Origin of the sequence: Streptomyces sp. NPDC058619, from assembly GCF_042717785.1 — a bacterium.
Lineage (GTDB): Bacteria > Actinomycetota > Actinomycetes > Streptomycetales > Streptomycetaceae > Streptomyces.
Genome location: NZ_JBHXQN010000025.1, coordinates 54,941 through 103,231, shown reverse-complemented (window position 1 = coordinate 103,231; position 48,291 = coordinate 54,941). Strand labels below are relative to the sequence as shown.

The 48,291-nt window shown below is 74.0% G+C and carries 47 protein-coding genes and 2 pseudogenes (1 of these 49 running past the window's edge); 24 read left to right on the top strand and 25 right to left on the bottom strand.

Annotation, left to right across the window (positions count from 1 at the left end):
- Positions 1–183: 183 nt before the first annotated feature.
- Together ung and ACFWTC_RS23975 are read left to right on the top strand one after the other, a co-directional pair.
- Entirely contained in the window at positions 184–852 is a 669-nt protein-coding gene (gene ung, locus ACFWTC_RS23980) for a uracil-DNA glycosylase (protein ID WP_383929479.1), read from the top strand.
- Positions 853–947: 95 nt separating this feature from the next.
- A complete protein-coding gene (locus ACFWTC_RS23975) occupies positions 948–1,490 on the top strand; it encodes a hypothetical protein (protein ID WP_383929481.1) in 543 nt (180 codons plus the stop codon).
- A gap of 48 nt (positions 1,491–1,538) precedes the next feature.
- Here the strand turns inward: ACFWTC_RS23975 and ACFWTC_RS23970 are convergent, their stop codons facing one another.
- Together ACFWTC_RS23970 and ACFWTC_RS23965 are read right to left on the bottom strand one after the other, a co-directional pair.
- Complete coding sequence (locus ACFWTC_RS23970; protein WP_384028326.1) at positions 1,539–2,069, bottom strand: hypothetical protein; 531 nt, start codon at positions 2,067–2,069, stop codon at positions 1,539–1,541.
- A 96-nt stretch (positions 2,070–2,165) separates the two neighbouring features.
- Positions 2,166–2,687 (bottom strand): DinB family protein, encoded by a 522-nt coding sequence (locus tag ACFWTC_RS23965; protein ID WP_383929435.1) that lies wholly within the window; start codon positions 2,685–2,687, stop codon positions 2,166–2,168.
- Positions 2,688–2,772: 85 nt separating this feature from the next.
- On the opposite strand from ACFWTC_RS23965, the gene ACFWTC_RS23960 reads away from it, so the two are divergent.
- The gene (locus ACFWTC_RS23960; RefSeq protein ID WP_384028328.1) at positions 2,773–3,678 is read left to right on the top strand and encodes a Gfo/Idh/MocA family protein; all 906 of its coding nucleotides are present in this window, start codon (positions 2,773–2,775) and stop codon (positions 3,676–3,678) included.
- Here ACFWTC_RS23960 and lnt read toward each other — a convergent pair.
- The 5 genes from lnt to ACFWTC_RS23935 form a co-directional block, all read right to left on the bottom strand.
- Entirely contained in the window at positions 3,623–5,161 is a 1,539-nt protein-coding gene (gene lnt, locus ACFWTC_RS23955; protein WP_384028330.1) for an apolipoprotein N-acyltransferase, read from the bottom strand. The genes ACFWTC_RS23960 and lnt overlap by 56 nt on opposite strands.
- A gap of 57 nt (positions 5,162–5,218) precedes the next feature.
- The gene (locus ACFWTC_RS23950) at positions 5,219–5,686 is read right to left on the bottom strand and encodes a nuclear transport factor 2 family protein (RefSeq protein WP_383929443.1); all 468 of its coding nucleotides are present in this window, start codon (positions 5,684–5,686) and stop codon (positions 5,219–5,221) included.
- A 69-nt stretch (positions 5,687–5,755) separates the two neighbouring features.
- On the bottom strand, positions 5,756–5,932 hold the full coding sequence (locus ACFWTC_RS23945) for a hypothetical protein (RefSeq protein WP_351282195.1): 177 nt from the start codon (positions 5,930–5,932) through the stop codon (positions 5,756–5,758).
- A 113-nt stretch (positions 5,933–6,045) separates the two neighbouring features.
- The gene (locus ACFWTC_RS23940; protein ID WP_383929446.1) at positions 6,046–6,924 is read right to left on the bottom strand and encodes an undecaprenyl-diphosphate phosphatase; all 879 of its coding nucleotides are present in this window, start codon (positions 6,922–6,924) and stop codon (positions 6,046–6,048) included.
- 48 nt (positions 6,925–6,972) lie between these two features.
- A complete protein-coding gene (locus ACFWTC_RS23935; RefSeq protein ID WP_383929449.1) occupies positions 6,973–7,701 on the bottom strand; it encodes a TVP38/TMEM64 family protein in 729 nt (242 codons plus the stop codon).
- Positions 7,702–7,750: 49 nt separating this feature from the next.
- On the opposite strand from ACFWTC_RS23935, the gene ACFWTC_RS23930 reads away from it, so the two are divergent.
- The 4 genes from ACFWTC_RS23930 to ACFWTC_RS23915 all read left to right on the top strand — a co-directional run bounded on the left by ACFWTC_RS23930 (position 7,751) and on the right by ACFWTC_RS23915 (position 11,858).
- A complete protein-coding gene (locus ACFWTC_RS23930; protein ID WP_383929452.1) occupies positions 7,751–8,467 on the top strand; it encodes a DNA alkylation repair protein in 717 nt (238 codons plus the stop codon).
- Between the two features lie 267 nt (positions 8,468–8,734).
- Positions 8,735–9,916, top strand: a complete 1,182-nt coding sequence (gene tuf / locus ACFWTC_RS23925; protein ID WP_383929455.1) for an elongation factor Tu — start codon at positions 8,735–8,737, stop codon at positions 9,914–9,916.
- Positions 9,917–10,036: 120 nt separating this feature from the next.
- Positions 10,037–10,882 carry a patatin-like phospholipase family protein gene (locus ACFWTC_RS23920; protein ID WP_383929458.1) on the top strand — a complete coding sequence of 282 codons (846 nt, stop codon included), beginning with the start codon at positions 10,037–10,039 and terminating at the stop codon, positions 10,880–10,882.
- 184 nt (positions 10,883–11,066) lie between these two features.
- A complete protein-coding gene (locus ACFWTC_RS23915) occupies positions 11,067–11,858 on the top strand; it encodes a spermidine synthase (protein WP_383929484.1) in 792 nt (263 codons plus the stop codon).
- Here ACFWTC_RS23915 and ACFWTC_RS23910 read toward each other — a convergent pair.
- Positions 11,845–13,152, bottom strand: a complete 1,308-nt coding sequence (locus ACFWTC_RS23910; protein ID WP_383929461.1) for an MFS transporter — start codon at positions 13,150–13,152, stop codon at positions 11,845–11,847. The genes ACFWTC_RS23915 and ACFWTC_RS23910 overlap by 14 nt on opposite strands.
- 70 nt (positions 13,153–13,222) lie before the next feature.
- Positions 13,223–14,251, bottom strand: a complete 1,029-nt coding sequence (locus ACFWTC_RS23905; RefSeq protein ID WP_383929464.1) for a hypothetical protein — start codon at positions 14,249–14,251, stop codon at positions 13,223–13,225.
- Between the two features lie 110 nt (positions 14,252–14,361).
- Between ACFWTC_RS23905 and ACFWTC_RS23900 the strand changes: the two genes are divergently transcribed.
- Complete coding sequence (locus ACFWTC_RS23900) at positions 14,362–14,799, top strand: DUF4442 domain-containing protein (protein WP_383929486.1); 438 nt, start codon at positions 14,362–14,364, stop codon at positions 14,797–14,799.
- A 105-nt stretch (positions 14,800–14,904) separates the two neighbouring features.
- Here the strand turns inward: ACFWTC_RS23900 and ACFWTC_RS23895 are convergent, their stop codons facing one another.
- Positions 14,905–15,738, bottom strand: a complete 834-nt coding sequence (locus ACFWTC_RS23895) for a hypothetical protein (protein ID WP_383929467.1) — start codon at positions 15,736–15,738, stop codon at positions 14,905–14,907.
- 185 nt (positions 15,739–15,923) lie between these two features.
- On the opposite strand from ACFWTC_RS23895, the gene ACFWTC_RS23890 reads away from it, so the two are divergent.
- The 3 genes from ACFWTC_RS23890 (at position 15,924) to ACFWTC_RS23880 (ending at position 19,484) form a co-directional block, all read left to right on the top strand.
- A complete protein-coding gene (locus ACFWTC_RS23890) occupies positions 15,924–16,124 on the top strand; it encodes a type II toxin-antitoxin system VapB family antitoxin (protein ID WP_383929470.1) in 201 nt (66 codons plus the stop codon).
- A gap of 116 nt (positions 16,125–16,240) precedes the next feature.
- Positions 16,241–18,760 (top strand): beta-glucosidase, encoded by a 2,520-nt coding sequence (locus ACFWTC_RS23885; RefSeq protein ID WP_383916278.1) that lies wholly within the window; start codon positions 16,241–16,243, stop codon positions 18,758–18,760.
- A gap of 58 nt (positions 18,761–18,818) precedes the next feature.
- Complete coding sequence (locus ACFWTC_RS23880; protein ID WP_383916276.1) at positions 18,819–19,484, top strand: DedA family protein; 666 nt, start codon at positions 18,819–18,821, stop codon at positions 19,482–19,484.
- A 102-nt stretch (positions 19,485–19,586) separates the two neighbouring features.
- On the opposite strand, the gene ACFWTC_RS23875 is transcribed toward ACFWTC_RS23880, so the two are convergent.
- Complete coding sequence (locus ACFWTC_RS23875; protein WP_383916275.1) at positions 19,587–20,132, bottom strand: gamma carbonic anhydrase family protein; 546 nt, start codon at positions 20,130–20,132, stop codon at positions 19,587–19,589.
- A 193-nt stretch (positions 20,133–20,325) separates the two neighbouring features.
- Here ACFWTC_RS23875 and ACFWTC_RS23870 point away from each other — a divergent pair, with 193 nt between their 5' ends.
- The gene (locus ACFWTC_RS23870) at positions 20,326–21,138 is read left to right on the top strand and encodes an acyltransferase (RefSeq protein ID WP_383916273.1); all 813 of its coding nucleotides are present in this window, start codon (positions 20,326–20,328) and stop codon (positions 21,136–21,138) included.
- Here the strand turns inward: ACFWTC_RS23870 and ACFWTC_RS23865 are convergent.
- Positions 21,135–22,001 (bottom strand): EamA family transporter, encoded by an 867-nt coding sequence (locus tag ACFWTC_RS23865; RefSeq protein WP_383916271.1) that lies wholly within the window; start codon positions 21,999–22,001, stop codon positions 21,135–21,137. The two genes, ACFWTC_RS23870 and ACFWTC_RS23865, sit on opposite strands and share 4 nt — an antisense overlap.
- Before the next feature lie 106 nt (positions 22,002–22,107).
- Between ACFWTC_RS23865 and ACFWTC_RS23860 the strand changes: the two genes are divergently transcribed.
- Positions 22,108–22,722, top strand: coding sequence for a cupin domain-containing protein (locus ACFWTC_RS23860; protein ID WP_384028332.1), 615 nt, complete (start codon positions 22,108–22,110; stop codon positions 22,720–22,722).
- A gap of 79 nt (positions 22,723–22,801) precedes the next feature.
- Here ACFWTC_RS23860 and ACFWTC_RS23855 read toward each other — a convergent pair whose 3' ends face one another.
- A complete protein-coding gene (locus ACFWTC_RS23855; protein WP_383916267.1) occupies positions 22,802–23,206 on the bottom strand; it encodes a CoA-binding protein in 405 nt (134 codons plus the stop codon).
- A 97-nt stretch (positions 23,207–23,303) separates the two neighbouring features.
- Here ACFWTC_RS23855 and ACFWTC_RS23850 point away from each other — a divergent pair, with 97 nt between their 5' ends.
- Positions 23,304–23,930 (top strand): YigZ family protein, encoded by a 627-nt coding sequence (locus ACFWTC_RS23850; protein ID WP_383916265.1) that lies wholly within the window; start codon positions 23,304–23,306, stop codon positions 23,928–23,930.
- Here the strand turns inward: ACFWTC_RS23850 and ACFWTC_RS23845 are convergent.
- Positions 23,899–24,312: a DUF5994 family protein gene (locus ACFWTC_RS23845; RefSeq protein ID WP_383916263.1), complete on the bottom strand. Its 414-nt coding sequence runs from the start codon at positions 24,310–24,312 to the stop codon at positions 23,899–23,901. The genes ACFWTC_RS23850 and ACFWTC_RS23845 overlap by 32 nt on opposite strands.
- 34 nt (positions 24,313–24,346) lie before the next feature.
- Positions 24,347–24,484: pseudogene (locus tag ACFWTC_RS23840) on the bottom strand (PRC-barrel domain containing protein); the annotation flags it as partial.
- 204 nt (positions 24,485–24,688) lie between these two features.
- On the opposite strand from ACFWTC_RS23840, the pseudogene ACFWTC_RS23835 reads away from it, so the two are divergent.
- Positions 24,689–24,970 (top strand): annotated as a pseudogene (locus tag ACFWTC_RS23835) (alcohol dehydrogenase); the annotation flags it as partial.
- A gap of 128 nt (positions 24,971–25,098) precedes the next feature.
- Here ACFWTC_RS23835 and ACFWTC_RS23830 read toward each other — a convergent pair.
- Positions 25,099–25,722 carry a CBS domain-containing protein gene (locus ACFWTC_RS23830; protein ID WP_383916261.1) on the bottom strand — a complete coding sequence of 208 codons (624 nt, stop codon included), beginning with the start codon at positions 25,720–25,722 and terminating at the stop codon, positions 25,099–25,101.
- 401 nt (positions 25,723–26,123) lie between these two features.
- On the opposite strand from ACFWTC_RS23830, the gene ACFWTC_RS23825 reads away from it, so the two are divergent.
- On the top strand, positions 26,124–27,005 hold the full coding sequence (locus tag ACFWTC_RS23825; protein WP_383916259.1) for a universal stress protein: 882 nt from the start codon (positions 26,124–26,126) through the stop codon (positions 27,003–27,005).
- 168 nt (positions 27,006–27,173) lie between these two features.
- Entirely contained in the window at positions 27,174–28,892 is a 1,719-nt protein-coding gene (locus ACFWTC_RS23820) for a GAF domain-containing protein (protein WP_383916257.1), read from the top strand.
- Between the two features lie 9 nt (positions 28,893–28,901).
- Here the strand turns inward: ACFWTC_RS23820 and ACFWTC_RS23815 are convergent, their stop codons facing one another.
- From ACFWTC_RS23815 to ACFWTC_RS23805, 3 genes are all read right to left on the bottom strand, one after another.
- The gene (locus ACFWTC_RS23815) at positions 28,902–29,591 is read right to left on the bottom strand and encodes a response regulator (protein ID WP_383916255.1); all 690 of its coding nucleotides are present in this window, start codon (positions 29,589–29,591) and stop codon (positions 28,902–28,904) included.
- Positions 29,592–29,635: 44 nt separating this feature from the next.
- Positions 29,636–30,121, bottom strand: coding sequence for a Crp/Fnr family transcriptional regulator (locus tag ACFWTC_RS23810; RefSeq protein ID WP_384028334.1), 486 nt, complete (start codon positions 30,119–30,121; stop codon positions 29,636–29,638).
- 129 nt (positions 30,122–30,250) lie between these two features.
- On the bottom strand, positions 30,251–32,611 hold the full coding sequence (locus tag ACFWTC_RS23805) for a phosphoketolase (protein ID WP_383916251.1): 2,361 nt from the start codon (positions 32,609–32,611) through the stop codon (positions 30,251–30,253).
- A 305-nt stretch (positions 32,612–32,916) separates the two neighbouring features.
- On the opposite strand from ACFWTC_RS23805, the gene ACFWTC_RS23800 reads away from it, so the two are divergent.
- The 5 genes from ACFWTC_RS23800 to ACFWTC_RS23780 all read left to right on the top strand — a co-directional run bounded on the left by ACFWTC_RS23800 (position 32,917) and on the right by ACFWTC_RS23780 (position 39,357).
- Entirely contained in the window at positions 32,917–33,339 is a 423-nt protein-coding gene (locus ACFWTC_RS23800; RefSeq protein ID WP_383916249.1) for a DUF1003 domain-containing protein, read from the top strand.
- Positions 33,340–33,495: 156 nt separating this feature from the next.
- A complete protein-coding gene (locus tag ACFWTC_RS23795; RefSeq protein ID WP_384028336.1) occupies positions 33,496–34,176 on the top strand; it encodes a helix-turn-helix domain-containing protein in 681 nt (226 codons plus the stop codon).
- A gap of 351 nt (positions 34,177–34,527) precedes the next feature.
- Positions 34,528–34,803 (top strand): hypothetical protein, encoded by a 276-nt coding sequence (locus ACFWTC_RS23790; protein WP_383916291.1) that lies wholly within the window; start codon positions 34,528–34,530, stop codon positions 34,801–34,803.
- Positions 34,804–35,170: 367 nt separating this feature from the next.
- Positions 35,171–36,349: an exonuclease SbcCD subunit D gene (locus tag ACFWTC_RS23785; protein WP_384028338.1), complete on the top strand. Its 1,179-nt coding sequence runs from the start codon at positions 35,171–35,173 to the stop codon at positions 36,347–36,349.
- A complete protein-coding gene (locus ACFWTC_RS23780; RefSeq protein WP_384028340.1) occupies positions 36,346–39,357 on the top strand; it encodes an AAA family ATPase in 3,012 nt (1,003 codons plus the stop codon). The genes ACFWTC_RS23785 and ACFWTC_RS23780 overlap by 4 nt, the downstream gene beginning before the upstream one ends.
- 72 nt (positions 39,358–39,429) lie before the next feature.
- Here the strand turns inward: ACFWTC_RS23780 and ACFWTC_RS23775 are convergent, their stop codons facing one another.
- Positions 39,430–39,876: an Lrp/AsnC family transcriptional regulator gene (locus ACFWTC_RS23775; RefSeq protein WP_383916241.1), complete on the bottom strand. Its 447-nt coding sequence runs from the start codon at positions 39,874–39,876 to the stop codon at positions 39,430–39,432.
- A 93-nt stretch (positions 39,877–39,969) separates the two neighbouring features.
- Here ACFWTC_RS23775 and ACFWTC_RS23770 point away from each other — a divergent pair, with 93 nt between their 5' ends.
- Positions 39,970–40,530, top strand: coding sequence for a rhodanese-like domain-containing protein (locus ACFWTC_RS23770; RefSeq protein WP_384028342.1), 561 nt, complete (start codon positions 39,970–39,972; stop codon positions 40,528–40,530).
- Positions 40,531–40,661: 131 nt separating this feature from the next.
- On the opposite strand, the gene ACFWTC_RS23765 is transcribed toward ACFWTC_RS23770, so the two are convergent.
- Positions 40,662–42,392 carry a DUF885 domain-containing protein gene (locus ACFWTC_RS23765; protein WP_383916237.1) on the bottom strand — a complete coding sequence of 577 codons (1,731 nt, stop codon included), beginning with the start codon at positions 42,390–42,392 and terminating at the stop codon, positions 40,662–40,664.
- A gap of 52 nt (positions 42,393–42,444) precedes the next feature.
- Entirely contained in the window at positions 42,445–42,927 is a 483-nt protein-coding gene (locus ACFWTC_RS23760; RefSeq protein WP_383916235.1) for an Lrp/AsnC family transcriptional regulator, read from the bottom strand.
- A gap of 60 nt (positions 42,928–42,987) precedes the next feature.
- Here ACFWTC_RS23760 and ACFWTC_RS23755 point away from each other — a divergent pair, with 60 nt between their 5' ends.
- Positions 42,988–44,220: a trans-sulfuration enzyme family protein gene (locus tag ACFWTC_RS23755; protein ID WP_383916233.1), complete on the top strand. Its 1,233-nt coding sequence runs from the start codon at positions 42,988–42,990 to the stop codon at positions 44,218–44,220.
- On the opposite strand, the gene ACFWTC_RS23750 is transcribed toward ACFWTC_RS23755, so the two are convergent.
- From ACFWTC_RS23750 to ACFWTC_RS23740, 3 genes are all read right to left on the bottom strand, one after another.
- The gene (locus tag ACFWTC_RS23750) at positions 44,141–45,580 is read right to left on the bottom strand and encodes a GNAT family N-acetyltransferase (RefSeq protein WP_384028344.1); all 1,440 of its coding nucleotides are present in this window, start codon (positions 45,578–45,580) and stop codon (positions 44,141–44,143) included. The genes ACFWTC_RS23755 and ACFWTC_RS23750 overlap by 80 nt on opposite strands.
- Positions 45,581–45,775: 195 nt before the next feature.
- Positions 45,776–47,362 (bottom strand): alkaline phosphatase D family protein, encoded by a 1,587-nt coding sequence (locus ACFWTC_RS23745; RefSeq protein ID WP_383916229.1) that lies wholly within the window; start codon positions 47,360–47,362, stop codon positions 45,776–45,778.
- Between the two features lie 127 nt (positions 47,363–47,489).
- A protein-coding gene (locus ACFWTC_RS23740; protein WP_384028346.1) for an alpha/beta fold hydrolase crosses the window boundary here: on the bottom strand, positions 47,490–48,291 show its 3' portion. The gene runs 122 nt beyond the window's last position; the window shows 802 of its 924 coding nt (coding positions 123–924); the start codon falls outside the window, past its right edge; its stop codon occupies positions 47,490–47,492.

The following is a 48,291-nucleotide window of genomic DNA, read 5'->3' as shown; positions in this document are numbered from 1 at the left end:
GCCGGCGCGGGGGGGGGGGGGGGGGGGGGCGGGGGCCCCCCGGGGGGGGGGGGGGGGGGGGGGGGGGGGGGGGGGGCGGGCCCCCCCCCCCCCGGGGCGGGCGGGCGAGGCACTGTCAGTGGCCCCCGGTAGGTTCTGGAGCAGTCGCACGAACTTGTACCGGAGGTTGTCCCCGTGACCCAGATGCTGCCCGAGTCCTGGCTCCCCGTCCTCGGCGGAGAGCTGGACCAGCCCTACTTCAGGGAACTCACCGAGTTCGTCGAGAAGGAACGGGCCAACGGGCCGGTCTACCCGCCCCGCGAGCAGGTCTTCGCGGCCCTGGAGGCCACCCCCTTCGACCAGGTGAAGGTGCTGGTCCTCGGACAGGACCCCTACCACGGCGCGGGCCAGGGCCACGGCCTGTGCTTTTCCGTGCAGCCCGGTGTCAAGACCCCTCCCTCGCTGCGCAACATCTACAAGGAGATGAAGGAGGAACTCGGCCTGCCGGTCCCCGACAACGGGTACCTCATGCCGTGGGCCCGCCAGGGGGTCCTGCTGCTCAACGCGGTGCTCACCGTCCGTGAGGCCGAGCCCAACTCGCACAAGGCCAAGGGCTGGGAGAAGTTCACCGACGCGGTGATCCGCGCGGTCTCCGACCGTCCCGACCCGGCGGTGTTCGTCCTGTGGGGCGCCTACGCCCAGAAGAAGCTCCCGCTGATCGACGAGGAGCGGCACGCGGTCGTCAAGGGCGCCCACCCGTCCCCGCTGTCGGCCAAGAAGTTCTTCGGCTCCCGGCCCTTCACGCAGATCGACGCCGCTGTCGCCGCCCAGGGCCATGAGCCGATCGACTGGCGGATCCCCGACCTCGGCTGACCTCCCCCCGCGCCTCGGCGGCATTGCCGGTGCCTCCGGCTAGCTTCGTGACGACCGGACCGGCGCAGGTCCGGCGGAGCGAGCCGGAGGCCGCGTTGACGGAGCCGCAGGAGGCGTCGGAGGACGCCGTCATGACCCGGATCGGCCAGGCCGTCATCCTGCTGCACGCCGGGGACCGCGAGGAGGCCCGCAACCGGCTCGGCGCGATCTGGTCCGAGATCGGCGAGGAGGGCGACTCCCTCCACCGCTGCACGCTCGCGCACTACATGGCCGACGCGCAGGACGATCCCGCCGAGGAGCTGGCCTGGGACCTGCGGGCCCTGACCGCGGCCCACGGCCCCACCGCGGGGGCCGCGCCGGGGGAGTGGATCCCGGCCGGGCGGACCGCCGAGCCGCGGCGCGCGATGCGGGCGTTCTACCCGTCCCTCCACCTCAGCCTCGCCGCCGACTACGTCAAGCTGCGGCGCCCCGAGGCGGCCCGGGTCCACCTGGCCCGGGCCCGCGCCGCCACCGGCGCGCTGTCCGACGACGGGTACGGCAACGGCGTACGGGCCGCCATCGCCCGGCTGGAGCGCCGCCTCGCCGGGGAACCGGGCGCCGGACCGGGGCCGGGGCCGTTCCCGGAACAGTGCCCGTAGGCGCGCCCCCGTACGGAGCCCCGCACGGTGACCGTAGCCCGGGGGCGCTCAGCCGCCCTGGACGCCCGCGCAGATGCGGGCCTCCGGGCTGTCCGGATGCCAGCGGCCGTGCCGCCGGCCCAGCGCGCACACGTCCGCCGGGCGCACCGGCAGCTCCCGCAGCAGCTTCCGCTCGGCAGCGGCGTCGGGCCGTGCGTGGTGCCCGCGGCCGCCCTGCCGCTCCGTGACGGGCTCGCCGGGCCCCGGAGGCTCCGGGATGTCGGGGACGGGCGGCGCGGTCCGGGGGAGCCCCCCGGAGGCCTCCGGGGCGGTGTGCTGCGCCGACCGGTGGGCCTGCGTGGACGCCGTGGGGCGTGCGGGCTGCCCGGGGGCGGCCTCCAGGGCCTCCAGAGCGGGCGCCCGGACGGTCACCGGGGCGGCTCCCGGCCCGCCGCGCGGTGCGTGGTGCGGCGGCACCCCGGCGGCGGGCGGGACCGCGGGCCTCGCGGGAGCGGGGTTCACGCTCACGCAGCCGGACACCGCCGAGACGGCGCAGGCCACTCCGAGCAGCAGGGTTGTCGTGGTTCGGGTTGGATGCACTCGCACAACTCTGCTGTGCGAGGACCCCGTTGCGAAAACCCGGAGGCGATATTCACTCCGCACGGGTGACGGGGGGCTGGTGTCCGGCGGACGGTCCTACTCGCCTGTGGAGCCGTCGACGTGCTCGCGCAGCAGGTCGGCGTGGCCGTTGTGGCGCGCGTACTCCTCGATCATGTGGGTGTAGACCCAGCGGAGGCTGAACACCTCGCCGCGGTGGTGGACGGCCGCGTCCGACACCAGGTCCAGGGAGCGGCCCGCCGACGCCTGCCGGGCCAGCTCGACCTCGGTCTGCCAGACCCGCTCCGCGTCGGCCCAGGTGTCCGCGTCGGTGAAGTGGAAGTCCCCGTCCGGCTCGTCCTGGGAGCAGTAGAGCTCCGGCAGGTCCTCGCCCAGCATGATCTCCCGGAACCAGTACCGCTCCACCTCCGCCATGTGCCGTACGAGGCCCAGCAGGCTCAGCTCGGAGGGCTTCAGGGGCGTCAGGCGCAGCTGCTCGTCGCCCAGGCCCTCGCACTTCCAGGCGAGCGTGGAGCGGTGGTAGTCGAGCCAGCCGTCCAGCATCTCCCGCTCGTCGGCGGTGGTGGAGGGCTCGGTGCGATGTGATCCATTGGAGTGCATGACCCTCATCCTGGGCGAACGGGGCCCCCGCCACCAGGGATTAAGCTGCGGGAATACCGCTCGGAACGAACCTGGAGGCTCCCCGGTGAAGGTCGGCTGCATCGGACTCGGCGACATCGCGCAAAAGGCGTACCTGCCCGTCCTCACCACCCGCCCGGGAGTAGAGCTGCACCTGCAGACCCGGACCCCCGCCACGCTGGAGCGGGTCGGCGCCCTCCACCACGTCCCGGCCGCGCGCCGGCACACCGACCTCGACGCCCTGCTGGCGCAGGGACTCGACGCGGCCTTCGTGCACGCCCCGACCGCCGCCCACCCCGAGATCGTCACCCGCCTCCTGGAAGCGGGCGTGCCGACGTACGTGGACAAGCCGCTCGCCTACGAGCTCGCGCAGTCGCGCCGGCTGGTGGAACTGGCGGAGGAACGCGGGGTCTCCCTCGCCGTCGGCTTCAACCGCCGCCACGCGCCCGGCTACACGCAGTGCGCCGAGCACCCGCGCGAGCTGATCGTCCTGCAGAAGAACCGCGTCGGCCTGCCCGAGGACCCGCGCACCCTCGTGCTGGACGACTTCATCCACGTCGTCGACACCCTGCGCTTCCTGCTGCCCGCCGAGGCCGACCACATCGACGTGCGGGCCGTGGTGCGCGAGGGCCTGATGCACCAGGTGGTGCTCCAGATGTCCGGGGAGGGTTTCACCGCGCTCGGCATCATGAACCGGCGCTCCGGGTCCGCCGAAGAGGTCCTGGAGGTGTCCGGACAGGACACCAAGCGGCAGGTCGTCAACCTCGCGGAGGTCATCGATCACAAGGGCCAGCCGACCGTCCGGCGCCGCGGGGACTGGGTGCCGGTCGCCCGCCAGCGCGGCATCGAGCAGGTCGTGGACGCCTTCCTGGAGGCCGTCGCGGCGGGCCGCACCCTCAGCGCCCGGGACGCACTCCTCACCCACGAGCTGTGCGAGCGGGTGGTGGACTCGGCCCTCGAGCAGGCCTCCTGAGCGAGCGGGACCCCTCCGCCGCGCAGTACGCCGCCAGTACGGCGAGGGCCGCCGCCACCGGCCAGTCCCCGAAGCGGACGTAGAGCGTCGTGCCCCGGGCCGTGGGGACCTCGTACACGGCCGCCGTGCTCGCCGCGGTGGGCAGCGCCGCGCCGACCCGCTCCCCGTACGGGCCGTGCACCGCGCTGATCCCTGTCAGGGTGGCGTGCACCATCGGGCGGCCGGTCTCGGCGGCGCGCAGCGCGGCCAGCGAAGCGTGCTGCGCCGGAGCCCAGCTGTCCTGGAAGGTGCTCGTCGACGACTGGGCGACCAGCAGGCCGGCGCCCTGGCGGACCAGGTGGCGGCTCATGTCCGGGAACGCCGACTCGAAGCACACCAGCGGGCCGACGCGGACGCCCCCGGGAAGTCCCATGACCACCGGGGCGTCCCCCGGCACCCGGTCCTCGCCGGCCGCCCTGCCGACCGAGGTGGCCCAGCCGAAGAGCGCGCGGGCCGGCACGTACTCGCCGAAGGGGACGAGCCGCATCTTGTCGTACCGGTCGCCGATCGGGCCGCGGGCGTCGACGAGCACCGCGCTCTTGCGGATCCCGGGGCGGTCCGGCTGCCGCGCGTCCACGTTCACCAGCAGCGGGGCCCCCGTCTCCGCGGAGAGGTCCGCCAGGCGCCGGGCCAGGTCCGGGCGGGCCGTCAGGTCCTCGCCGACGCTGCTCTCGCCCCACACCACCAAATCGACCGGTCTCCCGGCCAGCGTCCGGGTCAGCCGCTCCCCGGCGGCGAACCGCCGCTCCGTGCTGTCCGGACCGTCCGCCACCGGTCCCGGCTGCACGACGGCCACCCGCAGCCGCCCCGACACCTCGGGGGACGGCGCCCCCAGCCACACCACGCCCGTCAGCACCGCGCACCCCGTCAGCCCGGCCACCGCCGGGGCCCGCGCGCCCGGCACCGCCGTCAGCAGCACCACCGCGCAGTTCACCGCCACCACGGCGAGGCCGACCAGCCACACCCCGCCCACCGAGGCCAGCCGCAGCGCGGGCGGCACCTGCCACTGGCTCGCTCCCAGGAGCCCCCAGGGCCCGCCCAGCCCCTGCCAGGACCGGACCAGCTCCGACAGCAGCCACCCCGCCGGTACGAGGACCAGCGCGGCGCCCGCCCGGCCGGCCGAGGGGGTACCGCCGAGCAGATCCCGCACCAGCAGCGCCCAGGGGATCCACAGCAGGCCGAGCAGCGCGGCCACCGGCACCAGGAACACGTGCAGGCTGGGCAGCAGCCAGTGGTGGACGGCCACGATGAAGGCGGCGCCGCCCAGCCAGCCCTCCAGGGCCGCCCGCCGCCAGGTGGGGGCCGACCTCAGCAGCAGCATCCAGGGCACGAGGGCGACGTATGCGAACCACCACAGCGCGGGCGCGGGGAAGGCGAGGGCGGGCAGCGCCCCGGCGAGGACCGCGGCGGCGATCCGCCGGCCCGGGATCCGGGCACCGCTCATCGGGACCATGGCATGCCTCCGCCTCCAGTGTGGATCAGCCGCGCGCCCGGGGCCCGGTCAGGCGGAAGCGTGCCGCCACTTCTCGTGGACCGTGACCCCGGTCAGCCGCCAGCCGTCGCGGGTGCGGGCCAGCTCGAAGGCGTAGCGCCCGGCCGCGACGAAGTTGGGCGCGGTGACGGTCCCGTCGAACTCGGGCCCCGCCAGTCGCATCGGATTGAGGAAGTCGGCCCGCACCCGGGCCGTGTCGCCGGGCGAGCCGCCCAGGTCCTCGACCCGGATCAGCCGGTTCACGATGAGGTGCTGCCGCACCGGGAAGAGCTTCATGGTCTCGGCGAGCCAGTCCGCGACCTCCCCGGCCGGCCCTTCGACACCGCCCGCCGAGCTGTAGTCGGCCCGCCCACCCGGGGCGAACAGGGCGCGGTACGCCGCCCAGTCACCGTCGTCGACGGCCACCGCGTACCCCGAGACCACCTCGTCGATCGCCAGCCGGTCCATTACCGTCGCGAGGTCCACACGCTGCGTCATCGGGACAGTGTGGGGCTGCCGGGGGCCGAGGCCAAGGGGCGCGCGCCCGCCGGAGCCCCCCGCGGGCGGTCAGTGACCGGAACGCACCTCCCGCTGCCGCACCACGACGAGGAACGCGTCGCTGTCCAGGTCCATCACCACCTCGGCCTGCACGCCCTCGCGCAGGCGCTGCGCCGCGTACTCCTCGGCCGGCCAGCTCCCCCTCGGACTTCCGGCCGGAAACCGCTCCAACACCACTCGACCCATGGGACACCCCCTGTTGCTCGCCTTCAGGTCTCTCAGGCACAACGACGCGGAGGCCGCCCGGGAACGTTCCCGAGCGGCCTCCGGTTCACGCGAAGCGGTGAGCGGGGTCGCCGCTACGAGCCGGACTCGCCCGCGTGGGGGCTCAGTACACCCATGCCGATCAGTACGAACAGGACGATGCCCAGCAGGATCCGGTAGATCACGAACGGCATGAAGCTCTTGGTGGAGATGAACTTCATGAACCACGCGATGACGACGTATCCCACGAAGAACGCGATGACCGTCGCGAAGATCGTCGGCCCCCACGAGATGTGGCCCGGCTCCTCGACCACGTCCAGGATCTCGAACGCGCCCGACGCCAGCACGGCCGGGATCGCGAGGAGGAAGGAGTAGCGGGCGGCCGCCTCACGGGTGAAGCCCAGCAGCAGGCCGCCCGAGATCGTCGCACCGGAGCGCGAGACGCCCGGGATCAGGGCCATCGCCTGGCAGAAGCCGAAGACGAGACCGTCCTTGACGCTCAGCTGCCCCAGCGTCTTGCGCTCGCGGATCGCGCGGTGCCTGCCGCCCTCCTCGTCGCGCGCGGCCAGGCGGTCGGCGACGCCGAGCACGATGCCCATCACGATGAGGGTGGTGGCGGTCAGCCGCAGGTCACGTGCCGGGCCCACGATCTGGTCCTTGAACACGAGGCCGAGGACACCGATCGGAATCGATCCGACGATCACCAGCCAGCCCATCTTCGCGTCCTGTTCGGAGCGCAGGGCCTTGGTGTAGAGCGAGCGGAACCAGGTGGAGACGATCCGCGCGATGTCCTTGCGGAAGTAGATCAGCACGGCCGCCTCGGTGCCGATCTGGGTGATGGCGGTGAAGGCCGCTCCCGGGTCGTGCCAGCCGGCGAACGCCGCGGTCAGCCGCAGGTGGGCACTGGAGGAGATCGGGAGGAACTCCGTAAGCCCCTGGACGAGACCGAGGATTAGGGATTCGAACCAGCTCATGTCGGGGTGCGCTCGTCCTTGTGATCGTTGGGCAGTTCGCGTCCGATGCTAGGGCCCGTGCGGGGCGGCGCTGACCACCGGGGGGTGCTGGGGCGCCCGTTCGTGCGCGGTCCCGAGCGGCCGGGGCGGTGCCAGGCGGTGCCGCTTGCGCCAGGCGACCGCTCCGGCGGCCACCACGGAGACCACGATGAAACCGAACGAGACCAGGAAGGCGGGCGAACCGGGGGAGGAGGCGTTGGCCCCCGCGATCACGTACGCGGTGGTGTTCGGGACGACCCCGAGCGCGGTTGCGGACAGGAACGGCACCCAGCCGCAGCGGGAGACCGCCGCGCAGTAGTTGGCCACCACGAACGGCACGCCGGGGAAGAGGCGGACGGCGATCATCGAGCGGAACCCGTGCCGGCTGAGCTGGCCGTCGGCCGCGCGCAGCCAGCGGCCGCGCACGTACGGGCGCAGGGCTTCCTGGCCCATGTACCGGCCCAGGCCGAACGCGATCGCGGCGCCGAGCACGGTGCCGCCGACCGCCGCGAGCAGGCCGAACTGCGTACCGAAGACGGCTCCGGCGGCCAGGTTCAGCAGCGGGCGCGGCACGAACGCCGCCGCGCACACCCCGTACACGGCTGCGAACAGCAGGACCGCCGTCCCCACGGGCAGGCCCGGGAGCCAGCCCTCCGAGAGGATCCGCTGCGGCTCGTACAGCAGCACGCCCACGCCGGCCGCGGAGAGCAGCACGACGAGGAGCGACAGCCGGAACCACGGCGCGAGGAGGAGGGACATTCCGGGAGACTAACCGACCTGCGGGACTCCGCGCCGTAATCTGGGCCTCATGCAGCCGAACGACCCGCGACCGCCGGGGGTTCCCCGCAGCGCCCTCGCGGACACCCTCGTGGACCGGCTGACCGCGGTCTACGCGGGCGCCGCCGACCCCGTACGGGCCGCGGCGATGGCCGCGTACATGAAGGGCGTCTCGCCCTTCCTGGGGCTCCCGACCCCGCTGCGCCGCGAGCTGTCGAAGGCGGTGACCCAGGACACCCCCGTCCCCCGGGAGGCGGACTGCGCCGCGCTCGCCCTGCGCTGCTGGCGGCTCCCCGAGCGCGAGTACCGGTACTTCGCCGTGGACTACCTGCGCCGGCACGTCTCCCGCTGCTCCTCCGCCCTGCTGCCGGTGGTGCGGCACCTCGTCGTGACCGACCCCTGGTGGGACACCGTCGACCTGCTCGCCGCGCACACGGTGGGCCCGCTGGTGGCCGCCGACCCGGCGCTGCGGACCGACATGGACGAGTGGATCGGGGACGAGGACCTCTGGGTCGCCCGCACCGCCCTCCTGCACCAGCTGCGCCACAAGGACGCCACGGACACCGGCCGGCTCTTCGGCTACTGCCGCCGACAGGCCGGCCACCCGGACTTCTTCATCCGCAAGGCCATCGGCTGGAGCCTGCGGGAGTACGCGAGGACCGACGCGGACGCGGTCCGCGCCTTCGTGGAGGCCGAACGCCCCCGGCTGTCCCCGCTGTCCGTGCGCGAGGCGCTCAAGAACTGCTGACCGAGGTCGCGTTCGCGCGCGAAAACCATTCGACGGCGCGGGGACCGTCCGGCACGATCAGGGGCATGTCCCGGTACGCCTTCCCCGCAGCGCCGTCCGCAGTCGCGGACGCGCCGAAGGCTGCCGCCGGTGCGGAAGCACCCTCCTTCGCCGCATTCGACGGCGCACGAAGCTGACCCTTCCCGGACAGTCCGGCGGACCCCGCAGGGGGAGGGTCGGCCCGGTTCCGGGGTCCCGTTCCAGCTTCGAGCCACGGGAAAGAACATCATGGCCAAGACGGCCTTCGTGCGGACCAAGCCGCACCTCAACATCGGCACCATGGGTCACGTCGACCACGGCAAGACCACCCTCACCGCCGCCATCACCAAGGTCCTCGCCGAGCGCGGCGGCGCGGCCTTCGTGCCCTTCGACCGGATCGACCGGACCCCGGAGGAGGCCCGGCGGGGGATCACCATCAACCTCACCCACGTCGAGTACGAGACCGACACCCGCCACTACGCCCACGTCGACATGCCCGGCCACGCCGACTTCATCAAGAACATGGTCACCGGGGCCGCGCAGCTCGACGGGGCGATCCTCGTCGTCTCCGCGCTCGACGGGGTCATGCCGCAGACCGCCGAGCACGTGCTCCTCGCCCGGCAGGTCGGCGTCGACCACGTCGTCGTCGCCCTGAACAAGGCCGACGCCGGCGACCCCGAGCTCACCGACCTGGTCGAGCTGGAGGTCCGCGAGCTGCTCACCGCCCACGGCTACGGCGGGGACGCTGCGCCCGTCGTACGGGTCTCCGGACTCGGGGCGCTGGAGGGCGACCCGCGGTGGACCGCGGCGATCGAGGCGCTGCTGGACGCGGTGGACACGTACGTGCCCATGCCCGTGCGGTACACGGACGCGCCCTTCCTGCTGCCGGTGGAGAACGTGCTCACCATCACCGGGCGCGGGACCGTCGTCACCGGCGCCGTCGAGCGGGGCGGCGTACGGCTCGGCGACCGGGTGAGCGTGCTCGGCGGCGACGGCGAGCCGGTCGAGACGGTCGTCACCGGTCTGGAGACCTTCGGGAAGCCGATGGAGTCCGCCGAGGCCGGCGACAACGTCGCGCTGCTGCTGCGCGGGGTCCCGCGCGACGGTGTGCGCCGCGGACACGTGGTGGCCGCGCCCGGCAGCGTCGTGCCCAGGCGGCGGTTCACGGCGCGGGTGTACGTGCTGTCGGGGCGCGAGGGCGGCCGGACGACCCCGGTCGTCAGCGGGTACCGGCCACAGTTCTACATCCGCACCGCCGACGTGGTCGGCGACGTGGACCTGGGCGAGGCCGGCACGGCCCGGCCGGGGGAGACGGTCGAGATGACCGTCGAGCTCGGGCGGGACGTGCCGCTGGAGTCGGGCCTCGGCTTCGCGATCCGCGAGGGCGGCCGCACGGTCGGCGCGGGCACCGTGACGGCGGTCCTGGAGTGATCCGGCCGTACTGATCGAGGCCCCTCCGTGGTGGCGGCGGGCAGGCTGCGCCAGACTGCCTGTCGTCACCGCGGGCTGCCGCGGGGCGTACGGGACGCGGCAACGAGGGGGCGGACGGCGATGGGCGGCGACACGGCACTGGTGCTGGGCGGCGGGGGGCTGACCGGGGTCGGCTGGGAGTGCGGGATCCTGTACGGGCTCGCCCGGGCCGGGGTCGACCTCACCACCGCCGACCTCGTCATCGGCACCTCGGCCGGCTCGGTCGTCGGCGCCCAGCTCACCTCGGGACGGCTCACCCCGCAGGAGCTGTACGAGCGCCAGCTCGGCGACCCGCGCGGCGAGCTCCCGGCGCGGCTCGGGGCGGGCCTCATCGCCCGCTACGCCCTCGCGATGGCGCGCTCGCGCGACGTGAAGGCCTACCGGCGGCGGGTCGGCGCGCTCGCGCTGGCCGCGGACACCGGCCCCGAGGCCGAGCGGCGCACGGTACTGGAGGCGCGGCTGGTCTCGCACGAGTGGCCCGAGCGGCGCCTGGTCGTCACCGCCGTCGACGCACTGAGCGGCGAGCTCAAGGCCTTCGACCGGGACGGCGGGGGCGGCCTGGTCGACGCCGTCTCGGCGAGCTGCGCGGTGCCCGGGGTCTGGCCGCCGGTCACGGTCGGCGGGCGCCGGTTCATCGACGGGGGCATCCGCTCCGCCACCAACGCCGACCTGGCCGCGGGCTACGCGCGGGTGGTGGTGCTCGCCCCGATGGCGATGGGCGCCGGGCTGATCCCCTCGCCGGCCGCCCAGACGGCCCGGCTGCGCGCGGCCGGCGCCCGGGTCCTGCTGATCACCCCGTCGGCGGCGGCCCGCAAGGTGTTCGGCCGCAACGTCCTGGACCCGGCCCGGCGCGACCCGGCCGCGCGGGCGGGCCTCGACCAGGCCGCCGGGCACGTCGCCGAGGCGCGGGCGGTCTGGTCGGGCTGAGGCGGCCGGCGACCGGCGACCGGCGGCCCGGGGCCCGGGTGATCGCGGCGGGTGCCGCGGGCGCGGGCGGTCCCGGCGGGGCGCGGGGGCGGTCCGGCCCGGCCGGGGACGGGCCGACAATGGTGGGGTGAGCGACGAACAGATCCCGGTCGTCCGGGACGTGGACCAGGGCACCGCGAAACTGATGCCGGACGTGGACCGGGAGCGGGCCTGGCTGCTGACCGTCGACGGGGCGCCGCAGTCGTACGTGGACCTGGACGACCCGGAGCACCTGGAGTTCGAGTACGTCCGCCGCCTCGCGCACGTGCTGGACCGGGCCGCGGAGCCGGGGCGCGCGCTGGACCTGCTGCACCTGGGCGGCGGCGCGCTCACCCTGCCGCGGTACGCCGCGGCGACCCGGCCGGGATCGCGGCAGACGGTCGTCGAGTTCGACACGGGCCTGGTGGAGCTGGTCGCCGAGCACCTGCCGCTGCCCGCGGACGCCGGGGTGACGGTGCACGCGGCCGACGCCCGGACCTGGCTGGAGGAGGCGCCCCCGGCGAGCGCGGACGTGGTGGTGGCCGACGTGTTCGGCGGCTCGCGGGTGCCGGCCCGGCTGACGTCCGTGGAGTACGCGCGGGAGGCGGCGCGGGTGCTGCGGCCCGGGGGGCTGTACGCGGCCAACCTGGCCGACGGCGCTCCCTTCGACTTCCTGCGCGGGCAACTGGCCACCTTCGCAGCGGTGTTCGGGGAGCTGGCCCTGCTCGCGGAGCCCGCGGTGCTGCGGGGGCGGCGGTTCGGGAACGCGGTGCTGCTGGCGTCGGACGGCGGGCTGCCGGTGGCGGAACTGGCCCGGCGCTGTGCCTCCGACGCGTTCCCCGCCCGGGTGGAGTTCGGGGCGGGGCTGGCCCGGTTCGTACGGGGGGCCCGGCCGGTCGGCGACGCGGAGGCGGTGGCCTCACCGGAGCCGCCGGAGGGCGCGTTCAGCCTGGGGTGAGCGACCCGGCCGGCTCGACGGCGGGCACCGGGGGCGGGCTTGCCGGCCCGGCCTTGCGGGTGATCCGGCGTACGTCCGGCACCAGCAGCACCGCCGCCGTCGGCAGCAGCACCAGGGCCGCGCAGCCCCACAGCGCGGGGGAGCGGCCGAAGGCGGACTCGGCGGGGCCCGCGAGGGCGGTGGCCAGCGGCGTCATCGACAGCGAGCCGAACCAGTCGTAGGCGGAGACCCGGGAGAACTTGTCCTCGGGGATCTCCTGGTGCATCGTCGTCATCCAGTTGACGCCGAACACCTCGATCGAGACCCCGCTGACGAGCATCACCACGCACAGCCCCCACACGGGCAGCGGGATCGCCAGCCCCGCCGAGGGCAGCGCCATCGGGAACACGCAGAGCGTGCCGACGAGCAGCAGCCGGCGCGGCTTCCAGACCATCATCAGCACGGCGCCGCCGATGGTGCCGAGACCGAAGAAGGCCAGGGCCAGGCCCCAGGGCGCCGCCCCGCCCAGGTAATCCCGCGCGACCAGCGGCCCGTACACCGCCTCCGCGGCGCTGATCACGCCGACCACGACGGCGAACTGGAGCACGATGCTCCACAGCCACGGCCGGGTCCGGAACTCCACCCAGCCCTCGCGCAGGTCGGACAGCAGCCCGCCGCCCGGCTCGCGTTCGGGGATGTGACTGACGTCGAGGAAGGCGCGCATCGCGCCCGCGACGGCGAAGGCGGCCGCGTCGACGGCGAGCACCCAGCCCGCACCGAACGCGGCGATCATGGCGCCGCCGAGCGCCGCGCCGCCGATCCCGGCGCCGTTCATGGACATCCGGAACAGGGCGAACGCGCGGTTCGCGTGCTCGCCGGAGACGGTGGACAGGAGCATGCCCTCGGCGGCCGGGTTGAAGAAGGCCGTACCGGTGCCGCACAGGCCGGTCAGCAGCATCATCTGCCACAGCTGCGGGTCTCCGGCCAGGACCAGCAGCGCGAAGGCGGCCTGCGAGACGCAGTTGAGGGTGTTGGCGGCGACCATCACGCGGTGCCGGGGCAGCCGGTCGGCGATCGCCCCGCCGACGAGCAGGAACAGGACGAGCGGGAGCGTACGGGCGGCCGTGACGAGACCGACGTCCCAGCCGGAGCCGCCGGTCTCCAGGACCGCGAAGGACGCGGCGATCAGCGCCCCGTGGCTCCCGAGGTTCGTGACGACCGCGGCGCCCGTCAGCAGGCTGTAGTTCCGGCCGGCCCATTCGGGGCGGCGGCGGCGCGCGGCCGGACGGGGCGGGGCCGCGGGGGAAGGACTCACCCCCGGACTATCCACGGCCCGGGCCGAGAATCCAAACGGATTGTCGGCCCGGACCGAGGGCGGCGGGAGGTCAGCCCGCGGAGAGGCGGACGGTGCTCATGATCTTCTCGAGCGTCGCCTGGGGGACCTCGTCCGGAACTCCGGCGGCGCTGTAGAGGACCCAGCTGGAGAAGTCACCGTTCGCGGTCTTGAAGCTGAAGGCGATGGACTTGCCGTCGGAGGAGCACTTGTTCTCCTTGGCGATGCCCGGCGCGGTGGCGGTCGCCATGTGGCCCTTGAGCCCGGAAGAGGTGGTGTACTCCTTCGGTTCGGAGACCTTCACGGTGCCCTTCGGCGCCTTTTGCGCGTATCCGGCGAACGCCCAGGTGCCGGCCTCGTTGCGCACGGCCTCGGCGGTGTCCTTGGCGCCCTGGCCGCCCTTGGTGCCGGTGCCGGCCAGCGAGGTCGTCTCCTCACTGCCGTTCTTGTCGGAGTCGACCTTGCACCAGTCCTCCTTGAGGTAGGCGGGGCCCGACATCATCACGACCGGGCCACCGTCCTTCTTCACCTCGTCCTCGAAGCCGATCGACGTGCCCGAGCCCAGCACGTTCCACTCCGGCGGGACGTCGAAGGCGGTGCCGTACTTCGGGTTGAGGACCACCTTCCAGCCCGGGACCACGGGCTTGACGTCGCCGCCGGCCCGCGGGTTCGGGCTCGTGCCCGCCGGGGCGGGCGCGGAGGACGCCGGGGCCGAGGAGGCGGCGGCGGGCTTGTCGTTCGCCTCGTTCGTCTTGTCGTCCCGGGTCAGGACGAAGGCGCCGGTGGCGGCGGCCGCCACGACGACCGCCGAGGCGGCGACGATGGCCACCGTCCTGGTGGAGTACGGGCTGCCGCCGCCGGGCGGTGGCGGAGCCTGCTGGGGCTGTTCCCAGGGCTGGACCGGTGGCGGCGTCTGGTACCCCTGCTGGGGGTACCCGTAGCCGGGCTGCTGCTCACCGTGTCCGGGCTGCTGGTACGGGTTCGGCTGCCCCGGCTGTCCCGGCTGCTGCTGGTACGGGTTCTGTTGCGCGTCCTGAGGGTTCTGCTCGCCCCCGGGCGGCTGCTGCTGTCCTGGCCACATGGCCGGTAACCATAGTGGGAGTGGTCTCCGGGGGCCACGGCCGCCCCCGGCCCGACTCTGGCCAACCGCACCTACCCGCGGGTAACATCCGCGTCATGAGCGCAGACCAGATGAACGTGGGCGAACTGCTCGCCGCGACGGTGCCGATGGCACGGACCCTGAACCTCCAGTTCCTGGAGACCACCCCCGAGCGTGCGGTCGTCCGGCTTCCGGACCAGCCCGACTTCCACAACCACGTCGGCGGCCCGCACGCGGGCGCCATGTTCACCCTCGCCGAGTCCGCGAGCGGCGCGATCGTCCTGGCCGCCTTCGGCGACCAGCTCTCGCGCGCGGTACCGCTGGCCGTCAAGGCCGAGATCGGCTACAAGAAGCTCGCCAAGGGCGTCGTCACCGCCACCGCCACCCTCGGCCGCCCGATCGCGGACGTCGTCGCCGAGCTCGACGCCGGCGGCCGCCCCGAGTTCCCCGTCACCATCGCCATCCAGCGCGAGGACGAGGCCGTGACGGGCGAGATGACCGTGGTGTGGACGCTGCGCCCCAACGCGTAGCCCCCGATCCGGCCCGGGCGCCCCGTCCGGCCCGGGTACCAGACCACCGCGAGGCCCCCGCCCCCTGCCGGGCGGGGGCCTCGCGCCGTTGCGGGCGGGCGTGAATCAGCCCCGGCGCCAGCGGTTGCGCCCGTCGGAGCCGGGTCCGCAGACGAGCGGGGTGCCGGCGGAGGTGACGGCGGCGGCTCCGGCGGGCGCGCAGAACGAGCCCGCGCGCTTGACCGGCGTACCGCTGTCGCCGTCGCCCGTCCCGCCGGAGGACGAGGAGGATCCGCCGCTGCCGTCGGACTCGTCCTGCGGGGGTGGCGGCGGGGGCGTGGGCGTCGGTGTCGGCGCCGGACTCGGGCGCAGGTCCGCGCCCTCGCGGGCCGGGCACGGGGTCCCGCGGGCGACCAGGTGGACGGACGGGGCGGCGAGCCGGGCCGCGATCGGGGAGCCGGCCGGCAGCCCCTGGAAGCAGACGGTCCAGTCCGCGTGGGGCGCGGGGAGCGCGACGTCGCGGTAGGCGCTGAGCGCGGTCAGCCCGGCCCCGCCCCCGTCCTTCACGGCCTTCTCGGCCTCGGCGAACGACTTCCCCACCACGGACGGCATCTGCGGCTCGGCCGGCGCGGGTGCGGACGGGGAAGGAGAGGGCGGCGGAGCCGGGCTGGAGGAGGCCGGGGGTGTCGGCGTCGCCGTCCGGGCGGCCACCGGCAGCGCCTTGGCGTCGTCCGTCTTCTCCGGCGGGTCCGAGACGAGGATCAACAGGAACCAGAGGCCGGAGAGCACGGTCGCGACGATCTTCTTGCCCTGGCTCCAACGGCTCGTCCACGCCAGCACGATGCCGGCCGGAGGCAGCAGGACCAGGGCCGTGACGATCAGTGCGGGGTGCTGCCACCAGCGCCGGACGGGCGGCGCGGGCGTGAAGCCGTACGGGTGCGTGTGCGGAGGTGGGTACACGGGACTCCAGGGCGGGGCGGAAGGGGAAGGGCGCACCCGTCCCGGGAGTGGCAAAACGTGCCAGCGGGGGTGTGCGTAGGGAGACCGTAGTGGCAACGGCCGGGAGCCGGTGGGGGAACCGGGGAATCCGCGGCGGCGATGCGGCTACAGTCCCTCGCACGACGACTGGGACGAAGGGGGTACCCGTGGCCAAGGTCAACATCAGCCTCGACGCCGAACTCGTGGTGGAGGTGATGGTCCTCGCCGGGGTCGGCTCTCCGCAGGACGCGGTGGAAGCCGTCGTACGGGACTACATCGCGCGCGGCCACCGCACCGAGGCGCGGGTCCAGCGGCAGGACGAGCCCCGGCGGGTCGCCGACGCCGTGGAGCAGCCGCCGCAGGGCTGAACCTCGGTGCCCCGGTGGCGCGTCTGAACCGGCCCCGCGGGCGGGCGGCGCACAGTGGGCGGCGGGAGCGGTCCGGCGCGGGCCGCTCCCGCCGCCCGACGCCGCTAGGAGCGCCCATGAGCGAGGCCGTGTCCAGACGTTCCGCGATCCGGCTCCTCGCCGGGGCGGGCGCCGCGCTCGGGGCGGCCGGCTGCGCGCCCACCGTGCCTCCGGGCGCGGGGCGGGGCACGGCGCCGCCCGCGCCCCCCGCGCCCGCTCCCGGAGCCGGAGCCGGACCCGCCGACGCCGCCGCCCGCGTGGAGTCCCTGCTGGAGCAGCTCACCCTGGAGGAGAAGACCGCCCTGCTGCACGGCGGCCGCGACCCGGCCCCCCTCGGCCAGGCCGGCTACGTGCCCGGCGTCCCCCGCCTGGGCATCCCGGCGCTGCGGCTCGCCGACGGGCCCGCCGGGGTACGCCTCGCCCGGCCCGCCACCGCGCTGCCCGCGCCGGTCCTGCTCGCCTCCGCCTTCGACCCCGCACTGGCCCGCGAGTACGGCAGGGTCCTCGGACGGGAGGGCCGCGCCCTCGGTGTGGACGTCCTGCTCGCGCCCATGGCGAGCCTCATCCGCACGCCGTACGCCGGGCGCAACTTCGAGACCTTCGCCGAGGATCCGCGCCTCACCGCCGACCTGGTGGCCGAGGTGGTCCGCGGCATCCAGGACGAGGGGCTCATCGCCGCCGTCAAGCACTTCGCCCTCAGCAACCAGGAGAAGGGCCGCGACACCGTCGACGTGATCGCCGCCGAACGGACCCTGCACGAGACCGAACTGCGCGGCTTCGAGGCGGCCGTGGCCGCCGGCGCGGGCGCCGTGGTCGGCGCGTACAACAAGGTCAACGGCGTGTACGCCTGCGAGAGCAGGCCGCTGCTGGACGAACTGCTGCGCGGAGCCTGGGGGTTCGACGGCTGGGTGATCTCCGAGCGGGACGCCGTCCACAGCACCGTCGCCGCCATCAGTGCGGGCCTGGACATGGAGATGCCCGGCGCGACCCACTTCGGGGCGCCGCTGCGCGAGGCGGTGCGCGGCGGCTCCGTCTCCCAGGACACCGTCGACCTCGCCGTGCACCGCGTCCTGAGCACCCTGGACCGCTTCGGACTGCTGACCGACCGCCCCGCGGCCCGGCCCGCCCGGGAGGCCGCGGCCGGGGCGCGGACGGCCCGCAAGGTGGCCGCCGCCGGGGCCGTGCTGCTGCGCAACGAGCGCGGCACGCTGCCGCTGGCCGGGGCGGCCGCCCGCTCCATCGCCGTCATCGGACCCACCGGGCAGGTGCCCTTCGTCAGTGGCGGCGGCAGCGCCCACGTCGTCCCGGACGCGGCCACCGCGCCGCTCGCCGCGATCCGCCAGCGGGCGGGCAAGGGCTCGACCGTGCGCTACGCCCTCGGAGAGGACCTGTACGGGCGCCCCCTCCCGCCGGTGCTCCTCAGACCCCCGGCCGACCTCGACGACCGCAGGGTGGAGGCCGGGCGGACCTGGAGCCACGAGGGCACCTTCACGCTCGCCGCCGCCGACGTGTGGACCCTGCTCGTCCACTACACCGGGCAGCGGCCGAGCGTGCGCCTCGACGGGGAGGAGCTGTTCCCCGTCCGGCAGGGCGTGGCGGAGCAGTTCGCGGGCGGGCTGCTCGCCGCCGCGCCCGACGGGCTGGCCGTCCGCCGCCGCACCCTCGCCCTCAAGGCCGGCCCCCACCGGCTCGCCGTGTCCGCCCGCGGCGGGGCCTCCGGCCAGCGCTTCCGGCTGCGGCTCACGACGGGGGCGACCCGGGCGGCGGACCTCGCCGAGGCGGTGAAGGCGGCCAAGGCGGCCCGCAGCGTGGTCCTGTTCGCCTACGAGGACGCCACCGAGGGCGCCGACCGGACCTCGCTGGCGCTCCCGGGCGGGCAGGAGCGGCTGATCGAGGCGGTCGCCGCCGCGAACCCGCGGACCACCGTCGTGCTGAACACCTCGTCCAGTACGACCATGCCGTGGCTCTCCCGTACCGGCGCCGTCCTCCAGACGTACTACCCGGGGCAGGAGGGCGCCGGGGCCACCGCCGACATCCTCTTCGGGGACGTGGACCCGGGCGGGCGGCTGACCCAGACCTTCCCCGCCGACGAGGACGCGACCCCGGTCGGCGGGAACCCGCTGCGCTACCCCGGGGTGGGCGGCAGGCAGGAGTACACGGAGGGCGTGCACGTCGGTCACCGCTGGTACGACGCGCAGCGGGCCGCCCCGCTGTTCCCGTTCGGGCACGGGCTCTCGTACACCACCTGGCAGTACGAGAAGCTCGTGGTCCGGCCGGAACACGGCGGGCTGCGGGTGGAGTTCACCGTCCGCAACACCGGGCGCCGCAAGGGCACCGAGGTGGCCCAGGTGTACGTCGGCCCGTCGCCGGAGCTGAAGCTCGACCAGCCGGTGCGCGCGCTGGCCGGATACCGGCGGCTGACCCTCGCGCCGGGCGAGGCGCAGCGGGTCACCGTCACCCTCGACCCGAGGGCCCTGTCCTCCTGGGACCCCGAACGGCACGCGTGGGTGCTGGGCGGCGGCCGCCGGGAGGTCTTCGCGGGCCGCTCGTCCCGCGAACTGCCACTGAGGTCAAAGACGGTGGTGAGCAGCCGGTAGGCTGCCCGCTCGGCGTGCCACAGGGGGCGCGCCGGAGTCGACTCGGGAGGACGTACCGGTGCACATCCAGGAATGGCTGGAGACGATTCCGGCGGTCAGCGTCTACCTCCTGGTGGGTCTGGTCATCGGGCTGGAGAGCCTCGGCATCCCGCTGCCGGGAGAGATCGTCCTCGTCAGCTCGGCGCTGCTCGCCTCGCAGCACGGCGACATCGATCCGGTGGTGCTCGGCGCCTGCGCGATCACCGGCGCGATCGTCGGCGACTCGATCGGCTACGCGATCGGGCGCCGGGGCGGCAAGCCGCTGCTGGAGAAGCTCGGCCGGCGCTTCCCCAAGCACTGCGGGCCCGAGCACGTGGCGCTCGCGGAACGCTCCTTCGAGAAGTGGGGCATGTGGGCCGTCTTCTTCGGGCGGTTCGTGGCGCTGCTGCGGATCTTCGCCGGTCCGCTGGCGGGCGTGCTGCACATGCCGTACTGGAAGTTCCTGATCGCCAACGTCTTCGGCGGAATCCTCTGGGCCGGCGGCACCACGGCCGTCATCTACTCGGTCGGCATCGTCGCGGAGCCCTGGCTGAAGCGGTTCTCCTGGGCGGCCCTGCTGATGGCGGTGCTCTGCGGGCTCGCCGTGACGCTGGTGGTGCGCAGCAGGATGAAGAAGGCGGCCGCGGAGGTCCGCACCGCCGCCGCGGAGGCCCCCGAGCCGGTCCCGGTCGGCGTCGCCGACTGAGCCGGCCGACGTGACGCGGACCCGGTCGTTGGCGTCCGCGTTCCGGAGGGCGGGGCGGCCCGCCGGCATGCGGACGCCCCGTCTTGATCCGGACGCGGGTGCCTAGGCCTCCGGGGTCACGGCGGCGCGGTGCTGCTTCGCCAGCTCCAGGTACATCGCGGCGTTGAGCTTGAGGCCCTCGCGTTCCTCCTCGGTCAGCTCGCGCCGCACCTTGGCGGGGACACCCGCGACCAGCGACCCGGGCGGGACCACCATCCCCTGCGGGACCAGCGCCTGCGCGGCCACCAGGGAACCGGCGCCGATCACCGCGCCGTTGAGGACGGTCGCGCCCATGCCGATCAGGCAGTCGTCCTCGACGGTGCAGCCGTGCACGACGGCGTTGTGGCCGATGGAGACCCGCTCGCCGATCGACACCGGGAACCCGGGGTCCACGTGCACCGTGCAGTTGTCCTGGACGTTGCTGTCCGCGCCGAGCGTGATCGGTCCGCAGTCGGCGCGCAGCACCGCGGAGTACCAGACGCTCGCTCCGGCGGCCAGCGTGACGTCGCCGATCACGACGGAGGTGGGCGCCGTGAAGGCCGTCGGGTCCACGGCGGGGCTCTTCCCGCCCACGCCCGCCACGAGTGCCCGGGCCGACTGCTGCGTCATGTGCTCTTCCTCTGCCTTCGCTTGTCTGTGCCCGTACGCCTGCGCCCGTCGTCCGTCACGGACGTCGTCGCTCGTACGGGTGCCTGCCGCGCTACCGGCACCGTAGGGCACGGGCCCGGGAGCTCCCGCGATGGGGTGAACATCACAGGTCCGCCGCTCTGATGCCCGCCACCCCGCCCACTACCGTGGCCGGGTGCCGAAGAACCAGAACACGTTCTCATCCCTCGCGGCCCTGCGCCGCAGGCTGGCGAACCGCGCGGTCCACGCCGGCTGGCGCTGGATGCAGCAGGCCGGCGCGGTGACCGCGCAGACCCCCGGGCGGCTGCGGTTCGGCGCGATCGGGCACGGCACCCGGCTCGCCTTCCCGCAGGGCACGGTCTTCGGCGAGCGCTGGATCCGGCTCGGCGACCACTGCATCATCGGCGAACAGGTCACCCTCACCGCCGGGATGATGCCGGACCTCGACCTGGGCGCGGAGCCGATGCTGGTGCTCGGCAACGGCGTGGTCATCGGCCGCGACAGCCACGTCATCGCAGACACCCGGATCACCATCGGGAACGACACGTTCTGCGGCCCCGGCGTGTACATCACCTCCACCAACCACAGCTACGACGACCCGCACCAGCCGGTCGGACGGCAGTGGCCGCGCAGCGCACCGGTCGAGATCGGCCCGGGCTGCTGGCTCGGCACCGGGGCCGTGGTCCTGCCGGGCGCGCGGCTCGGCCGCAACGTCGTGGTGGCGGCGGGGGCCGTCGTACGGGACGAGGTGCCGGACCACGCCGTCGTCGCGGGGGCGCCGGCGCGCGTCGTACGGCGCTGGGAGCCGGAGACGGGCTGGCAGCCCCCGCTGCGCACGCCGGCCCCCGTGCCGATCCCCGACGGGATGACCCCGGAGCAGCTGCGCGGGCTGGCGGAGCTGGCCGAGGCGGAGGCCCGCCAGGACGCGGCGGTCCCCCGGGGCCCGGAGGCCCGCCGGGACGCGGAAGCCCGTCAGGGCACCGCCTAACCGGCGGCCAGCAGGACCGTGCCCGCCAGGGCCAGCCCGGCGCCCGCCGCCTGGACGGTGCGCAGGCGCTCCTTGAGCACGGCGAAGGCGGCGAGCGCGGTGATCACCGGGTAGAGCGAGGACAGTACGGCGGCGACGGTGACCGGGCCGCTCTGGGCGGCGACGGAGTAGGTGCCGTTCGCCGCGACGTCCGCGAGGCCGACGAAGGCGAGGGCCGGGAGCAGGCCCCACAGGACGCGCGGTCCGGTGCCCGCGGGGAGGGCCGGGACGCCGCGCCGGGTCTGGACCCACAGCGCGGCGCCGCCCACGGCGACGTTGGTGACCCGCTGGACGAACAGCGCGAGGAACAGGCCGGTGAGGGTGGTGGAGGCGTGCGAGATCAACGCCATCACCGCGCCGAAGCCGAACGCGGCGACCAGGGTGAGGACGACGGCCCGCCGCTGGACGGGCGCGCCGCGCAGTTCCGGCCCGCCCGCCAGGACGATGCCGACGACGGCCACCGCGATGCCGGCGAACTGGCCGGGGCCGGGCCGCTCGCCCAGCGCCAGCCCGGCCGCGACGGGCACCACCACGCCCACGGAGCCCAGCGGCGAGACCACGCCCATGGGCCCGAGCGCCAGGGCCTTGTAGAAGCTGAGCATGGCGACCGGCCCGACGACGCCGGCGGCCACCGCGAACCAGAGCCCCGGCCCGGCCTCGTGCCAGGCCCCGGTGGCCAGGACGACGGAGCCGAGCACCACCACGGCGACGACCTGCGAGACCACGACCACCGTGAGGGCCGGGATCCGGCGGGTGAGCAGCCCGCCGCCGAAGTCGGCGAGACCCCACAGCACAGCTGTGGCCAAGGCGAAGAGGGCGGTCATGACGGGGCCTCGCAGTACAGTGCATTGAACGTTCGAGTACAGGGCACGGTAGTTCACTCTGCTGCACTCTGTCATCCACGATATTGGACTGAAGGGTGATGGGTCCGTGTCCGACCTCGAGAAGCTCACGCAGTCGCTGGCCGCGAACCTCAAGCGCTGGCGCGGCGAGCGCGGTTTCACGCTCGACGCGCTCGCGGCCCGGGCGGGCGTCAGCCGGGGCATGATCATCCAGATCGAGCAGGCCCGGACGAACCCCAGCGTCGGCACCACCGTACGGCTGGCCGACGCGCTCGGCGTCAGCATCTCCACGCTCCTCGACCACGACCGGGGGCCCCGGGTCCGCGTCGTCCCGCCGGAGCAGGCCGTACGGATCTGGAGCAGTGACGCGGGCAGCTCCACGACCCTGCTGATCGGCACCGACGAGCGCGGGCCGATGGAGCTGTGGACCTGGCACCTGGTGCCCGGGGAGAGCACCGAGTCGGCCCCGCACCCCTCCGGGACCATCGAGATGCTGCACGTCACGGCGGGGGAGCTGACGCTGGTGGTCGGCGAGGAGGAGTTCCGCGTACCGGTGGGGGCCGCTGCCGCCTTCGAGGCCGATCTGGCCCACTCCTACCGCAACGACGGCGCCGTCCCCATGGAGATGACGCTCGCGGTGGCGGTCCCGCCCGTATCGGCGCCGGTCCCCGCCCCCGCCCGGAAGGCGGGCGCGCCGCACTGATGCGGCGCCGCCCGCGGACGGGTGGCCGGGTCGGCCGGCCGGCGCGCACCGGCCAGCCGGCGTGGGACCTGCGCCCGGCCTACAGGGCCGGGATCTCGATGGCCGGGCAGCGGTCCATGACCATCGAGAGGCCGGCCTCGCGGGTGCGCGCGAAGGCGGCCTCGTCGATCACGCCCAGCTGGAACCAGACGGCCCCGGCCCCTATCGCGGCCGCCTCGTCCGCGACCGCTCCGGCGAGCCGGCTGTTCACGAAGACGTCCACCACGTCGACCTTGAACGGGATCGCCTCCAGCGAGGCGTACCCGGGCTCCCCGTGCACCGTCTCCGCCTTCGGGTGCACGGGGACCACGCGCTTGCCGAACCGCTGGAGGACGCGGGCCACCCCGTAGGCCGCGCGGTCCCGGTTGTTCGAGAGGCCCACCACGGCCCAGGTGTCGCCGACTTCGGTGAGGATCTTGCGGATGGTTGCCGGATCGCCGTACACGTGCGCCGCCTCCTGCTGCTCTGGACTGCCGTTCCCGATCGCCTGCTCTGCGCATCAACCGAAAAGACACATGTCCGATTCCCCGTAGGGTGGAGCGGTGAAGGCAGACCAGTACGCGACGGTGGCTCACGAGGGCGTGCACGAGTCGGAGATCAACCGCTCGCGCTTCCTGTGTGCGCTCGCACCCGCCGCGACGGAGCAGGAGGCGCAGGAGTTCGTCGCGCGGATCCGCAAGGAGCACCCCACCGCCTCGCACCACTGCTACGCCTACGTGATCGGCGCGGACGCCTCCGTGCAGAAGGCCAGCGACGACGGCGAGCCCGGCGGCACCGCCGGGGTGCCCATGCTCCAGATGCTCATGCGCCGGGACGTCCGCTACGCGGTCGCCGTGGTCACCCGCTACTACGGCGGCGTGAAGCTCGGCGCCGGCGGCCTCATCCGCGCCTACGGGGGAGTCGTCGGCGAGGCCCTCGACGCGCTCGGCACCGTCACCCGCCGCCGCTACCGGCTCGCCACCGTCACCGTCGACCACCAGCGCGCCGGCAGGACCCAGAACGACCTGCGCTCCACCGGCCGCACCGTCGTGGACCTGCGCTACGGGGCCGCGGTCGAGATCGAGGTCGCCCTCCCGGAGGACGACCTGCCCGGCTTCGAAGCCTGGCTCGCCGACAGTACGGCGGGCAGCGCCACCCTCACCCTCGGCGGAGAGACGTACGCGCCCTGAGGGACGCGTTGGCGAAGGTGCCGACGGCCAGCGGGCCGACCGGTTGCCCGGCGGGGAGCCCGATGGGCGACATGCAGGCACCGCCATCGTTCTCCCAGGCGTCTTCCCGGATCCGAAGCTCGGGCCTTCGACCGATGACGGCTTCGGCTGCGATCAGCGCGCGGGCGCTCAGGACGCTCCCGGGGACGGCGGCGGCCGCCAGCATGCGGGCCGCGGCTGCCGGTGCGGTCTCGGGCGGGATGACCAGCAGGTCCCAGCGGCCGACGTCGTAGGAGAGCAGGATCAGCTTGTCGGGGTCCTGTTCGTTGAACCAGCCCACGTGCACGGTGTGCCCGGCGACGGGCACCCTGGGAGGGACGACGGGCCAACGGGCGGGGTTCACGCAGACGCGCGTGATGCGCCCCCAGGGCTCGTCGGCCGGTGCGGACGGTGGCCATGGCCGACTCGTCCGTACCGCTCTCGACGTAGACGGCTTCGAGGACGCCGATCCTGTGTCCGTCCGGGTCCGTGACGTCACGGTTGCGCCACTCGCGGATGTCGGCTGCCCGGATCATGCGCCTGACCCTCCGGGAAGAGATTCGTACTACGGCCGTCTGCGGATATGACGTGGTTGGGGCGCAGTTCAGGGACTGTCACGGGGACTGTCACGGGCCACGCTGGTCGGCCCTCGGCGAAGGAGGGCGCACCTCCGGCATCACATTTCCCGAGCTGTCCCGGACGGGCCGGACGGGCCGGACGGGGCCGCTGCGGGGGCCGTCCGGCCGGCGACCCTGCACCTCGAAGACCTGTGGATCAAGGACATCACCCTCACCACCGGACTGGTGGACACGCACTCGACGCCGATGCTGCTGCGCATGCTGGCGGCCGGTCGGCTGCCGACGTCGTCGCTGATCACCCATCGGTTCGGGCTGCGGCAGATGGAAGAGGCCTACGAGGTGTTCTCCCACGCGGGCGAGACGGGAGCGCTCAAGGTCGTACTGGGCGGGTCGCGGCACGACGAACTCGCCGTATCCAACCCGTCGCGAACCCAGAGGACATGAGAGGTACACCCGGCGCCGCGAGCTGCCTGCCCGCAGCGTCGCCCTGACCCGGCCCGCTGCGCGGGAGCCGAACGGTTCACATGTCCTGAGGCCTTTGCGCCGGGTGCTGTCGCGGGCGCCGGCGGTGGTCACCGCGGGACGCTGTGGGTACTTCGACCCGGCGGGGCGCGGCGGGAATCGTCGAACCGGGCGGTGAGCCGGTCGGTCACCGCGACGACTCCGTCCACCTGCCGGGCCAGCCGCAGAACCACAGGAATCTGGCTGCCCCTTGGCAGAAGGCCGTCCAGGGTGACGAGCCCGTCCACGACGTGCACGTCCACCGCGTCGGAGCCGATCCCCATGGTCTCGCCGAGCACGTCCTCGATCAGGCAGCGGCGGATCTCGTGGTCCGGGCGCAGGAACACGCGGAGCAGATCCCTTCTGGTCGCGATGCCGACCAGGCGGTCCTCATCGTCGACGACAGGGAGTCTCTCCACGCCGCGCCGGGTCATGAGGCGGGCGGCCTCCGTGACGGTCTGCTCGGCATGGATGGTGACGGCCGGCGCCGACATGAGTTCCCGGGCGCTGAGATCGGCGCGGGCGAGGAGATCGGTGTGCGAGACGACCCCGATGACGCGGTCGTCCTCGTCCACGACCGGCAGTCCGCTGATGTCGTGTTCGACGAGCAGCGCGGCCACGTCCGCGGACGGAGTCCGGCCGACGACCGATATGACCTCGTCGGTCATCAGGAAGCCGACTTTGGCGTGCCTCATGTGTGGCCCTCCTATCGGCGGCGTCCGGCGGGCGCACCGTGCGGAGCGCCTCACCAGCCACCATCCGCCCCGGCCCGCCCGCGGCGCGAGGGCCGAACGGTCCTGCGCCTGGACTGACCGGTCCCCGGCGCGGCGCGTCGCCGAAACGGTGCGAGGCGTACGAGGGACCTCCGGTCCCTTAGCTGGCCCCTGTGGCCCACTCCTCGCGCCGGTCCGGGTGACAGCCTGGAGGCACACCATCGACGCTGTTCGGCAGAGGAGGAAGCCATGGAAGGCGGACGGCTGGCGCCCGGCTGCTTCGGGCCCACGCTGGGGCGCGTTACGCACAGTCTCCTGCACCATTCGCGCTGCCCCGTCGGGTTCAATCAACGGCACGATGAGGAGCGGGGGAGCGACGCGTCATGACGGCTACCGCGGAAAGACGGGACATCGGGGAGGGCCGGGAAATCGCGGTGGGGATCGACCCTGCCGGAGGGTGGCTCCAGCCCCTCGCCTGGGGAGCCGACGAGGCACACCGCCGCAAGGTCCGGCTCCGCCTGGTCCTGGCGGTGCCCTCGCCGCACGACACCGAGCGCGTCGACGGCGGCAGCGCACGGCACCACGCCGTACGACAGGCCGGCTCGGACGCCCTCGAAGAAGCCGCCGTATGGGCGCGGGAGCGCCACCCCGAGACGGACTTGGCAACCGTCCTGCGCGACGGCTACCCGGCACCCGTGCTCTGCGGGACGTCCAGACACGCCCGCATGCTCGTCTTGGGTTCGAGCCACCTGAAGCGGCCGGAGGAGATCTTCACTGCCTGCTCCATCGTGTTGCCCGTCAGCGCGCAGGCTCACTGCCCGGTCGTCGTGGTGGGCGACGGCGAGCACAGCAGCCGGGAGCCGTCCTACCTCGTCGTCGGAGTCGACGGCAGCGAGTCCTCGAAGACGGCCATGGCCATGGCCTTCCAGGAGGCCGGCCTCCGTAACTGCGAGCTGCACGCCGTCTCGGTGTGGCAGCCACCCGTCTACTCCTTCCAGAACGAGACGGCGGCCGTGAGGGCCCAGCACCGCATGCTGACCGACACGGCCAAAGGCTGGGTACAGGAGCATCAGGACGTCAAGCTCACCTGCGAGGTGCCGACCGGCCACCCGGTGGAGTGTCTGGCCCAGGCGGCGGAGCACGCCCTGGCCCTGATCGTGGGCCGACGGGGCAGGGGCGGCTACACGGGCATCCGGCTCGGATCGGTCGTCCACGGTCTCCTGCACCGCGCGAACTGCCCGGTGATCACCATCCCGGGTGCGTAGACGGGGGCCGCTTCGTCACTTCCGGACATCAGCCGACAGGATCGACCCGGTCAGGCCCCACCGCATGCCCGTCACCCATGGTCCTGAAAGCGACGGGGCGGTTGGTGCAAGGGCTACGCTGACGAATGGGCGGGTCCGCAGCGCCCCTTGATGGCGCCGGAGGTGTCCATGGTCGGGGACGATCGCGATGCGGCGGCGAGCCGCATTCCGCAGCGGAGGCTGGACGCGCTCCAGGCGCAGGTCACTGACGCACGGAGTAGCCGGGACCGGCTGAACGGGCTGCTTGAGGCGGTCATGTCGGTGGGGCAGGAGCTGGACCTGGCCCAGGTGCTGCGCGGCATCGTGGAGGCCGCCGTCCTCCTCGTGGACGCGGAGTACGGTGCGCTGGGCGTGGTGGGGGACGACGAGCGACTCGCCGCGTTCATCCCGGTGGGCATCAGCGACCAGCTCCGGGCGCGGATCGGAGCCCTTCCGGCCGGCCACGGACTGCTGGGCGAGCTGATCAGACACCCGCGGCCACTGCGGCTGGGAGACCTCTCGGAGCACGCGGCCTCCGTCGGCTTCCCGGAGCACCACCCGCCGATGCGCTCCTTCCTCGGCGTACCGATCCGGATCCGGGACGAGGTGTTCGGCAACCTCTACCTGACGGAGAAGCGCGGCGGTGCGGACTTCGACGCGGAGGACGAAGGGGTCCTGTCGACCCTCGCGGTTGCCGCCGGCGTCGCCATCGACAACGCCCGCCTCTACGAGGAGGTCCGGCTCCGGGAGCGCTGGCTGGCCGCGAACTCCGACTTCGCCAGCGCGCTGTTGTCGGGCTCCTCCGAGATAAAGGTGCTGGAGGGCATGCTGGAGCGGGCCCAGGACATCATCTCGGCCGAAATGTGCGTCTTCTACCAGGTGGAGCCCAGCGGCGAGCTGCACGGCTCGCTGGCCCTCGGGGACGGCGCCAAGGCGCACCGGGGGGTCGTCCTGCCGGGCAGCGAGGGGATCCTCGCCGGTCTGGTCACGGCGCGGGACGGCCTGATCACCTTCGAGGATGTGGCCACCGACGTCCGGGTCGCGGCGCAGCCGGACGTCTGGACGGGTTTCGGACCGGCTGTGGCGGTCACGGTGGGCACCCGCGAGAAGCTGCGGGGGGTGCTGCTGCTGGCACGGCGTACCGGGCGCCCGTCGTTCGCGGCGCCCGAAGTCGCGCCGCTGCCCGGTTTCGCCGGGCAGGCCGCCCTGGCGTTGGAACTGGCCGACCGGCGCCGGGACACCGAGCAGGTCAGCCTGCTCGCGGACCGCGACCGGATCGCCCGCGACCTGCACGATCTCGCGATCCAGCGTCTCTTCGCGACCGGGATGACCCTGCAGAGCGCCCAGCGCTTCGTGGAGCACCCCGAGGCGTCCGAGCGGCTGGGCCGGTCGATCGACGACCTGGACGAGACAATCAAGATCATCCGTTCGACGATCTTCGGACTCCGCGACCACGAGGCAGCGCCGGGTCGGCCCCCCAGGCTCCGGGTCCGCGCGGTGCGGGCGGTGGGTGAGGCGGCGGCGGTGCTCGGCTTCGCTCCCGCCCTGCGGATGGAGGGGCTGATCGACACCGACGTGCCGCCCCCGGTTGCCGAGGACGTGGTCGCCGTCCTCGTCGAGGCGCTCACCAACATCGCCCGGCACGCGCGGGCAACTCATGCGGACGTCGCCATCGTCGTGGCAGACGGCACGCTATCCGTTACGGTGAGTGACGACGGTGTGGGTGTGGCGGACGGTGGCAGCCGGAGTGGTCTGCGCAATCTGAAGGAGCGCGCCGAGGTCCGCGGGGGCGTGCTGTCGGTCATGCCGCGCCCGGACGGCGGCGGAACGCGCCTGGAGTGGCGGGTCCCGCTCGGCCCTCCCGGGTGAGTGACGGCGTCAGCGGACGGGTTCGTCGCGCTCGCGTACCTCGGCGGCGATGACCGCCGCCTGGACGCGCCGCTCGACTCCCAGCTTGGCGAGAAGCCGCGAGATGTGGTTCTTGACCGTCTTCTCCGAGAGGAAGAGCCGTTTGCCGATCTGCCGGTTGGTGAGGCCCTCGCCGACGAGCACCAGCACGGCGCGCTCCCGCTCGGAGAGGACCGTCAGCCGCTGGTCCTCGGGCGGCTTTCCTGCGGTGGGGTCCCGGAGCGAGCGCATGAGGCGCGCGGTCGTTGCCGGGTCGAGCATCGACTGACCCGTCGCCACCGTCCGGATGGCGGCGACCAGGTCCGAGCCTCTGATCTGCTTCAGGACGTACCCGGCGGCGCCGGCCATGATGGCGTCGAGCAGGGCGTCCTCGTCGTCGAAGGACGTGAGCATGAGGCAGGCGAGACCCGGCATGCGCGAGCGCAGCTCACGACAGACGCTGATGCCGTCGCTGTCGGGCAGCCGCACGTCGAGCACCGCGACGTCCGGCTTCAGGGCCGGCCCGCGAGCCAGGGCCTCCGCGGCCGTGGCAGCCTCGCCGACCACCTCGATGTCGGGCTCGGCGTCCAGGAGATCGTGCAGCCCCCGGCGGACGACCTCGTGGTCGTCGAGGAGGAACACCCTGGTGAGGGCCGGGGTGGCAGCTGGTGCATCGGACATCCACGCCACACCCTCGGGTCGGGATACGTCTGGGGTCAATTGTCTCAGATGCTGCTTCCGCTGCCGTGGGGCGCGTACAGGTCGAGGAGCCGGATCTGGGCGGAGACGAGCCGGTGGGCGAGCACCTGACCCACCCACTGCCACATCTCGGAGGCGAGCGCGGGGTCGGCGTCCATCAGTGTGCGCACGGCGGCGGCGTCGAACTCGTCGGCGCGTACCGGCGTCATGGCCTCGGCGCCGAAGTGCCAGGTGTAGGGGCGGAACAGCCAGGACCAGCCGACGAGCTCGCCCGGGCCGACCGTCTCGACGACCGCGGCCTGCCTGCCGGGTACGTGCACGTCCATGCCGACGCTGCCCGACCGGATGACCCAGAAGTGGCCGCTGTGCCCGCCCTGGTTGAACAGCCGCGCCCCGGCGGGGAAGTGCGCCTCGTGGGCCAGTGCCAGCAGGCTGCCGCGGTGCTCCGGGGACAGGGCGCGGGTGAAGCGGTCGGGGGAGGAGGTGAGCCGGTGGAGGGAAGAGGCGCTCATGACGGTTCTCCGTTCGGTCCACCCCCACCCTCCGCCGGTGGCGGCCGACCGGGGAAGGGCCGTTCGGTCCCTTTCCCGGCCCGGACGGCCCACTGTCCCGCCGGCCCACCTGTCCCGACCGGCCGGCGCTCAGTAGGGCCAGGACCAGTCGGCGACCTCCGGCAGGTCGGTTCCGTGGAGGCGGATCCAGTCGTGGTGGCGGATCCGCTGGTCGGACATGCTCTGGCGCAGAGCCGCCGCCCGCCCGGCGAGGCCGGGGACGCGGTCGATGACGTCCATGACGAGCCGGTAGCGGTCGAGGTCGTTGCGCACGACCATGTCGAAGGGGGTGGTGGTCGTCCCGGATTCCTTGTAGCCGCGGACGTGCAGGTTCGGGTGGCCGGTCCGGCGGTAGGCGAGGCGGTGGATCAGCCACGGATAGCCGTGGTAGGCGAAGACGACCGGCTTGTCGGTGGTGAAGAGCGCGTCGTACTCCGGTTCGGTCATGCCGTGGGGATGTTCCTCCCGCGGCATCAGGCGGGCGATGTCGACGACGTTGACCATGCGCACGGCCAGCTCCGGGAGGTGCTGGCGCAGCAGGGCCGTGGCGGCGAGCACCTCCAGGGTCGGCACGTCCCCGGCGCAGGCCAGCACGACGTCGATCTCGCGGGCCCCGTCGTCCGTGCCCGCCCACGCCCAGATTCCCGCACCCCGTGCCACGTGCGTGCGCGCTTCGTCCATGGACAGCCAGTCGTGGCAGGGCTGCTTGCCGGCGACGATCACGTTGACCTGGTCGCGACTGCGCAGGGCGTGATCGGCCACGGCGAGGAGGGTGTTGGCGTCCGGCGGCAGGTAGACGCGTACGACACCCGGGCTCTTGGTGAGGACGTGGTCGACGAATCCGGGGTCCTGGTGGGAGAAGCCGTTGCTGTCCTGGCGCCAGACGTGCGAGGTGAGCAGGTAGTTGAGGGAGGCGACGGGCGCGCGCCAGCTCAGCTCGCGGGCGCTCTTGAGCCATTTGATGTGCTGGCCGACCATGGAGTCGACGATGTGGGCGAAGGCCTCGTACGTGGAGAACAGACCGTGGCGGCCGGTGAGCAGGTACCCCTCCAGCCAGCCCTGGCACACGTGCTCGGAGAGGATCTCCATGACCCGGCCGTCCCGGGACAGGTTCCGGTCGGTGGGTTCCGTCATGCCCTGCCAGGCCTTGCCCGTCGCCTCGTACAGGCCGTCGAGGTGGTTGCTCGCGGTCTCGTCCGGACCGACGACCCGGAAGTCCCGCCGTCCCGCCGTGTCCCTCATGACCTGCGCGAGGTAGCGGCCCAGGACGCGGGTCGGCTCGTGCAGGGTGCTTCCGGGCTTCTCCACCGGGACGGCGTGCGCATCGAGCCCGGGCAGGGGGAGCGAGCGCAGCAGCCGGCCGCCGTTGGCGTACGGGCTCGCGCCCAGGCGACGCCCACCCTCCGGTACGCAGTCCAGTACGGAGGCCGCGGGACGGCCATCGGCCTCGAAGAGCTCCTCCGGCCGGTAGGAACGCATCCAGCTCTCCAGCTGCCTCAGGTGTCCGGGGTCCTCGCGGACCCCGGCGAGCGGCACCTGGTGCGCCCGCCAGGTGCCTTCGACCGGCTGGCCGTCGACGGTCGCCGGCCCCGTCCAGCCCTTGGGGGTCCGCAGCACGATCATCGGCCAGCGTGCGCGCTCACCGCCCGGATCCGTGCCCGCGGCCCGCGCTTCCCCCTGGATGGCGCGGATCCGGTCCAGGGCCTGGTCCATGGCCCTGGCCATGGCCGGGTGGACGAGGGCCGGGTCACTGCCGGAGACGTAGAGGGGGTCGTGTCCGTAGCCGCGCAGCAGCGCGTCGAGCTCCGCCTCGGGGATGCGCGACAGCACGGTCGGGTTGGCGATCTTGTAGCCGTTGAGGTGCAGGACCGGCAGGACGGCGCCGTCGTGGACCGGGTCCAGGAACTTGTTGGAGTGCCAGGAGGCGGCCAGCGGCCCCGTCTCCGCCTCGCCGTCGCCGATGACGCAGGCCACCAGCAGGCCGGGGTGGTCGAAGGCGGCTCCGTAGGCGTGGGAGAGGGCGTAGCCGAGCTCGCCGCCCTCGTGGATGGAGCCCGGCGTTTCCGGCGCGACGTGACTCGGCACGCCGCCGGGAAAGGAGAACTGGCGGAACAGCCTGCGCATTCCGTCGGCGTCGCGGCCGATGTCCGGGTAGGCCTCGGTGTACGTGCCCTCCAGCCAGGAGTTGGCGAGCACGGCCGCCCCGCCGTGGCCGGGCCCCCAGACGCACAGGGCCTCCAGGGAGCGCGCCTTGATCACCCGGTTCAGGTGGGTGTGGACGAAGTTCAGGCCGGGTGAGGTGCCCCAGTGGCCCAGGAGCCGGGGCTTGATGTGCTCCGGCCGCAGCGGCTCCGTGAGCAGCGGGTTGTCCAGGAGGTAGATCTGGCCGACGGCCAGATAGTTCGCGGCGCGCCAGTGCGCGTCCAGCTCCGCGATTCGGTACGTGGTCATGAGTACTCCTTCGGACCGCAGACCGGGGCATGCGTCGGCTGAGCCGATGGTCGACACGCTGCTCTCGTGGGCTCGGGGCGGGAAGGGCAGGACCGGCCCCCGTGCGGGGGCCGGTCGGCCCCTTCTGCGCCATCGCCGTGGGGCGGAGTGTGGGCAGTCGGTCGTCCGCCGGTCACGTGCCACGGGGTCCGCTGCGGCCCCCACGGCTGAGGGCGGGCTTCGGCGGTACGCCTGGAGGGGGCGATTTGAGGCGATGCAGGGCCATGGGGGCGTTTTAGGGATGCTGATCCCAGGAAGCAGGCCAGGTGGACGGAACCGAGACCGGGACGCGGCATCATCCGGTGGTCGTCGCACACCATACGAGCCGGGCGGCCGATGTCCAGCTGCGGGTCGCTGACGCGATCACGAAGTTCGCCGGCTCCATGCCGTTCGTCTATCTCCACGCGGTCGCCTTCACCCTCTGGATGCTGTTCGTGGAGGCCAACCCCTGGCCGATGCTGACGCTCGCCGTCTCCCTTGAGGCGATCTTCCTGTCGACGTTCGTGATGATCGGCCAGAACCGGCAGGCGGCCTTCCAGCAGGCGAAGGCCGACCATGACTTCGTCGAGCAGGAACTGGAACTCAAGACCAATACGGAACTGACCCGTGCCATCCACGCGATGACCACGGAACTCCACCGCCGACTGGTTCCCGAAACAGACCGGGGGAAGGGACCTCTCGAACAGTGAAGGCGTCCGAGGTCCGCTACTCCGTGGAAGCGGGCCGGACGGGCCCCGGGACGGGACCGTCCGGCCCTGGGCGCGAGCTCGCAGCGGGTACAGCCTGAGGTAGACGCCCACGGGACCTTCCTGTACCGGCTTCGACATGGCAAGGGTGTGACGATCATGGGAAAGTCCGCAGCAGATCCGTCTCCGATCGAGGTTCCCGCTGCCCGCGGCGACCTCGGACGACGCGTGACCGCCCGCCGCGAAGAGCTGGGGATCACGCGCGAAGAACTCGCGGAGCGCTGCGGGGCGGCCGCGTCGTACATCGCCTACGTGGAGGAACGGGCGGCTGCGCCCAGCATGGGCATGCTCGTATGCCTCGCGGACGGCCTGGGGACCACCGTTTCCGAGCTGACCGGGAGAACGACCGACAGTCCGCCCGGCATGGGGACCGCGATGCGTGATTCCGAGCTGACGGTGCTGAGCGAGGCCGAGTGCCACCGCCTGCTCTCCACCCACGGCATCGGCCGGGTCGGTTTCTCCGACCTGGAAGGACTTGCCGTCTTTCTGGTCAACTACGTCGTCGTGGGAGACGAGATCGCGTTCCGCACAGCGGCCAACTCGCGGCTCGCCGAGGCAGCCGGGACCGAGGTCGCCTTCGAAGTGGACCACATAGACGACGCGATGCGAGAAGGCTGGAGCGTCATGGCCGTCGGCGAGTTGTCCGGGGTCACGGACGGGGCGCGCGTCAGCCACCTGTTCTCGGTCCCCCGCTCGCTCCCCTGGGCCGGCGGCCCCCGCACGCACTGGATGTCCATCACCCCCACCCGGATCAGCGGCCGCCGTGCTCGATCCGCGTGAGCGCGCTACGTGCCGTCGCGTTCGACACCGACGGGGTACTGCTCGACTCGGCGCGGCTGCACGCCGCAGCATGGAAGACCGCCTTCGACAGCTGTCTGGACGCCTGGGCCTCATCCGGGAAGGGACGTCAGCCGCCCTTCGACGCGGACCGTGAGTACCGCCAGTGGGTCGACGGAAAACCCCGGCTGGACGGAGCGGCCTCCTTCCTGAACGCGCGAGGCATCGACCTGCCGCCCGGCAGCCCCGACAGCGCCCCGGGCGCCGACACGGTCTGGGCGGTCGCGGCGCGCAAGGAGTCGGAGTTCGTACGCACGCTGGAGGCCGGAACCGTCGAGGCCTTCCGACGCCTCCCTGGCCCTGGTCACCGCCGCACCCGCCGACACCCTCCCGCGCACCACGGAGCTCAGGCACGCGCTGACAACGACCGGCACCGAACTCCTCAACCGGGCCCGCGAAGCCGCAGTGGTCCGCCCCGACCTGTCCGCTGCCGATCTCGTCCCCCTGATGTGCGGCATCGCCCACGCCGTCAACGTCCACAGCGGCAACGTGGCCGACCGAACCGACACAGCACACCGCTACCTCGCCACACTGCTCAGCGGTCTGCGAGCCGCCCCGTCGAACACATGACGCACCTCTCGGGGTGAGCCACGAAGTCCTGCTCCGCCGCCTGGTACCTGCACCGCCACTCCCCGCCAACCGCTGGCACCGCGGCCGGCTCGGATGCCAAGGCGGTCCTGGCCGTTGCTGCGGAGGTTCGCCCAGACTGGGCAATCCCCATCCGGTTGACGGCGGGTTGGGGTCTGCGCATTGGTGCTCCAGATCACGGCTTACATCCATGGTCACCTGACCCCGGACGCCGGTGGCAGACTGAGGTCTGTGAGGGACCAGGTGCTGACTGGCGTTAGCGTGGTTGGTACCGACCGCGGTGCCCGTGCTGGTTCCGTGCTGGTTTCGGAAGCGGAGGAGCGGTAAAAGTGCAGGTCGGAGCGATATCTTGAGGATTCTGCACACCTCCGACTGGCACCTCGGCCGGGCCTTCCACCGCGTGAACCTGCTCGGCGCCCAGGCCGCCTTCGTCGACCACCTCGTCGCGACCGTGCGGGAGCGGGAGGTCGACGCCCTCCTCGTCGCCGGCGACGTCTACGACCGGGCCGTGCCCCCTCTCGCCGCCGTCGAGCTGTACGACCGTGTCCTGCACCGGCTCGCCGACCTCGGCGTGCCCACCGTGATGATCTCCGGCAACCACGACTCCGCACGCCGCCTCGGCGTCGGGGCCGGGCTGATCGACCGGGCCGGCATCCACCTCAGGACCGACCCGGCCGGCTGCGCCGACCCCGTGGTGCTGACCGACGTACACGGCCAGGTGGCGTTCTACGGGCTGCCGTACCTGGAACCGGCGCTCGTCAAGGACCAGTTCGGCACGGACAAGGTCAGCCACGAGGCCGTCCTCGGCGCGGCCATGGACCGGATCCGGGCCGACCTCGCAGCCCGCCCGCCCGGCACCCGCTCCGTCGTCCTGGCCCACGCCTTCGTCACCGGCGGGCAGGCCAGCGACAGCGAGCGCGACATCGCCGTCGGCGGGGTCGAGGCCGTACCCGCCTCCGTCTTCGACGGCGTGGACTACGCGGCCCTCGGCCACCTCCACGGCTGCCAGACGATCGGCGAACGGGTCCGCTACTCCGGATCCCCGCTCGCCTACTCCTTCTCCGAGGCCGACCACCGCAAGACCATGTGGCTGGTCGAGCTGGGCGCCGGCGGCCAGATCGCCGCCGAGCGGATCGACACCCCCGTACCGCGCGCCCTCGGCCGGCTGCGCGGCCGGCTGGAGGACCTGCTGCAGGACACCGCGCACGCCGCGCACGAGGACTCCTGGGTCGAGGCCGTCCTCACCGACCCCGTCCGCCCCGACGACCCCATGGCCCGGCTCGCCACCCGCTTCCCGCACACCCTCAGCCTCGGCTTCGATCCCGAGGGCCGCGAGGAGGAGCCCGGAGTCTCCTACGCCCAGCGCCTCAAGGGCCGCAGCGACCAGGAGATCGCCGAGGACTTCGTCGCCCACGTCCGCGGCGGCGGCCGCGGCGGCGGCCGCGCCGACGACGCCGAACGGGCCGTGCTCCAGGGCGCCTTCGACGCCGTACGGGTCGAAGACGGCCTGCGGGAGACCCACAGATGAGGCTGCACCGGCTCAAGGTCACCGCCTTCGGCCCCTTCGCCGAACCCCAGGAGATCGACTTCGACGCGCTCTCCGGCGCCGGGATCTTCCTGCTCCACGGACCCACCGGCGCCGGCAAGACCTCCGTCCTCGACGCCGTCTGCTACGCGCTCTACGGGTCCGTCCCCGGCCCCCGCCAAGCCCCCGGCACCAGCCTGCGCAGCGACCACGCCGCCGCCGGGACCCCCACCGAGGTCACCCTCGAACTCACCGTGGGCGGCCGCCGCCTGGAGATCACCCGGCGCCCCGAGCAGGACCGGCCGAAGAAGCGCGGCACGGGCACCACCAAGGACAAGGCGCAGAGCCGGCTGCGCGAGCACACCGCCGACGGCTGGAACGCGCTCAGCCGCTCCCACCAGGAGATCGGCGAGGAGGTCGAGCAGCTCCTCGGCATGAGCCGCGAGCAGTTCTGCCAGGTGGTGCTGCTGCCGCAGGGGGAGTTCGCCCGGTTCCTGCGCGCCGACGAGGCCGCCCGCGGACGGCTGCTCGGACGGCTCTTCGACACCCGCCGGTTCGCCGCCGTCGAAGCCCTGCTCGGCGAACGCCGCCGGGCCGCCGAAGCAGGGGTCCGGGCCGGCGACGAGAAGGTGCTGCACACCGCCCAGCGCCTCGCCCAGGCCGCCGGCGACAGCACCGACCTGCGGGACTGGCCGCTGCCCGGACACCAGCCCGGAGACCCCGGACTCGCCCCGGCCGTCCGCGCCTGGGCCGCCGTCGCCCGGTGCGCGGCCCGGGAGCGCTTCACGGTCACCGAGTACGCCCTCGCCGCCGTCGAGGGCCGCCACGCCGCGGCCCGGCGCGCCGCCGAGGACGCGCGGGAGCTCGACCGGCTCCAGCGCCGCCACGCCGAGACCACCCGCCGGGCCGCCGCGCTCGCCGAAGCGGGGCCCGAGCGGGAACGCGTACGCGGTCTCCTCGACCGGGCCCGGCGCGGCGCCATGGTGGCCCCCGCCCTGGAACTGCGCGGGGCGGCCTCCGCCGCGCACCTCGGCGCCGCCCACGCCGAGGCGGCGGCCCGCGCCGAACTCCCGCCGCCCCTGGCCGAAGCGGGCGCCGAACACCTCGCCTCCGTCGAGCAGCGGCTGCGCGAGGACCTCGGCGCGCTCGGCGCCGCCCGGCGGTCCGAGCAGCGCAGCGCCGAGATCGGCCGCGAGCGCGCCGACCTGGAACGCGAGGCCCGGGCCGCCGAGGAGCAGCACCAGGAGTCCGCCGAGTGGCTGGAGCGCTGGGACACCACCCGGGCCGCCCTGGCCGCGCGGGTGGACTCCGCCCAGCAGGCCGCGACGCTGGCCGAGCAGCTCGCCGGCCGGCTGGAACCCGCCCGGGAGCGCCTCCGGGCCGCCCGGAAACGGGACGCCCTCACCGTCGACGCGCGCCGCGCCGAGGACGAACTGCTCGCCGTACGCGCGGAGTCGGCCGCCGCCCGGGAGCGCTGGCTGGAGCTCAAGGAGGCGCGGCTGCGCGGGATCGCCGCCGAGCTCGCCGAAGCCCTGGTCGCCGGGGAAGCCTGCGCCGTGTGCGGCTGCGCCGAGCACCCGGCCCCGGCCCGCCCGGCCCCCGGCCACGTCGACCGGGACGCCGAGGACGCCGCCCACGCCGCCTTCGAGCGGGCCGAGGAGGCCCGGGCCGCCGTCGGACTGCGCCTCGCGGCCCTGGAGGAGGCCCGCACCGGGGCCGCGTCCGCCGCCGGGGACGCCACCACCACCGAACTCGACGGCCTGGCGTCGGACCTGAGCGCCCGGCACGCCGCCGCCCACGCCGCCGCCGCGGGACTGCACTCCGCACGGGAACACCTCGCGCGCGCCGAGCGGGAGCACGCCGCGCGCAGCGCCGACCGCCTCGACGCCGAGCGCCGGGTCGCCGCCAGGGCCTCGCGCCGCGAGGCCCTGGACCAGGAGCAGGCCTCGCTGGAGGCGGAGCTCGCCCAGGTCCGGGGTGACGCGCCCACCGTCGCCGCCCGGGCCCGCACCCTGGAGGACCGGGTCCGGATGGTCTCGGCGGCCGCCGGCGCGCTGCGCCGGGCCGAGACGACCGCCGCCCGGCTGAAGGAGGCCGACGACCAGCTCGCCGACGCCGCGTTCAAGGCCGGGTTCGACACCGTCGAGGCCGCCGCCGAAGCCGTGCTCCCCGAGTACGAGCGCACCGCCCTGCAACACCGGCTGGACGCCTGGCAGGCGGAGGAGGCCATGCTGGCGGACCGCCGCGGCGAGACCGGCACCGCCGAGGCGGCGGCGCTGCCCCCGGCCGCACCGGAGGCCGCCGAGGCGTACGCCGCGCGGGCCGCGGCGAAGCTCCGTACGGCGGGGTCCGCCCACGACGCCGCCCGGGTCCGCTGCGCCGAGCTGGACGCCCTGTCCCACCGGGCCGACCAGGAGCTGCGCGCCCTGGGCCCGCTGCGCGAGGCCTACGACCGGGTCGCCCGGCTGGCCGGGCTCACCGCCGGCACCTCCGCCGACAACGAGCGCAAGATGCGCCTGGAGGCGTACGTCCTCGCCGCCCGCCTGGAGCAGGTGGCCGCCGCGGCGACGGTACGGCTGCTGCGGATGTCCGGCGGGCGCTACACGCTGGTCCACTCCGACGCGCGCGCGAGCGGACGCGGCCGGTCCGGCCTGGGCCTGCACGTGGTCGACGCCTGGACCGGCAGTGAGCGCGACACCTCCACGCTGTCCGGGGGCGAGACCTTCTTCGCGTCGCTCGCCCTCGCGCTCGGCCTGGCCGACGTGGTCACGGACGAGGCGGGCGGCATGCGCCTGGACACCCTGTTCATCGACGAGGGCTTCGGCAGCCTCGACGACCAGGCGCTGGACGAGGTGCTCGACGTCCTGGACTCGCTGCGCGAGCGGGACCGCAGCGTCGGCATCGTCAGCCACGTCGCCGACCTGCGGACCCGGGTCCAGGCCCAGCTGGAGATCGTCAAGCAGCGCGGCGGCTCGGTGGTGCGCCACCGCACCGCCGCGCTGACGGACTGACCGCCCGGCCCGCTGACGGACTGACCGCCCCACTCCCGGACCGACCGCCCGCTCACGGGCTGAGCGCTGTGCTCACGGGCTGAGCGGGCGGCGGGGCAGCGGTGAGGAGTACACGACGCTCGTCGTCACCGAGCCGAGCCCCGAGATCCGGCCCGTGACCTCTTCGAGGTGCGCCATCGAGCGGGCGGCGACCTTGAGCACGAAGCAGTCGTCGCCGGTGACGTGGTGGGCCTCCAGGATGTCCGGGGTGGCGTCCAGGAAGTCGTGGAACGGTTTGTAGTTGCCGTGCGGGTAGCGCAGCCGGACCAGGGCGAGGATCGACTTGCCGAGCCTCTCGGGGTTCACCACCGCCGTGTACCCCGTGATCACCCCCACCTCCTCCAGGCGGCGGACCCGCTCGGTGACGGCGCTCGCGGACATGGAGACGGTGCGGGCGAGCTCGGTGAAACTGGCGCGGCCGTCGTGCTGGAGGGCTTCGAGGATGCGCCAGTCGGTGGCGTCCGGGGAATAGTCGGTCATGCCGCAGGTCTAGCAGGGATTCTTCGGCCGGACATGGAAAGGGCCGGGGAAAGTCACTTCCGGGGATGGTCGGTCGATCGTAGATTTTGGGCCATGACGACGACGAACCCGCAGATCACCGAGCCGGACGCCACCGCCACCCGTGCCGGGGCCACCCCCGGAGCCGTCTCCGCGGCCGCCAACCCCGTGCTGCGGGTGCCCCCGGCCGCGCCGGCCGCTGCCGCCGCCTACTTCGCCGCGAGCCTCGCCTTCCACGCGGACGTGTCCGACGTCGCCGCGGCCTTCGCGGCCCACCGCGGGCAGGGCGCGGAGCTCGGCTTCCAGCTCGTCGACTCCCGCTCCACCCCGGCCTGGGACCAGGCGCACGTCCCCGGCGCGGTCCACCTGCCCACCGCCCTCGTCCCCGAGCAGGCCGAGCTGCTCCTCGACCGGAACCTGCCCGTGGTCACGTACTGCTGGGGACCCGGCTGCAACGGCGGCGCCCGTTCGGCGCTCACCCTGGCCGAACTCGGCTTCCAGGTCAAGGAGATGCTCGGCGGCATCGAGTACTGGATCCGCGAGGGCTTCGAGGTGGAGACCTGGCAGGGCAGCGAGCGGCGCGCCGAGGCCGACCCGCTGACCGCCCCCACCGACTCGGACGACTGCGGCTGCTGAGGCCGTACCCGGGCCGCACGGGGGGACGGGGGCGTACGGGGGAACGGGCCGCACGAGGGAGCGGCCCGTTCCCGCGGCGCGGGCGGCTGTGGCCGCGGCTGTGACTTCGGCCGTGGCCGTGGCCGTGGCCGTCAGAGCTTGGACAGCTCGTCCACCAGGTCGTCCAGCCCCAGCGACCCCTGCGAGAGGGCCGCCATGTGCCAGGCCTTCAGGTCGAAGGAATCGCCGTGCGCCGCACGGGCGTTGTCCCGGCCCAGCAGCCAGGCGCGCTCGCCCAGCTTGTAGCCGATCGCCTGCCCCGGCATCGACAGGTACCGGGTCAGCTCGCTCTCGACGAAGTCCGCCGGCCGGCCGCTGTGCAGGCCGAAGAACTCCTGCGCGAGGTCCACCGTCCAGGTCTCGCCCGGGTGGAACGGGGAGTCCGCCGGGATGGGCAGCCCCAGGTGCATGCCGATGTCCACGATGACCCGCGCCGCACGCATCATCTGGCAGTCCAGGTAGCCCAGGCGCTGCTCGGCGTCCTTGAGGTAGCCCAGCTCGTCCATCAGCCGCTCCGCGTACAGCGCCCAGCCCTCGGCGTTGGCGCTGACGATGCCGATGGTGGCCTGGTAGCGCGAGAGCCGGTCCGCCACGTGCGTCCACTGCGCGAGCTGGAGGTGGTGGCCCGGAACGCCCTCGTGGTACCAGGTGGAGACCAGGTCGTACACCGGGAAGCGGGTCTGCCCCATGGTGGGCAGCCAGGTGCGGCCCGGCCGGGAGAAGTCCTCGGAGGGGCTGGTGTAGTACGGAGCCGCGGCGCCGCCCGGCGGGGCGATCTTCGACTCCACCTTCTTGACCCGGTCGGCGAGTTCGAAGTGCGTGCCGTCGAGGTTCTCGACGGCCTCGTCCATCAGGCCCTGGAGCCAGTCCCGGACCTCGTCCACCCCCTCGATGTGGGTGCCGTGCTCGTCCAGGTGCGCCAGCGCCTCCCAGGGGCCCGCGCCCGGCAGGATCTTGGCCGCCTCGGCCTTCATCTCGGCGAGCAGCCGGTGGTACTCCGACCAGCCGTAGGCGTACGCCTCGTCCAGGTCGAGGTCCGTACCGTTGAAGTACCGCGACCAGCGGGCGTAGCGCTCGCGCCCCACCGTGTCGGGCCGGCCCTCGACGGCCGGGGCGTACACCTCGCGCATCCAGTCGCGCAGCGAGCGCAGGGCGGCGGTCGCCTCCGCGGCCGCCTCGTCCAGGCCCGCGCGCAGGGAGTCCGGGCCGCGGGAGGCGAAGTCCTCGAAGAAGGCGGGCTCGGTGCCCGCCGCGTCGCCCGGGTCGGCGGCGCCCGCATCGCCGGCCCAGGTGCCGAGCTGCTCGATGAAGGTGGCCGTGGGGCGCGGGCCGCCGTACAGGCCGCGTTCCAGGCCGAGTCCGAGGCTCTCGCGGTAGCCGGCGAGGGCGGCGGGGACGGCGCGCAGCCGCTCGGCGATCGCCGCCCAGTCCTCGTCGCTCTCGGCGGGGGTGAGGGTGAAGACCTCGCGGACGGAGTGGACGGGGCTGTGGATGTTGCTGACCGCGCACAGGTCCTCGTCGGCCTCGTGGACGGCGAGTTCGGCGGTCAGCCGCTCGCGCAGCAGGCGGGCGCAGCGGCGCTCGGCGTCGCTGTCGCCGCCGGGCAGCCGCTCGGCGGCGTCCAGGAGGGCGAGGGTCGTGCGGGACAGCTCGGCGGCGGCGGCCCGGCCGGCCGGGGAGAAGTCCGGAAGACTGCGGGAACTGGAGGCGACACCGAGGTAGGTGCCGGCGATCGGGTCGATGGCGACGAGGTCGTCGACGTACGCGTCGGCCACCTGGCGGGGCAGTCGTGCGGCGCTGTTGTTCTGCAAGATCTCTGACATGCCGCCATCTTCGTACGGGGGGCGCCGCCGCGTCATCACCGCGCCCCGCTCCTCAGCCCGCGGACGTCGGCGGCAGCAGCGGCCCGCAGTCCCATTCCTGGAAGATCAGCCGGGTTTCCACCCGCGCGACCTCGCGCCGCGAGGTGAACTCGTCGAGGACCAGCCGCTGGAGCTCACCCGGGTCGGCGACCGCGACGTGGACCAGGTAGTCGTCGGGTCCGGTGAGGTGGAAGACGGCGCGGGAGGCGGGCAGCGAGCGCACCCGGTCCACGAAGGGCCCGATCAGCTCGCGCCGGTGCGGGCGCACCTGGACCAGGAGCAGCGCCTCCAGACCGCGGCCGAGCTTCGCCGGATCGAGCCGCAGCCGGTTCCCGAGGATGATCCCGGAGCGGCGCATCCGCGCGACCCGGTCCAGACAGGTGGACGCGGCGACGCCTACCTCGGCGGCGAGGTCGCGGTAGGTGGTCCGGGCGTCGTTCTGCAGGAGCCGCAGAATCTGCAGATCGGTCGGATCCAAAGCAACGGAATCGGACATTGGCCGAACGTAGCACGGCATTTTCCCGTCATCACCGGTCGACCGCGCACAGTACCGGGCATGGAGACGAACGCCCAGACCGCACGACGGTCGCTGGCCACCGAAGCAGTGCACGCCGGACGCGAGGACCTCGCACGGCTCGGGCTGCACGCGCCTCCGCTCGACCTGTCGACGACCTACCCGTCGTACGACAGCAGGGCGGAGGCCGCTCGTATCGACGAGTTCGCCACCACCGGGGCCCGCCCCGAGGGCCCGCCGGTCTACTCGCGCCTCGACAACCCGACCACCGCCCGCTTCGAGACCGCCCTGGCCCGCCTGGAGGGGACGGAGAGCGCCGTCGCCTTCGCCAGCGGCATGGCCGCCCTGACCGCCACCCTGCTGGTGCGCGGCGCCATGGGCCTGCGGCACGTGGTCGCCGTGCGCCCGCTCTACGGGTGCAGCGACCACCTGCTCGGCAGCGGCCTGCTCGGCACCGAGGTCACCTGGGTGGACCCGGCGGGCATCGCGGACGCCATCCGCCCGGACACCGGGCTGGTCATGATCGAGTCCCCGGCCAACCCGACCCTCGCGGAGATCGACCTGCGCGCCGCCGCCCACTCCTGCGGGGAGGTGCCGCTGCTGGTCGACAACACCTTCGCCACCCCGGTGCTCCAGCGGCCCGCGGAGAGCGGGGCCCGGCTGGTCCTGCACAGCGCCACCAAGTACCTGGGCGGCCACGGAGACGTGCTCGGCGGGATCGTCGCCTGCGACGAGGACTTCGCCCGCAAGCTCCGCCAGGTGCGGTTCGCGACCGGCGGCGTCCTGCACCCGCTGGCCGCGTACCTGCTCCTGCGCGGCCTCTCGACGCTTCCGGTCCGGGTCCGGGCCGCGTCCGCCAGCGCCGCCGAACTGGCCCGCCGCCTCGCGGACGACCCGCGGGTGGAGCGGGTGCACTACCCGCGGATCGGCGGAGCCATGGTCGCCTTCGAGACCACCGGGGACCCGCACGAGGTGATCGGCGCCGTACGCCTGATCACCCCGGCGGTCAGCCTCGGCAGCGTGGACAGCCTGATCCAGCACCCGGCCTCAATCAGCCACCGGATCGTCGCCGAGGGCGACCGGCACTCCTCCGGGGTGAGCGACCGGCTGCTGCGGATGTCGGTCGGGCTGGAGGACGTGGACGACCTGTGGGCGGATCTGGACCAGGCCCTCAGCGCGGGTGCGGCTCCTTCCGCTACCCCTGTTTCCGCTCCGGTCGCAGCTCCCCGTACGAGTGCTGTGCGGGCGGCGGCTCGTGCGGCGGCCGCGAACTGACCCGGGCGGCGTCCAGCCGGGCCGTGATCACCAGGGTGCCCTCCTCGATCTGGTAGTCGAGGGGGAGCCCCAGGCCGCGCATGGCGGCGACCATGCCGGTGTTGGAGGCCTGGGTGACGGCGTACACGCTGTCGCACCGGGCCTCCACGGCCATCGCGATCAGCCGGCGCAGCAGTTCGGAGCCGATGCCGCGGCGCTGCCAGTCGTCCTCGATGAGCAGCGCCACCTCGGTCTCGTCGCCGTCCCACAGCAGGTGGCCGAGGGCGACGAGCCGGCCGGAGGCGGTGGTGGCGGCGAGGGTGCGGCCGAAGCGCGGGCTCAGCAGGTGGCCGAGGTAGCGGTCGGCGTCGGCGACGGGCCCGTGGTAGCGCAGCGACAGGGTCCGGTCCGAGCAGCGGTCGTGCATCGCGCGGGCTGCCGGGAGGTCGGAGGCGTCGGCGCGGCGCACGGTGATCTCGTTGCCCTCGGGCAGGGTCAGCACGTCCTGGCTGCGCGGGACGCGGGGGCCGAGCCGCGCGTCGAGCTCGACGAGGGCCCGGGCGCGGGCGAACTCGGTGGGGGTGAAGGGCAGGTACGGCCGCTCCACGGTGATCGCGCCGCCGGAGGGGTCGCGCAGCCGCATCACCGTGGCCTCCAGGACTCCTTCGACCGGGGCGTCGGCGCCCGCGTTGGGGCGGCCGGAGAGGGTGGTCGCGGGGATCGAGTGGATCGTGCAGCGGCCGAGCAGCTGGCGCAGTGCGAGGGGGAGCTCGGCGGCGTCCAGCGCGGTGCGGGTGGCCAGGCCCAGGACGCGGGTGGGGGTGTCGACGAGGTCGTGGGCGTCGGCGCGCTCGATCCAGGTGCTGTGGCCGCCGGCGCGGGCGACGGCGCGGGTGAGGTCGGCGGAGGGCAGCGCCTGCGGGGCCCGCAGCAGGAACTCGTCGACGGTGCCGCCCTCGGGGAGCGGGTGCGTCTGGAGGGTCAGGATGTCCACGCTGTTGCGGGCGAGGGCGGTGCAGAGCGCCGCCAGCGAGCCGGGCTCGTCCCGTACGGTCGTCCGCATCCGCCACAGCGCGGGGGTGAGGGCCGCCGTCGGCTCCCCGCCGGCCCCGGCGGTCGTCGCCGGATCGGAGGGGGCGGTGTCGGCCGGCGGCGGCGCATGGCTGTGGCGCCGGGCCCACCAGGTGTGGAAGGCCGCGGTGAACAGCAGTGCCACGGCCGAGGCGACCAGCAGGACGGGGCCCCTCGGGGCGTGCACGACGAGATTGGCGATGGCGTCGGCGACCGCGACGGCGCAGAACAGCGCGGCCAGTTCGACGACGTCGCGGCGCCAGTGGTGGCAGTGGGAACGCTGGGCGGGGGCATGCGTACGGTCAGTCATGCACGCCACTGTGGCGCAGGGGTGTTGCGTGATCACGAACGATCTGTGACCGACTGGTTAAGTATCGATCTGGCCGATTCCATCCGGTTTTCCAGGTCGTTTCAGGAATTCGGACGGTATACGTCCGAGGGGGACGGGCCGTGCGGGCCCTGTCGGCGGGGCGGGCGGACCTGGGAAGTGCCGCCGCGGAGCCCGCTACTGGCCCACCTGACCGGGCCGGAGCGTCTTGGTGAACAGTACGCCGCCTCCCTGGCGCCGCAGCCGGACCGTCAGGTCCCCGCTGCCGCCGTCGATGTCGACCTCGCCGTAGTACGGGGGGTTCTCGGACGGGGACATGTTCGCCACGGGAGCGGACTGGACGTACGCGGTCTGCGGCCCGAAAGTGGCGTCGAGGCGCCCGGCCGGGAATCCGCCCGCGCCGATCGGACCGGATACGAACTCCCAGAACGGCGCGAAGTCGCCGAAGGCGGCCCGCTCGGGCGCGTAGTGGTTCGCGGCGGTGTAGTGGACGTCGGCGGTCAGCCAGACGGTGCCGGTGATGCGCTGGTGCTTGATGTGGCGCAGGAGTTCGGCGATCTGGAGCTCGCGGCCGAGCGGGGCGCCCGGGTCGCCCTGGGCGACGGCCTCGAAGTCGGTCGCGCCGTCGGGGACGACGATCCCCAGCGGCATGTCGGCGGCGACGACCTTCCAGGTGGCGCGGGAACGGGACAGCTCGCGCTTGAGCCACGCCAGCTGCTCGGAGCCGAGGATGCCCACGGGGTCGTCGGTCCCGCGGCCGGGGGAGTTCGCGTTGCGGTGGGTGCGCATGTCGAGCACGAACACGTCGAGCAGCGGCCCGTACCGCATCACCCGGTACATGCGGCCCTCGGCGCGGCCGCCGCGCAGGTCGGTGACGGGGAAGTACTCGCCGAAGGCCCTGCGCGCGCGGCGGGCCAGGGTGTCGACGTCCTTGACGGTGTAGCGGGGGTCGTCGATCAGCTGGCCCGGGTACCAGTTGTTGCGGACCTCGTGGTCGTCCCACTGGGCGAGCACCGGGACCTGGGCGTTGAAGCCGCGCAGGCTGCCGTCGAGCAGGTTGTAGCGGAAGTTGCCTCGGAACTCGGCGAGGGTCTCGGCCACCTTCGCCTTCTCCTCGGTGGTGACGTTGCGCCAGAGGGTGCCGTCGCGCAGCGTCGCGGTGGGCTGGATCGGGCCGTCGGCGTAGATCGTGTCCCCGCTGAACAGGAAGAAGTCGGGGTCGCGCAGCCGCATCTCCTCGAAGACGCGGTAGCCGCCGAGGTCGGGGTTGATGCCCCAGCCCTGGCCCGCCAGGTCCCCGGACCACAGGAAGCGCACGTCGTCGCGGCGGGAGACGGGGGTGGTGCGGAAGGCGCCCTGCACCGGCTCGGAGGCGCGGCGGGGGTCGTCGGGGTCGGCCAGCACGACCCGGTAGTGGATCTGCTGCCCCGGCGGGAGGTCGCGCAGGACGGTGGTCCCGGTGAAGTCCCCGGAGGGGCCGAGCAGCGGGCCCCGGTGGCGGCGTACGGCGTACCGGAACGACTCGCTCGGGGAGGTGTCGACGTACATCCGGGCCGGGCGGTCGGAGCGGGTCCAGACGGTGGCCGAATGGGCGGTGACCTCGCCGGACTGGACGCCCCAGAAGGCGTGGGGCCGGCCGGAGCGGGCGAAGGCCGGTGCGGCGGCGAGCGCCGGGACGGCCAGGACCGGCGCGGCGAGCAGCGCGGAGGACAGGGCGAGGGAACCGCCGAGGAGGGAGCGGCGGGTGTGCGGCGTCGGTGCCATCGGTGGGTCTCCGGGGGCCGGCGGGGCGGGGCCGGACCAGCGTGCCGCCGCACACCGGCCCGGCCGCGTCGGCCGCGCGAACCGCGGATGAACAACCGTCAGCGACTCGGTCCCGGGGAGGCGCGGCTCAGGCGGCGGCTCCGGCGGCGGCTCCGGCGGCCGCTCCTGCGGGCGTTCCTGCGGGCGTTCCTGCTGCCGTTCCGGCGGCCGGGCGGCGGGTGCTGCGGGCGGTGTCCAGGACCACCCGGGCGACCAGGGCCGGATCGTCGTTCATCGGGACGTGCCCGCAGCCCGGGAGCCGGATCAGCCGGGCGCCGGGGAGGGTCTGCTTGGCGCGGACCCCCTGGCGGCGCAGCAGCAGCCGGTCACGGGTGCCCCAGGCGATGGTGACCGGCATCCCGGGCACGTCCGCGGTGAACCGTACGGAGCCGCCGGCGGCCAGGGTCGCCTCGAACCCGGTGGCGTCGCGCAGGGCGAGGGTCTCCTCGACCACTGCCCGCGGCGAACGGCGTGCCGGGCGCGCGTAGATGCTCCCGGTGAGCGCGGCCCGCCCGGCGGCGGTCCGTGAGAGCCGCTCCAGCGCGGGGCGCGGCAGCGCCCTGGCACCGGCGCGCATCGCGAGGAGGGCGGCGAAGGCGTAGCGGCGCTCGCCCTCGGTCCAGAACCCGGCGGGGGACAGGGCGGTGACCGAGCGGACGAGGCCGCTCCGGGCCATCTCCAGCGCGAGCAGGCCGCCGAGGGAGTTGCCCGCGACGTGCGGGCGCTCGACGCCCAGCGCCGCGCAGAGCGCGCCCAGGGCGGGCGCGACGGTGCCCAGGTCGTACGGAACTCCCTCGGGCAGCGGCTCCGAGGCGCCGAAGCCGGGCAGGTCGACGGCGATCACGTCGTACTCGGCGGCCAGGATGTCCGTCACCGGGTGCCAGGCCTGG

Bases quoted from the DNA above. Each gene is read 5' to 3' on its own strand.
- ung (WP_383929479.1), top strand. From the start codon at position 184: ATGCTGCCCGAGTCCTGGCTCCCCGTCCTCGGCGGAGAGCTGGACCAG.
- ACFWTC_RS23965 (WP_383929435.1), bottom strand. From the start codon at position 2,687: ATGCACTCCAATGGATCACATCGCACCGAGCCCTCCACCACCGCCGAC.
- lnt (WP_384028330.1), bottom strand. From the start codon at position 5,161: ATGAGCGGTGCCCGGATCCCGGGCCGGCGGATCGCCGCCGCGGTCCTC.
- ACFWTC_RS23950 (WP_383929443.1), bottom strand. From the start codon at position 5,686: ATGACGCAGCGTGTGGACCTCGCGACGGTAATGGACCGGCTGGCGATC.
- ACFWTC_RS23945 (WP_351282195.1), bottom strand. From the start codon at position 5,932: ATGGGTCGAGTGGTGTTGGAGCGGTTTCCGGCCGGAAGTCCGAGGGGG.
- ACFWTC_RS23940 (WP_383929446.1), bottom strand. From the start codon at position 6,924: ATGAGCTGGTTCGAATCCCTAATCCTCGGTCTCGTCCAGGGGCTTACG.
- ACFWTC_RS23935 (WP_383929449.1), bottom strand. From the start codon at position 7,701: ATGTCCCTCCTCCTCGCGCCGTGGTTCCGGCTGTCGCTCCTCGTCGTG.
- ACFWTC_RS23930 (WP_383929452.1), top strand. From the start codon at position 7,751: ATGCAGCCGAACGACCCGCGACCGCCGGGGGTTCCCCGCAGCGCCCTC.
- tuf (WP_383929455.1), top strand. From the start codon at position 8,735: ATGGCCAAGACGGCCTTCGTGCGGACCAAGCCGCACCTCAACATCGGC.
- ACFWTC_RS23920 (WP_383929458.1), top strand. From the start codon at position 10,037: ATGGGCGGCGACACGGCACTGGTGCTGGGCGGCGGGGGGCTGACCGGG.
- ACFWTC_RS23915 (WP_383929484.1), top strand. From the start codon at position 11,067: ATGCCGGACGTGGACCGGGAGCGGGCCTGGCTGCTGACCGTCGACGGG.
- ACFWTC_RS23905 (WP_383929464.1), bottom strand. From the start codon at position 14,251: ATGTGGCCAGGACAGCAGCAGCCGCCCGGGGGCGAGCAGAACCCTCAG.
- ACFWTC_RS23900 (WP_383929486.1), top strand. From the start codon at position 14,362: ATGAACGTGGGCGAACTGCTCGCCGCGACGGTGCCGATGGCACGGACC.
- ACFWTC_RS23885 (WP_383916278.1), top strand. From the start codon at position 16,241: ATGAGCGAGGCCGTGTCCAGACGTTCCGCGATCCGGCTCCTCGCCGGG.
- ACFWTC_RS23875 (WP_383916275.1), bottom strand. From the start codon at position 20,132: ATGACGCAGCAGTCGGCCCGGGCACTCGTGGCGGGCGTGGGCGGGAAG.
- ACFWTC_RS23865 (WP_383916271.1), bottom strand. From the start codon at position 22,001: ATGACCGCCCTCTTCGCCTTGGCCACAGCTGTGCTGTGGGGTCTCGCC.
- ACFWTC_RS23830 (WP_383916261.1), bottom strand. From the start codon at position 25,722: ATGAGGCACGCCAAAGTCGGCTTCCTGATGACCGACGAGGTCATATCG.
- ACFWTC_RS23825 (WP_383916259.1), top strand. From the start codon at position 26,124: ATGACGGCTACCGCGGAAAGACGGGACATCGGGGAGGGCCGGGAAATC.
- ACFWTC_RS23820 (WP_383916257.1), top strand. From the start codon at position 27,174: ATGGTCGGGGACGATCGCGATGCGGCGGCGAGCCGCATTCCGCAGCGG.
- ACFWTC_RS23815 (WP_383916255.1), bottom strand. From the start codon at position 29,591: ATGTCCGATGCACCAGCTGCCACCCCGGCCCTCACCAGGGTGTTCCTC.
- ACFWTC_RS23810 (WP_384028334.1), bottom strand. From the start codon at position 30,121: ATGAGCGCCTCTTCCCTCCACCGGCTCACCTCCTCCCCCGACCGCTTC.
- ACFWTC_RS23805 (WP_383916251.1), bottom strand. From the start codon at position 32,611: ATGACCACGTACCGAATCGCGGAGCTGGACGCGCACTGGCGCGCCGCG.
- ACFWTC_RS23795 (WP_384028336.1), top strand. From the start codon at position 33,496: ATGGGAAAGTCCGCAGCAGATCCGTCTCCGATCGAGGTTCCCGCTGCC.
- ACFWTC_RS23780 (WP_384028340.1), top strand. From the start codon at position 36,346: ATGAGGCTGCACCGGCTCAAGGTCACCGCCTTCGGCCCCTTCGCCGAA.
- ACFWTC_RS23775 (WP_383916241.1), bottom strand. From the start codon at position 39,876: ATGACCGACTATTCCCCGGACGCCACCGACTGGCGCATCCTCGAAGCC.
- ACFWTC_RS23770 (WP_384028342.1), top strand. From the start codon at position 39,970: ATGACGACGACGAACCCGCAGATCACCGAGCCGGACGCCACCGCCACC.
- ACFWTC_RS23765 (WP_383916237.1), bottom strand. From the start codon at position 42,392: ATGTCAGAGATCTTGCAGAACAACAGCGCCGCACGACTGCCCCGCCAG.
- ACFWTC_RS23760 (WP_383916235.1), bottom strand. From the start codon at position 42,927: ATGTCCGATTCCGTTGCTTTGGATCCGACCGATCTGCAGATTCTGCGG.
- ACFWTC_RS23755 (WP_383916233.1), top strand. From the start codon at position 42,988: ATGGAGACGAACGCCCAGACCGCACGACGGTCGCTGGCCACCGAAGCA.
- ACFWTC_RS23750 (WP_384028344.1), bottom strand. From the start codon at position 45,580: ATGACTGACCGTACGCATGCCCCCGCCCAGCGTTCCCACTGCCACCAC.
- ACFWTC_RS23745 (WP_383916229.1), bottom strand. From the start codon at position 47,362: ATGGCACCGACGCCGCACACCCGCCGCTCCCTCCTCGGCGGTTCCCTC.